Here is a 54,012-nt window from a genome sequence, read left to right as displayed (position 1 = left end):
GAAGTAGGTGATGTCGGACTCCTCGTCGACGACCGCGAGGGTGCGTCCGGCGAGCCCGGCGGCCGCGAGCTCCTCGCGCTCGCCGACGACCTGCACCGGGTACTCCACGTTCCCCGTGTCGGGCGTCGAGCCGCGTTCGTAGGCGACGAAGTCGACCGCGTCGGCGACGTCCGCGGTCCCGCCGGGCCACGGCTCGCGGGCCGGCGAGAGGTAGAAGCCTCGGTCGCGGAGGTCCGAGTAGACGAGGTACCGCACCGCGAAGCGGTCGGCGGCGGCCGCGCTCTCGACGAAGAAGCGCTCGAAGCCGACCGGGTCGGCGTCGGGGGCGAGGGCGACCCCGGAGAGGTCGCCCCGGAAGAGGAGGTGGGCCGCCTCGACGCGCGAGAGCGCGATCTCGTTCCCGTCGAGCGGGCGCCCGTAGCCCCGGGAGTCGTAGAAGCGCTGGCGGGCGTCGCCGGCGACGTGTACCGCGTCGCCGCGCAGGTGCCCTGTCGGTTGCATACCCGAAGGCGGGCCCGGCCGAGGTAAGGGGGTTGCGGTCGGCGGCGCGGCGGAGCCGAGGGAGGGGGCGAGGCGCGTATTGCGCCTCCCTCGCCCGTCCCCGGACAAGGGTAAAGGGTCATCGGCGAGTACGAGGCTTATGAACGACTCCGCAGGCCTCCGGCTCACGGTGCGTGCCGCCGAGAAGCGGGACGCGGGGCGGGGGATCGCCAGACTCCCCGAACCCGCCCGGAAGCGGCTCGGCCTCCTCAGCGGCGACACCGTCGAGATCCGCGGCGACCGCGTCGCCGTCGCGAAAGTGTGGCCCGGCGGTCCCGACGCGGCTGACGGCTCCGTCCTCATCGACGCCGACACCCGTGCGAACGCAGGCGTGAAGGTGGGCGACGCCGTCACCGTCGCGCCCGTCACGGTTGAGGACGCCAACAGCGTCGTCCTCGCCGCCCCCGCGCGGCTCGCCGACGTCGACGTGAGCCGCGAGGTCGTCGAGCGCGCGCTCGCCCGCGACCTCCGCGACCGCCCCGTCACCGAGGGCGAGGCGGTCCACGTCGAGCGGCTCGGCGGCCTCCGGTTCGTCGTCGCCGAGACGGACCCGGCCGGGACGGTGCGCGTGACGAACCGGACCGACGTCTCGGTGACGTACGGGGACGGGGAGGGCGACGGGCCCGCGCGGTCCGAGAGCCGTGACGACGCCGATCTGGAGGGCCAACGCGGGACGACCGACGCGTCCGGCGGCGGCGACCGCTCCGACCGCCCACGCTCGGACCGGGCCACGCCGCCCGGAAGCGACGCCCGACCGAAGGGCGATGGGACCGCTCCCCCCGCGGATCACACCGCTGGCGCGACCTACGAGGACATCGGCGGGTTAGACGAGGAACTGGAGCTCGTGCGCGAGACGATCGAGCTCCCCCTCTCCGAGCCCGAGGTGTTCACCCGGCTCGGAATCGACCCGCCGAAGGGGGTCCTCCTCCACGGGCCGCCGGGCACCGGCAAGACGCTGATCGCCCGGGCCGTCGCCAACGAGGTCGACGCCGAGTTCATCACCGTCGACGGCCCGGAGATCATGTCGAAGTATAAGGGCGAGTCGGAAGAGCGCCTCCGGGACGTGTTCGACCGCGCGAGCGAGGCCGCCCCCGCGATCATCTTCTTCGACGAGATCGACTCGATCGCCGGGAAGCGCGACGACGGCGGCGACGTGGAGAACCGGGTCGTCGGCCAGCTGCTCTCGCTGATGGACGGGCTCGACGCCCGCGGCGACGTGATCGTCATCGGCGCGACGAACCGCGTCGACACCCTCGACTCCGCGCTCCGCCGAGGCGGGCGCTTCGACCGCGAGATCGAGATCGGCGTCCCCGGCGAGGCCGGTCGCCGCCAGATCCTCGACGTCCACACGCGCCGGATGCCCCTCGCCGACGACGTGGACTTGGACCGGATCGCGGGCCGGACGCACGGGTTCGTCGGCGCCGACATCGAGGGGCTCGCGCAGGAGGCGGCGATGACGGCGCTCCGCCGCGCCCGCGAATCGGACGCGAAAGCGCTCGACGACGTGACCGTCTCGAAGGCCGACTTCGAGGCCGCCCACGCCAACGTCGAGCCGAGCGCGATGCGCGAGTACGTCGCGGAGCAGCCGACCACCGTCTTCTCTGACGTCGGGGGGCTCTCGGCGGCGAAGGAGAAGCTGGAGCGCGCCGTCACGTGGCCGCTGACCTACGGGCCCCTGTTCGACGCCGCCGACGCCGACCCGCCGACGGGGATCCTGCTGCACGGCCCGCCGGGCACCGGGAAGACGCTGCTCGCGCGGGCGATCGCCGGCGAGAGCGGGGTCAACTTCATTCAGGTCGCCGGCCCGGAGCTGCTCGACCGCTACGTCGGCGAGTCGGAGAAGGCGGTCCGGGACCTGTTCGACCGCGCCCGGCAGGCGGCCCCCGCGATCGTCTTCTTCGACGAGATCGACGCCATCGCGGCCGACCGCGACGGCGCGGGCGGGGACGGCTCGGGCGTCGGCGAGCGCGTCGTCTCCCAGCTCCTCACGGAGCTGGACCGCGCCAGCGACAACCCGAACCTCGTCGTGCTCGCGGCGACGAACCGGCGGAAGGCGCTCGATCCCGCCCTGCTCCGGCCGGGGCGACTAGAGACGCACATCGAGGTGCCCGAGCCCGACCGCGAGGCGCGCCGGAAGATCCTCGACGTCCACACCCGCGAGAAGCCGCTGGTGGAGGGGGTGGACTTGGAGCGCCTCGCCGACGAGACGGAGGGGTACTCCGGCGCGGAGATCGCCTCGCTGTGCCGCGAGGCCGCCCTCGTCGCCATCGAGCGCGTCGCCGACGAGCACGGCGCGGCCGCGAACGACCACGCCGACGAGGTGGGGATCACGAGCGACGACTTCGCGGCCGCGCTGGAGACGGTGCGGCCGGCGACGCCCTGAGAGATGAGCGCCGAGGGGGACTCGCGAGACGGCGACGACGCGGGAGGCGGCGACGGTCCGGCGACCGACGGCGACGCCGCTGTCGACCCGCCCACGCTCCGCGGGCTCCTCGCCAGCGTTCGCGCGGCGGTCCGGGCGCAGCCCCCGCGGGACCTCTTCCTCGTCGCCGTTCCGCTGCCGGCGCTGCTCGTCGCCGTGAGCCTCACGCCGGGGACCGAGGCTTGGCGCCTCTCCCTTTCGACCGGCGGCGTCTTCGAGAGCCGGTGGGCGCTGTGGACCGCGTTCGCGTCGAGCTTCGTCCACGCGAGCCCGGCGCACCTCCTCGACAACCTCGTCAACTACTGGCTGCTCGTCGCGGTCGCGTACCCCCTCTCCGTCGTCGCGGGGTGGCGCGAGCGGCTGTTCGGCGCGGCCGCGGTGTATCTCGCGGTCGTCCCCCTCGCCTCGGCGTGGGCGACGATCGTCGCGCTCGGCGGCCTCACGAACGCGCCGACCGCCGGCTTCTCCGACGTGAACAGCGCGCTCCTCGGCTACGTGGTCGTCGTCTGGTTCGCCGCGCTGGCGACCGAGGCGGGCGAGGAGGGCGAGCCCGACGGGGACGACGGGGACGCTCCCGCCCGCCCCGCCGTCGGCGTCGACGCCCGCTGGGCGGTCGTCGCCGCGCTCGGGTCGCTCGCGCTCGCGTACCTCGCGCCGAGCGGCGTCGGCTACTTCCCGTCGCTGCCGGCGGTCGGGTCCCTGTTCGCGCTCTGTGCGGCCCTCGTCGCCGTCGGGCTCTACGCCGGCGTCGGCCGGCCGCGGGTGGTCGGGCTCGATCTGCCCCCCGAACGGGAGCTGCTGTACGTCACGGGCGCGAGCGTCGCCGCCGCCGGGGTGATCGGGTCGCTGGTGGTCGTCCCGTTCGGCAGCAACGTGTTCGCGCACCTCGCCGGCTACGTCGTCGGTGTCGCGGTGCCGCTCGTCGGCGTCGTGCTCGACGGGTGAGCCGGACCGATCCGCGTGCCGACTGGCCGGGCGCGACCTCGGCTACTCCTCGGCGTGGCCGTGGCCGTGGCCGCCGTGGCCGTGCTCACCGTCGTCGTCGGTCGCCTCCGCCACCGCGTCGCCGCCGAACTCGTCGACCGGCGTCACGCTGTAGTCGACGGTGAGCGTGTCCTTCGTCGCCCGGATCTTCCCGACGAACGCCGAGATATCCTCCAGTCGGCCCTCCAGCACGAACAGCTCCATGCAGTAGCGGGAGCCGACGTGGTTGTGGAAGTTGGAGGCGACGAGCCCCTCGTGCTCGTGGCGGAGCCGCATCATCCGCTCCTCGACGCTCGTGGTCTCGTAGTCGAAGAGCACGGTCACCACTGCCATCAGCTCCCTGTCTTCCAGCTTGGCGTCCTCGAACTCGCCGAGGAGGTTCCGCGAGGCCTCGCGGACCACCTCGCTGCGCCCCGTGTAGCCGTGTTCGGCGGCGAACCCGTCGATCCGCTCAAGCAGTTCCTCCGGCATCGAGACGCTGACGACCGTCATATAATAACTTGGGCGCCAACTGTTGTTAATCTTTGAGGTCGGGGTCGTCGGCGGGGGTCCTGTCAGCCGTGAGTCCGGAGCCTCCGACGCGCTCGGAGAGCCACTCGTAGTGGTCGACGAGCGCGCGCTCGCCGGCGTCGGTCAGGGCGTAGACGTCGGCGATCCCCTCGGTGCGGCGGTCGAGGAACCCGGACTCCACCAGCGAGCGGAGCGTCGCGTAGAAGGAGCCGGGATCGATGCGCTCGTCGTAGTGGTTCTCCAGCCGGTTCTTCAGCGACTGCGCCCGCAGCTCGCCCGCGTCGTACAGCAGCGCGCAGAGGTCGCGCCGGCGACCGCTGTGGAACCACTTCGTCATGGGTCGGCTAACGGGCGCCGACTCACGTCCGTTTCGGTCGCGGGCGAGGCGCGGGGAGGGGTCACCCGCTCGCCAGCAGCTCGTCGAGCCGGTCGACGCGCCGGTCGCCGAGCACGCACCGCCCGCGGTCCTCGTGGCCGACGCGCTCGACGTGGACCGCGTCGAGCCCGGCGTTCCACGCCGCGCCCACGTCGCTCTCGCCGTCGCCGGCGTAGTAGCCGCGGTCCGCCCGCGGGTCGACGCCGAGCTCGCGCATCGCCAGCTCGATCGGCTCGGGGTCCGGCTTCCAGCCCGTCTCGTCGGTACAGCAGACCACCGCGTCGAACCGGCCGTCCAGGTCGAGCCGGTCGAGGACGGGCTCGGCGAGGAACCGCTGGCAGTGCGTGACGAGGCCGGTCGGCCCGCCGGCGTCGTCGACGCGGTCGAGCAGCCGGGCGGCGTCGCCGTGGAGGTACGTCGCCTCCGCGCGGGCGACCGGGTCCTCGACCGCGTGGAACGCGGGCCAGAAGTCGTCCGGATCGACGCCGATCTCGCGGAGGGTACCGCCCCGGGGACCGCCCAGCCCGTGCCAGAGGACGTACGCCTCCCGGTCGGAGAACCGCCGGCCGAGCCGGTCGCCGACGCGGTCGAACACCGTCCGGGTGTACGACCACTCCGCGTCGACGAGCGTGCCGTCGAGGTCGAACAGGTGGAAGTCGTAGTCGACGACGGCCATGGGCGCGCCAGTAGGCGCCGGACCGATAAGTGCGTTGTGGGGTCTCAGTCCCCTCGCACGTGGATCGACGAGCCGAGGTACTTGCGGAGGACATCGTCGACCGAGTCGGCGTTGAAGCGACCGAGGTCCGCGGCGACCTCGCGTTTCAGCGCGTCGAGGTACGCCTCGTCGGTCCGGAGCTCCCGGAAGGACGCCTCGGTGACCTCGACGCCGAGGCGGTCGCTCGCGAGGCGACGGAACGACGGCTCGTCCCCGATCTCGCCGCGCCAGAGCCGGTCGCGGAAGAACGCCCACCCGTCCGCGCCGGGCTCGGGAGCGGGGATCTCCATCGTCGCCTCGAAGCGGTCGGGTTCGATCGCCGCGCCGTCCGGGTCGAGCCGGAACGCGACGGCGAAGACGTAGGCGGCGTCCATCGGGCGCGATCTGCGGGGTCGGAGGGTAAAAGTACATATCCCTCGGTCCTGTCGGTTCGGGCGTATGCTGGACCGTCTCCGCGACCTCGGCGAGCGCGCCTACCGCCGGCACCTCCGCCGCGAGGTCGAGGACGTGCCGGCCCACGTCGCGATCATCCAGGACGGGAACCGGCGGTACGCCCGCGAGCGCGGCGACGACGCCCCCGACGGGCACCGCGCCGGCGCCGACACCACCGAGCGGGTGCTCGACTGGTGCGCGGACCTGGGCGTCGCGGAGCTAACGCTGTACGCCTTCTCGACGGAGAACTTCGAGCGCCCCGACGAGGAGCTGACGCCGCTTTTCGACCTGCTGGAGCGCAAGCTCCGGGAGTTCGCCGACGCCGACCGCGTCCACGAGCAGGGGGTTCGCGTCCGCGCCATCGGCGACGTCGCCCGGCTCCCGCCCCGCGTCCGCGACGCGGTCGACTACGCCGAGTCCCGCACCGCCGACAACGACCGCTTCACGCTGAACGTCGCGCTCGCGTACGGCGGTCGGACGGAACTGCTCGACGCCGCCCGGACGATCGCCGCCGACGTCGACGCCGGCGATCTCGACCCCGCCGACGTCGACGTCGAGACCGTCGAGGACCGGCTGTACGACCGCCCGGTCCGCGACGTCGACCTCATCGTTCGGACCGGCGGCGACGAGCGCACCTCCAACTTCCTCCCGTGGCACGCGAACGGGAACGAGGCCGCCGTCTACTTCTGTGCGCCCTACTGGCCGGAGTTCTCCCAGCGCGAGTTCCTCCGCGCCATCCGGACCTACCAGTCCCGCGAGGAGTCGTGGCAGCGCGCCCGCGCGGAGCGGGCCGCCGCGCTCGTCCGGGCGGTCGCCGAGGTGGAGATCGCCGAGGCGCGGGCCGTCGCTCGGCGGCTTCGCGGGCGCGTCCCGCGGCTCGACGGCAGCGACCTCTCCGACGACGCCCTCGGGATCGCCGAGAACGAGTCCGTCGGCCCGGTCGACGGGGACTCCCAGGAGTCGAAGGGCGCGAACTAACCCGCCCCCGGCGCGATCCCGCCCTCGTTCCGCGTCAGCAGGTACAGCGCGAACGAGGAGAGCCAGTGCGAGCCCGCGTAGTCGTCGGTGAGCACGCCCGCGGCCCCCGCCTCGGCGTGCCGGCGAGCCGCCGCGTCCAAGGGCTCCCGGAGTCGGGCCGCCGCCGGTCCCTCGCGCCCCGCCAGCGCGTCGGCCAGGCCCGCGAGACACCACGCGCGGGAGACGTTGAGGCCGATCAGGTGGATCGCGGCGCCGTCTCCCTCGTCGGGCTCCACTGGGATCGGCTCCAGCAGCGCGTCGTGCGGCGCCCCCGAGAGGTCCGGGAGGAACCCGTCGAGCCACGTCGCGAAGGCGTCGGCGTCGAGGACGCGGCGCATCAGATCCGCCTCGGTCAGCACGGGCGAGACGAAGTCCCAACCGACGGGTTCTGCGCCCACGACGGCGGCGGTGTCGTTCGCGTAGAGCCGGCGCGCGGTCGCCGTCGCCTCGCGTCCGAGGTCGGGGTCGCCGACAACCCGCGCGTAGTCGAGGATCCCGGCGAGCGCGAACGCCGTGTTGCCGTGGGTGCCGACCCGCTGGGGCCGGTCGATTTCGAGGAACGACTCGCGGGTCCCCCGGCGGATCCGGTCTTCGAGGGAGCGGAGCGCCTCGCGCCACGCGTCGGCGCGCGGGTCGTCCCACAGGTGCAACTCGGCGGCGAGTCGCAGCAGCCACGACCACCCGTACGGCTCCTCGAAGCCGGGGTGCTCGTCGAGGTACTCGACCTCTCCCGCGACGCGCTCGGGCGTCAGCCGGCCCTCGATCTCCGCCGCGATCGCGGGCTCGTCCGGATGGTCCGGGACGAGCCGCAGCAGGCGCACGAGCGCCCAGTGGCTGTGGACCGCCGAGTGCCAGTCGAAGCAGCCGTAGAAGACGGGGTGGTTCTCGGCGGGCCGCGGCGGCGCCTCCGGCCCCTCCACCCGCCCCTGATAGTGCGGGTACTCGGTCCCGATCCCGTCCAGCGGGTGGGCGGCCAGCGCGCTCGCGACCGCGTCGTCGAGCGCGTCGGCCCGGCCGGCCCGGAGCGCGTCCGACGAGAGCGTCTCGAATGCGTTCACGTCGGGAGGTCGGCGGGCCGCCTGTTCAATCGGTCGGTGGCGTGCGAGTGAATAGCAACCGATATCGGTCGGCCGAGGCCGGTTAGCCGAGCCCGGTCACGCCGGGTTCTTCCGCGTCAGGTCGCTGCCGCAGATCGGACACCGTTCCTTGTTCTCGTCGAACGTGCGGTTGCAGCCGACGCATTGGAAGCGCCACTCGCGCTCCTCCGTGATCCCGTCCCTGGCGATGGGCTCGACGTCGAGGTCGAGCCGCTCGGCGACGTTCTGCATCGCGTAGTCGTCGGTGACGAGCGTCGCGCTCAGCTCGAGCGCGGTCGCGATCAGGCGCGTGTCGGTGTCCGACAGCTCCGCGTCGTCGCCGGAGCCGCGCGCGGCGCGCCGGACGTTGTCGATGACCTCGGGCGCCGGGACGTGGATCGCCATCCCCGACCCCTCCATCGCGTCGAAGCGGAGCGCCCCCTCGCCGGTGAGCTCCTCGTGCACTTCGGGCACCGAGACGACGTCGTCGTCGGTGGTGTACTCGTGGATGAACGCCGAGGTGTCGAGGACTTCCATCAGCGGGCGACGACGATGTAGTCCTTCACCGCCTTCACGTTCCCGACCGGCACTTTCAGTCGGCCCATCTCGTCGACGTCGAACCCTGACCGCTCGGGGCTGAGGTGCTCGTGCGGGCTGACGAGCAGGTCGTTCAGCTCGCCGGACTTCAGGTCCATCGTGATGTTGTACAGGTCGCCGAGTTCGGTTCCGTCCGAGCTCATCACCGCTTTCCCGGAGAGGTTCTCCGCGAGGATATCTACCATGTGCTCACCGTCCGTGGCAACGGTCTTAAACGCCACGGGGGCGTCCGACGGGCGACGGACGATGACCGGGATCGCAGACGAATCATGACCGGGAATCGCCGAGCGAGTCGGCCTCGAATCGAGCGACACGGCCGGGCGCATTTTGAAAGGCTTAACTGACGCCCGGGCGGAATACGGGGTAACCGACCTTCTCGGGGCGATCACCTATGACCGACCACACAAACGCGGACACCCTTCGGACGCCGATCGTCGCCGTGTTGGGTCACGTCGACCACGGCAAGACGAGCCTGCTCGACACGATCCGCGGCTCCGCCGTCAGCGAGGGCGAGGCCGGCGCGATCACCCAACACATCGGGGCGACGGACATCCCGCTCGACACCATCTCCGAGATGGCGGGCGAGCTCATCGACCCGACCGACTTCGACCTCCCCGGCCTCCTGTTCATCGACACGCCGGGCCACCACTCCTTCTCGACGCTGCGCGCCCGCGGCGGCGCGCTCGCCGACATCGCGGTGCTCGTCGTCGACGTCAACGACGGCTTCCAGCCGCAGACCGAGGAGGCGATCGACATCCTCCGGCGCACCGGCACCCCCTTCGTCGTCGCCGCCAACAAGGTGGACACGACGCCGGGGTGGAACCCCCAGGACGGCCAGCCGATCCAGAAGAGCCTGGAGGCGCAGTCGGAGCGCGCCGAGTCGATGCTCAACGAGAACCTCTACGAGATCATCGGCCAGCTCTCCGACGCCGGCTTCTCCGCGGACCTCTACTGGCGCGTGCAGGACTTCCAGAAGAACATCGGCGTCGTCCCCCTGTCGGCGCTCACGGGCGAGGGCGTCCCCGACCTGCTCACCGTCCTGATGGGCCTCTCGCAGCGGTTCATGAAAGAGGAGATGGAGATCGACGTCCAGGGCCCCGGCGAGGGGACGGTGCTGGAAGTGAAAGACGAGCGCGGGTTCGGCGCCACCATCGACACGGTGGTGTACGACGGCGTGGTCCGCAACGGCGACAAGATCGTAGTCGGCGGGCAGGACGAGCCGATCGTCACCGAGATCCGGGCGCTGTTACAGCCGCGACCGCTCGAGGAGATCCGCACCGAGAAGCAGTTCGAGAAGGTGGCGGAAGTCGGCGCCGCGGCCGGCGTGAAGATCGCCGCGCCGGACCTCGACCGGGCGATGGCCGGCGCGCCGGTCCGGGTCGTCCGCGACCGCCCGGAGGCCGAGGTCGTCGAGGAGGTGAAAGCCGAGCTCGCGGAGATCGAGGTGGAGACCGCCGAGGACGGCGTCGTCGTCAAGGCCGACACGCTCGGCTCGCTGGAGGCGATGGCGAACGCGCTCCGCGAGGCGGAGGTGCCAATCCTGCGCGCCGAGGTCGGCGACATCGCGCCGCGCGACATCGCCGTCGCCGAGACCGCGAACCAGGACGAGCACAAGGCCATCCTCGGGTTCAACGTCGACCTCCTCGCGAACGCCGAGACGGAGCTGGAGAGCGCCGACGTGAAGCTGTTCACCGACGACGTCATCTACCAGCTGATCGAGGAGTACGAGACGTTCGTCGAGGAGCGCCAGCGCGCACAGCAGGAGACGGTGCTGGACAAGGTCGTCCGCCCCGCGCGCTTCCGCATCCTCCCCGACCACACGTTCCGTCAGAACGACCCCGCGGTCGTCGGCGTCGAGATCATCTCCGGCACCCTCCAGAACAACCGCAACGTCGGCATGTTCGAGGGCAACGAGTTCGAGCGCGTCGGCCAGCTCTCCGGGATACAGAAGCAGGGCGACGACGTCGACGAGGCGCGCGCCGGCGAGCGCGTGAGCATCGCCATCGACGGCCCCACCGTCGGGCGCGGCATCGAGGAGGGCGACACCCTCTGGACGGAGGTCCCCGAGAAGCACGCGAAGATCCTCGAACAGGAGCTGAAAGAGGAGATCACGGCCGACGAGCGCGAGGCGCTCGCGGCGTACCTCGACACCAAGCGGAAGCGGGACCCCTTCTGGGGGAAGTGAACCGATCGCCGCCGCGGACCCCCTCCTCTCGTGGTCGAGCCCTCAGAGCGCCTCGCCGCAGCTCGGGCACTCGAGCCCGTGGTCGCCCGCGACCGGCTCGACGCTGAGACGGCAGGTCTCGCACCACCGACGCCCCCGGGTCTCTTCGGTCGGCACGTCGTGTGACATACGTTGTCACTACACACGGCCGGGTTATAACCGTTACCGACGCCCCGGTGCACCGTGACTGACGCCCTCACTCCCGGACGGACCGCCCCACGTGCTCCACCACTCGCGTCGCGGTCGCCTTCCAGCGGATCGCCACGTCGTCGCCCTCGCACAATCCCAATCGCTCCGCGCTCTCCGCCGTGATCAACACCTGAAACTCCACTCCGTCCACCGCGACCCCGACCGTCGACACCGTCTCGCCCGCGTCGATCCCGACCACCTCGCCGCGCAGTCGGTTCCGGGCGCTCGTCGCGTCCGGGTCCACGTCGACGCCGCTCTTATACACGGTCACCGCGTCGGCGCCGATCCGCACCTGCACCCTGTCCCCGGCCGCCGCACCGTCGTGGAGCCCTCGGACCCGTCCGACCGCGGTGTCGACGTCGACCAGTTCGCCGTCGACGCTCGCGACCGCCCCGTCGAGCACCGTCTCGGGGACGCTCGCGGTCGCGGCGAGCACGGCCTGCAGACGGTCGTAGCGGTCGAGGAGCGCTCGGCCGCCAGCCGCAAGTCGGCTGCCGCCGCCGCCGGAGCCGCCGCGCCGGCGCTCGACGAGGGTCCCGAACGCCTGCTCCAGGCCCTCGATCCGCGAGAGCGCCCGCGCCCGCGAACGCCCCAGATCGCCGGCCGCGCCCGCGACCGAGCCCGTCTCGTGGACCGCTCGGAGGAGCGCGGCGTCGCGCCCGTCGAACTCGGCGTCGCCCTCGATGAGCGCCGCGCTGCCGCGACCCGCTCCGGCGGCGCTCTCCTCGGCCGTGCTCCTTTCGGCGGCGCTCTCCTCGGCCGCGTTCCCTTCGGCGGCGCCCTCGTCGCCGCTTTCGTCCATGTCGACACCGTCGTCCCGGGGGGTGTTGGCGCTTTCCCTCCCCGTACGCCGGCGTCCGCACGACGACGTAACCGATTCCGGTCGTCTTCCCCTCCGATTCCGACCGCTCTCGGGACGGGATCGGACACCGGCTCGGCCTCGCCGGCGCACCTCGATCGCTCCGTGTGTGAGCGAGTAACCGGTCGCGGTTGACCGGTGGCAGAAGCTATATTTAGTATCAGCCCAACGGTGTGTCCATGCCGATACATCGACGACGATTCGTCGCGGCGCTCGGCGCGGGAGCGGTAGCGAGCACCGCCGGCTGCGCGCAGTTCGGCGGGAGCCAGGAAGAGACCGGGGCCGCCGTGGCCGGCGAGACCCTGACGCTCACGACCACGACGAGCACGTACGACACGGGGCTGCTCGACGAGATCCACGCCGACTTCGAGGAGATGTACGGCGTGACCGTCGACGCCGTCGCGCAGGGGACGGGCGCGGCCCTCGAGTCGGCCCGGAACGGCGACTCCGACGTGGTGATGGTCCACGCCCGCGGGCTCGAGGACGAGTTCATGCGCAACGGGTACGGGATCAACCGCCGGGACCTGATGTTCAACGACTTCGTGATCGTCGGGCCCGAGAGCGACCCGGCCGGGATCCAGGGGATGGAGTCGGCGACCGAGGCGCTCACGACGATCGCCGACGCGGAGGCGCCGTTCGTCTCCCGCGGGGACAACTCCGGCACGCACACGAAGGAGCTGAACCTCTGGGAGGCTGCGGGGACCGAGCCCGGCGGCGACTGGTACCAGGAGATCGGCGCCGGGATGGGCGAGGCGCTCAACAACGCGAACCAGCAGGGCGCCTACACGCTCTCGGACCGCGGCACGTTCATCTCGCAGCGCTCGGAGGTCGACCTGACGATCCTCGTGCAGGGACCGATCGAGGACGGCCCGGAGATCCTCGCGAACCCCTACGGGATCATGGCCGTCAACCCCGGCGTCCACGACAACGCCAACTACGACCTCGCGATGGCGTACATCGGCTGGATCACCAGTCCCGGGACCCAAGACGCGATCTCCGATTACCAGATGAACGGCGAGCAGCTGTTCTTCCCCAGAGCGGTCTCCGAGGACCCCGACTTCCAGCAGTACGTTCCGGAAGGTTGGAGTGGGAACTCCACCGACGGGTGAGCGTGCCGCTCGACTCAGTCGCACCGCTGCTGCCGGCCGTCCTCGGGGGACCGGTCACCGCAGACCTCTCGGCCCTCCTCGGGAGTCCGGTCGCCGCCGACCTCCCGGCCCTCCTCGACCTCCCGTTCAGGGACGGCTACGTCTGGAGCATCATCTACGTCTCCCTGTACGTGAGCCTCACGGCGGTGGCGCTGAGCACGCTGTTCAGCATCCCGATCGCCGTGGTGATGGGGTTTTCCGACTTCCCGGGGAAGCAGTTCGTGAAGTCGGTGATCAACACCGGGATGGGGTTCCCGAGCGTCGTCGTCGGCCTCCTCGTGCTGTTCGCCGTCTCCAACCAGGGGCCGCTCGGCGCGCTCGAACTCGTGTTCACGAAGCAGGCGATGATCATGTCGCAGTTCGTGCTCGCGACGCCGCCGATCACGGCGATCAGCCTCGCGGCGATATCCGGCGTCGACGGGAACGTCCGCGACGCCGCCCGCGTGCTCGGCGGCACGCGCGTCGACGTGGCGCTCGTCGTCCTCAAGGAAGCCCGGTACGGCATCGCGACCGCGATCCTGGCCGGCTTCGGCCGCGCCATCAGCGAGGTCGGCTCCGTGCTCATCGTCGGCGGCAACATCACGGGCGCGGACGGGATCTCGAAAACGCGAACGCTGACGACCGCGATCCAACTGGAGGCCAGACAGGGGCAGTACGGCACCGCGATGATCCTCGGCGCCGTCCTCGTCGCGCTCGTGCTGACGGTCAACGCGGTCGTGATCCGGCTCGGCGATCAGGGGGTGCACCGCTGATGCTCCGGCTCCGGAACGTCTCGCGCTCGTACGGCGACGGGCCGGTGTTCAGCGACCTCTCGCTGGCCGTCGACTCCGGGGAGGTGGTCGCGGTGATCGGACCGTCCGGCGTCGGCAAGACGACGCTGCTCCGGACGCTCGCGCTCTCGCTCGAACCCGACGACGGCGCCGTCGCGCTCGACGGCACCGACGTGTGGACCGCCGAGGAGTCGGAGCGGCTCGCACTGCGCCGGCGGGTCGGGATGGTGTTCCAGGAGGCGAGCCTCTTCGACGCGCCCGTCGCGCGAAACGTCGAGTACGGGCTGCGGATCCGCCGCCCGTGGGCGGACCGGCTTCAGGCCCAGCTCCGCTCGCTCGTCGGGCTGCACGAGCCCGCCGACGCCGTCGGCGACGCGCTCGACGTGGTGGGGCTCTCCGAGAAGGCGACCCAGCGGGCGGATTCGCTCTCCGGCGGGGAGGCGCAGCGGGTGTCGTTCGCCCGGGCGCTGGCGTACGACCCCGACGTCCTCCTCTTGGACGAGCCCACCTCCGACCTCGACCCGCGGAACACCGCCGTCATCGAGGACGCGATGGCGAAGGCCCGCGACCGCGGGATCGGCGTCGTCGTGGCGACGCACGACATGCACCAGGCGGAGCGCGTCGCCGACCGGGTCGCGGTGCTGCTCGACGACGGGGTCACCGAGGTCGGCCCGACGGAGCGGATCTTCGAGGACCCGTCGGACGAGCGCACCCGGAAGTTCATCTCCGGGGAGCTGGTGTACTGACCGAGATCAGATATCGAACGACAGCCGCACCGGATCGCCCGCATCGGCGTCGCCCGGATCGACCACGTCGTCGCCGGCGGCGAAGCCGGCGTGGAGGTGGCCGTACGTGCGGTCGATAGCCTCCACGATCACCTTCGTCTCGCCGGTCACGGGCATGAAGTTCGTGTCGCCGTTCCACCGCGGGACGACGTGGGTGTGGAGGTGGTCGATCGAGCCGCCGGCGGCGTCCCCGCCGAGGTTCTGTCCCGTGTTCACCCCGTGCGGGTCGACGTCGCGGCGCAACGCCGCCAGCGTCGCCGCCTTCAGGCGCGCGTGGTCGAACAGCGTCGCGTCGTCGAGGTCGGTCGGGTCCTCGACGTGCTCGTCCGGGATCACCATCGCGTGGCCGGGGTTGTACGGCGCGTTGTTCAACAGGACGTAGTTGCGCTCGCTCTCGGCGACGACCCGGGCCTCGCGGGCGTCCTCGCGCTCGGGCAGGACGCAGAACGGGCAGCCGTCGATCGGGTCAGAGTCGCGCTCGACCCACTCGATCCGCCACGGGGCGTAGATCCGGTCCATCAGTCGTCGAAACCGTGGATCCCAGCCGTCGTCACCTCGACGCCGTCGTCGGTGATCAGCAGGGTGTGCTCCGCCTGGCTCACGAGGGCGTCGTCGGCCTCCTTCAGGACGGGGTACCCCTTCACCGCGTTCGCCTGCTTCAGCCGCCGTAACGCCATCTCGACGCGATCGCCCTCCAGCCACCGCGCCGCGAACGGGAGATCGTCGAACGCCTCGATCTCCTCTAAGGCCTGCCGCGCGCGGCGGTCGCGCACGCTCCCGGACCCCTGCCGCTCGAAGATCTCCTCTTCCGTTCCCTCGCCGACCTTCCCGCGCCCGTCGGTCGCGAACGGCTCGATGGCGACCGCCTGGCCCGGCTCCAGCTCGACGGAGCGGTCGACGCCGCGGTTCGGGACCGTCGGGCCCGTGTGGGCGTCGTAGCGCTCGACGCCGTGGCCGGAGAGGTTCAGGACGGGGGTGTAGCCGTACCCGCGGATCACGTCCTCGATCGCCCCTCCGACGACGCCGACCTCGACGCCTGGGCCGGCCTCGTCGACCGCGGCCTCCAGCGCCATCTCGGCGGCCTCGACGAGCTCCGGGGTGCCCGTGTGGTCGACGGTCACCGCGGCGTCGGCGATGTAGCCGTCGACGTGGACGCCGACGTCGAGACACACCATCTCCTCGCCGAACTCGGTGTCGTCATCGCGGCCCGGAGTGGCGTGCGACGCCTCCGGGTCGACGCTGATGTTGACGGGGAAGGCGAGCCCGGCCCCCTGCTCGCGGACGAAGTCCTCCGTCCACTCCGCGACCTCCAGGTGGGTCCGTCCCGGCTCGACCATCTCGCGGGCCTCGTTCGTCGCTTCCACCAACACCGCGCCGGCCTCCCGGTAGCTCTCGACCGCGTCGTCGTCCAGGGATCCGTGACTCATGGCCGTCGGTTCGGCCAGCGACCGCAAAGAGGTTGCGGAGGGACGGCGACGGCGGCAGTCCGGGGCCTCCGTCGCGGTGACCGGCCGTCGAACGCGGAACTGACCGGACCGAACCCACTAAGGCGCCTCCGAATCGACGGGAGATATGCTCGAACCGGGCGACTCCGCACCCCCCATCACGCTGTCCGACCAGCACGGCGACACGGTCACCGTCGACCCCGCCGACGCGCGGTACACGGTGGTCTACTTCTACCCCCGCGCCGACACGCCGGGCTGTACCGCCGAGGCGTGCGGCTTCCGCGACGAGTGGGACGCCTTCGAGGGGGCCGATATCGCCGTCATCGGAGTCAGCGACGACCCCGCCGAGGACCTGGAGCCGTTCGCCGAGAAGTACGACCTCCCGTTCGCGCTGCTCTCCGACCCCGACGGCGAAGTCGCGAGCGCGTACGACTCCTACGGCGAGAAGCAGATGTTCGGCAACACCTTCGACGGCGTGTTCCGGAACACGTACGTGCTCGACGACGAGGGGACCGTCGTGCTCGCGTACGAGGGCGTCTCGCCCGAGGACCACGCGGTCGAGATCGTCGAGGACACCGCCGCGCTGGAGGGCTGATTCCGGCGGCGTACCGTTCGACCGCACCTGTCGAACCGCCTACTGGGGCACAGGTCCGACTTCGGTCAATACAGGGGATCCGCACACCGCACGGTCCATTTTGTCGGTTATCCCCTTATCCCGATCGAGAAGGTGACATAAAACCAACAGTTAACGATTTCAACAGGGGGGTTGAACATTAAATGAGAGTGAGCTCGTTTGGCCGAAGTGTATCTGAGAGTATCGACGGCTCATCACGCGTGATACCGAACTCTGTGATCGGCGCCTTCAGCCCCGCACATGAACTCCGCGACGAGTAGCGTCCTCGACGCGTCCGCCGTCGTCGTCGTCGGCGACACGCCGTGGATAACGTCATACGCCGGCGCTCTCCGCGAGGAATTCGAGGCGACGGTCCACGACGTACCGACGGCGTCGGCGGCTCGAGAGAAGCTTCGACAGACGACCGTCGACTGCGTCGTTACAGACGAGACTCTCGCCGAAACGACTGGGATCGGCCTTGTCCGCCACATCCGCGATACGTCGACGACGCTACCGGTGATTCTGGGGACGGCCGACGGCAGCGAGCGACTCGCCAGCGAGGCCATCGAAGCCGGCGTGACCGATTATATCGCCGTCAGCGACCCGTCGGACGACGCCGTCTCAGACGCCATACGGCGAACCGAGCGGGCGATCCGGAGGGCTCAGCGCTCGGCCACGCGGCGCGAGCGCGCGCGACAGTTCGACGCCATCTTCCACGATACCAGGTCCGCGACGTGGGTGCTCGACCCCGAGGGGACGCTCACGCGCGTCAACCAAGCCGCCCGTGACATGGTGGACGCGGACGCCGGCGCCGTCGTCGGCGACCCGTTCTGGACGCTCCCCTGGTGGCCCGACGACAGCCAAACGAGAGACGATATCCGTCGGCTCGTGGGCGCGGCCGGAGACGGAGAGTTCGGGCACGCCGTCGTCATCCAGGACGCTGCAACGAGCTCCAGCGTTCTGGAACTCTCCGTGCAGCCGGTCACCGACGAACGCGGCGAGCTCGTCTCGATCATCGTCGACAGCGTCGAAATCACCGACCGCGTCGACCTCGAACGGGAGCTCCGACGCTCCGAAAAGCTCCACCGCGTCACGCTCAACAATATGACCGATACCGTCCTCATGACCGACGAGGACGGCGAATACACGTACGTCTGCCCGAACGCGCACTTCATCTTCGGGTACACCGCCGACGAGATCCGGGAGATCGGGACGATCGAGGACCTGCTCGGCGAGGACCTCTTCGATCGCGAGAAACTCGCCGACGAGGGCGTCCTGAAGAACATCGAGACGACGGCGACGGACAAGGCCGGCCGCGAACACACGCTGTTGGTGAACGTCCGCGAAGTCGCGATTCAGGACGGGACGCTGCTGTACAGCTGTCGGGACGTCACGAAACGAAAGCAGCGCGAACGGTCGCTGGCCGCTCTCCAGGAGACCGCACGGGACTTCCTCTACGCCGAGACGCACCAGGAGATCGCCCAGCACGTCGTCGACGACACCGCGGACGTCTTGGGCCTCGACGCGAGCGCCGTCTACCTCTTCGACGCCGACGATAATCACCTCCAGCCCGTCGTCCACTCGCAGTCGATGCGGAACGCCCACGGCCCGCTGCCCCCCGTTCACGCGGACGGGAACGACCTCGTCAGTCACAGTTTCGTCGAGAACGAGGCCGGCTTCTTCGCGGACGTCCACGATGCGGACCGCCTCGCGAACGTCGCGACCGACCTTCGGAGTGCGGCGTACATCCCGCTCGGCAACCACGGCGTGTTCGTCGTCGGCTCGACGGCGGTCGGCGTGTTCGACGACGTCACGCGAGAGCTCACCGACCTCCTCGCGGCGACCGCTGAGGCGGCGCTCGACCGCGTCGACCGCGAGTCGCAGCTCCGCGAACAGGACCGCGAACTCCAGCGACAGAACGACCAGCTCACCGCGCTCAACCAGATCAACGAGACCATCCGTGAGATCGATCAGGCGCTCGTGCAGTCCGAGACCAGGGAGGAGATCGATCACACCGTCTGTGACCGCCTCACCGCCGACGGCCGCTTCCAGTTCGCCTGGATCGGCACGCTCGACGGGCCGAGCGAGACGGTGACGCCGCAGGCGTGGGCCGGCGCGGATCGGGGATACCTCGATACGCAATCGTTCCCCGTGGCCGCCGAGAACGTCGAGCCGGCAGGCCGGACCGCGGCATCCGGATCGATGACGCTCGTCTCGAACGTCGCGGCCGACCTTCGCGCGGCCTCGTGGCGAAAGGACGCGATTTCACGCGATCTGCTCTCCGTCTTGAGCATCCCGCTGGTGTACAACGACCTCTCGTACGGCGTCCTGACGGTGTACGCGACCGCGCCGGACGCCTTCGGTGAGACAATCCAGTCCGTGTTCGCGGAGCTGGGAGAGACGATCGCCGCCGCCATCAGCGCGAGCGAGCGCAAGCGCGCACTGCTCACCACGTCGATGACTCGGGTCGAGTACGCGGTCACCGATCCGTCGTTCGTGCTGACGCGGTTGGCGGAGGCCGCCGACTGCACGCTCACCTACGAGGGCGGCGTCCAACAGACCGCCAGCGGAAACTACGTCTTCGTCACCGTCGACGACGCGCCGCTCGACGCCGTCGTCGACGCGGCGGACGGCCTCCGGACCGTCGAGGACGTACGCCGGATCCGCGGCGGCGACTCCGGCGGCGTGGTGCGGCTCCGGCTCTCCGAGCCGTTTCTCGCGACGGAGCTCGCCGACCACGGCGCCGTCCTCCGAGGTGCGACAGCCTCACGATCGAACACGGAGTTGGTTATCGACCTCTCTCACGGCGTCGAGGTCAGAGACGTCACCCAGTTCATCAGCGGGCGCTTCCGCGACGTCACGCTCACGTCGAAACAGACCCGGGAACAGGCGTCCGAACACGGGCTCTACGCGTCGGTGCTCGATCAACTGACTGCCAGACAGCTGGAAGTCCTGGAGACGGCGTACTACAGCGGGTTCTTCGAGTCCCCGCGGGAGGCGACCGGGGAGGCCGTGTCGGACTCGCTGGACATCTCTCCACAAGCCTTCTATCAGCATATCCGAACCGCACAACGGAAGCTGTTCACGGCGCTGATCGACGATCACTCGCCCGTCGTTACTCACTCCACGGACTGAACCCGCCAGAAATATCGATGCCGGAGCACTGCCGGCCCGGTAGTTCACCGGACTCTCGTTGTCCATCGGGTTGTATTATAAACAACCCTGTACGCCTACCGGGTTCATACTCAACTACCAACTATTCCCTCCTGTACCCACTCCGTTTTGATAGAGTGCCCTGCGAGAGACCGCCGGGACTCTCAGATCACCATGAGAGACGCCTCCCAAAATTCGGCCGCGGAATCGCCTTACGAGTGTTTTGAATGCGGCAAGGTCGTGCTTTCGGAAACCAGTCCGGGCACGTGTCCCGACTGTGCCGGGGAGATGCGGAACCGACGCATGCCGATAGAGTAGCGATGGCCTCGACAGCAACAGCTCGCGACGAGGAACCGAGCGAACCGGAGTCCGCGTTACAGACGGCGCGCCGCCAGCTCCAGCAGGCTGCCGATCACCTCGACATCGATCAGAACGTCATCGAGCGACTCAAGCACCCCAAGAGGGTCCACGAGGTCACCGTTCCGATCGAACGCGAAACCGGCGAGGTGAAGCTGTACACGGGGTATCGAGCGCAACACGACAGCGTCCGCGGGCCGTTCAAGGGCGGGCTTCGGTACCACCCCGACGTGACGCGCGAGGAGTGTGTCGGACTCGGGATGTGGATGACGTGGAAATGCGCCGTGATGGACATCCCCTTCGGCGGTGCGAAGGGCGGTATCGCCGTCAACCCCAAGGACCTCAGCGAGTCGGAAAAGGAACAGCTGACGCGCCGGTTCACCGACGAGATCCGGTCCGTCATCGGCCCGACGAAAGACATTCCCGCGCCCGACATGGGTACGGATCCGCAGACGATGGCGTGGCTGATGGACGCCTACTCGATGCAAGAGGGCGAAACGATTCCGGGGGTCGTCACGGGGAAACCGCCCGTCGTCGGCGGGAGCGAGGGGCGCGATTCGGCGCCCGGTCGGAGCGTCGCGATCATCGCCCAGGAGGCCATCGACTACTACGAGAAGGATATCGCGGCGACTGACGTCGCCGTGCAGGGCTTCGGGAGCGTCGGGGCGAACGCGGCGAAGCTACTCGACGACTGGGGGGCGAACGTCGTCGCCGTGAGTGACGTCAACGGGGCCATCTACGATGCGAACGGATTAGATACGCGCGCGATTCCCGCTCACGACGAAGAGCCGGAGGCGGTGCTGACACACGGGGCCCCGGAGACGCTGACCAACGGCGAACTACTGGAGCTCGACGTGGACGTGGTGATTCCGGCGGCGATCGGAAACGTCCTGACGGCGGAGAACGCCGACGACGTCGCGGCGGACATCGTTATCGAGGGTGCGAACGGACCCACGACGAGCGCGGCGAGCGCGATCTTCGCCGAGCGGGATCTCCCGGTGATTCCGGATATTCTGGCTAACGCCGGCGGCGTGACGGTGAGCTACTTCGAATGGCTCCAAGACATCAACCGGCGCGCGTGGTCGCTGGACCGCGTTCACGACGAGCTGGAAACGGAAATGTTGGCTGCCTGGCAGGGCGTCCGTGAGGAGTTCGAGGCGCGTAACGTGACCTGGCGCGACGCGGCGTACATCGTCGCGCTATCGCGGATCGCGGAAGCTCACGAGACGCGCGGGCTCTGGCCGTGACGGTCCCCGCACGTTCGTACACGCGCGATCTTCAGCGCTTGGCCGTATCGGACGAGACCGCGTCTGAAGGATCGGATTTCGACGAACGGTTCAAAACAGCCCGCCGACCCGCGAGAGGAGCCGCGGCACCTCGTCGGCGATCGCGTGCCGCTTGAGGAGCGCGAACCCAACGACGATAACGGCGAAGCCGGCGACCGTCAGCGGCGTCACGGGCTCCGAGAGGAGGACCGCGCCGGCGACGGTCGCGACGACGGGGACGACGTAGGAGACGAGGTTGATCTCGAACGCTCCCAGCCGGTCGAGCAGCGTGAAGTAGATGGTGTACGCGACCGCCGAGGACAACACGCCGAGGAACAGCAGCGAACCGACCGCCGGGAGCTCCGCGACCGGGAGCTGTTGGCTCTCGCCGAGCCCCGCGCTGAGCCCGTGGATCAACAGGGCGCCGAACAGCATCGCCCACCCCGTGAGCGCGATGCTGGAGAAGCTCGTCTCCACGGTGCGGAGCCCGACGCTGCCGACCGCGACCGCGATCACGCCGACCGAGATGAGCCCGACGCCGATCGTGACGCCGCCGGCGAGGTTCGACGGATCGGGCTGGGCGACGAGGCCGACGCCGACGAACGCGAGCACCACGCCGAGCGCGCCCCGCGCGTCGAGGTCGGAGCCGCCGATCCAGGCGGCCGCGACCGCCGCGGTCGCGATCGGCACGAGGCTGTAGGTGATCGAGGCGATGCCGCTCGTCGTGTACTGCTGGCCGACGAACAAAAGCGAGTTGTTGGCGGCGACGGAGAGCCCCCCGCTGAAGCCGATCGCGGCCAGGTCGCCGCGCGTGCTCGGGAGCGGTCCCGCCTCCGTCAGGAGGACGTACGACACCAGCACCAGCGCCGCCACGTCGAATCGGTAGGCGGCGTACAGCACGGGCGGGTAGTAGTCGAGGCCGACCTCGATGGCGACGAACGAACCGCCCCACAGGAAGGCGAGCGTGAAGAACAGGACGACGTCTCGGTACCGGGACACGGAGGGAACACGGCGACCGAGGATAAAGCGGTGTCTGTTGCGGACGGGACCGCCGGATCGGGATCGGAGCCGTTCCGCCGCGGCCGTCCGGGGACGAGCCGGACGGCCGCGTGGGCCCGCCGACCCGCTCAGTAGCCGCGGACGATCAGGTAGTCCGCGAGGTCCTCGAGGAGGCTCCGGGAGCCGCCCTCGGGGAGCAGTTCGAGGTGCTCTTTCGACCGCGCCGTGAGGTCCTCGGCCGTCTCGCGGGCGTACGCGATCGAGCCGGCCTCCTCGAGGGCGGCAACCGCGTCCTCGATGGCCGACTCCGTGACCTCGGCCGGGGTGTCGGCGTCGACGAGCCCGTCGACGTCGACGCCCTCCTGTCGCGCGTGGAGCGTGATCAGCGTCTCCTTCCCCTCGACGAGGTCGGAGCCGCGCTGCTTGCCGAGCTCCTCGGAGGGGACGGTGAGATCGAGCACGTCGTCCTGGATCTGGAACGCCCGCCCCGAGTCGATCCCGTACTCGTACAGCGCGTCGACGACCTCGTCGTCGGCGCCGAGCAGGACGGCCGGCGTCGCCGCCGACGCCCCGTAGAGGACCGCGGTCTTCAGCTCGACCATCTCGAGGTACTCCTCCGGGAGGATGTCGTCGCGCGACTCGAAGGAGACGTCGAGCGCCTGTCCCTCGCAGATCTCGGTGCAGGTGGACGCGAGCATCCGCATCGCCTCCAGCCCGTTCTCGGGCGCCGCGCCCGTCTCCGTCATGAACTCGAACGCCTTCGAGTAGAGCGTGTCGCCGGCGAGGATCGCCGTCGACGTGTCGTACTTCTCGTGGACGGCGGGGACGCCGCGCCGGAGCTCGTCCTCGTCCATGATGTCGTCGTGGATCAGGGTGAACGACTGGATCACCTCGATGGCGACCGCCGCGCGCATCACGTCCACCTCGGTCCCGTCGAGGGCGGCGAACTCGCGGAAGTCGACGCTCATCGGCTCGACGCCAGCGACGGCCTCCGCGGCGAGCGTCGCCACCGTCGGGCGCAGCCGCTTCCCGCCCGCCTCCAGGATGTACCGCGTCGCCTCGTAGAGGCGCTCCGGGTGCTGTACCGGCAGCTCTTCGTCGATAGCGGCGTTGACCAGTTCGCGCCGCTCGCGGATGGCGTCCAGCACCCGCGCCTCCTTCGTCTCGCTCGTCATTCGGCGAGTTGGATGACGTTGCCGTTCTGCGTGACGTGGATGTCACGTCCGAGCTTGTACCCCTGCGAGGTGGCGAGGTTCACGTACGGCGAGCGCCCCTCCAGCGACTGGTGGGCCGGGATGAGGTGCTGGGGCTGCAGCGCCTGCAGCATCTCGTAGTGGCCCTCCTCGCGGAGGTGGCCGGAGACGTGGATGTCGTCGTAGAGGCGCGCGCCCTGCATCCGGAGGAGCTGCTCCGACTGGTAGCGCTGGCCCTCGTTGGTGGGCTCCGGGATGACGCTGGCGCTGAAGACGACCTTGTCGCCGTCGTCGATTTCGTACGGGGTCTCGCCGCGGCCCATGCGGGTTAACATCGCGCGCGGCTCGCCCTGGTGACCCGTCACGATGGGGAGGAAGTTCCCCTTCCCCTCCTTCATGATCCGCTTGAACGCGCGGTCGACGGACTTCCGGTGGCCGTACATGCCGACGTCGCCCTGGAAGTCGACGAAGTCGAGCCGCTCGGCGGTGCCCGAGTACTTCTCCATCGAGCGGCCGAGGAGGACCGGCTGGCGGCCGATCTCGCGGGCGTACTCGACGAGCGTCTTCACGCGGGCGATGTGCGAGGAGAACGTCGTGGCGACGATCCCGCCCGAGTAGTCCTCCATCGATGTCAGCGTGTCCTCGACGTGCTTCTTCGCGTACGACTCCGAGGGCGTCCGGCCCTTCCGGCCGGCGTTCGTGCAGTCCTCGATGTAACAGAGGACGCCCTCGTCCTGGCGGCCGATCTCGCGGAACCGGTCCATGTCGATCGGGTCGCCGATGACGGGGGTGTGGTCCAGGCGCTTGTCGAGGCCGTAGACGATCGCACCCTCGGGGGTGTGGAGGACCGGGTTGATCGCGTCGATGATCGAGTGGGTGACGTTGACGAACTCCATCTCGACCTGCTCGGAGTCACCGATCGCCATCGTGCCGCCCGCCTTCATCTTCACGAGGTCGTTGTCGACTTGGAACTTCCCCTCGTCGGCGATCTGCTGTTTGACCAGCTCGATCGTGTACGGGGAGCCGACGATCGGGGCGTCGTACCGGTGGGCGAGCTTCGGAATGCCCGCGATGTGGTCGAGGTGGCCGTGGGTGGGGACGATCGCCTGGACGTCGCCCTCCAGCTCGCTCATGACGCGGTCGTCCGGGATCGCGCCCATGTCGATCAGGTCGAGGCTGTGCATGCTCTCGGTCTCCACGTTGTCGTGGATGAGGACCTTACTGAGGTTCAGGCCCATGTCGAAGATGACGATGTCGTCGCCCGCGCGGACCGCCGTCATCTGTCGACCGACCTCTTCGTAACCGCCGAGTGTCGCAATTTCGATTTCCATGGTTTGTGTATATCGAACGCCTGAACGGCGTCCATCACTGAAACCCCGCAAGGAGCCGTCAGCGCTTCGTCCGACCGCGCGTCGTTGAGGCCCCGCTACGGCCGAGCCGACGTCGGCTCACCGTGTCCCGCGGGAGTGTGGTGTCCCGAGATACAGGAGCCCGTGTTAAAAACACCGGGGTTCGGTCGCGCCCGCGCCGACCGGTAACACGGCGGTACCAGACCGTCTCGCCGCGCGAGAACGGACTTTCACCCAACCGGTCCCTTCGTGTCCCGGTATTTTTATTACCGCGACGGGCGGCGATACGTACAATGAGTGGACGACCCCTCGACGTGCTCGAAGCGTCGCTCGAGGAGCCGGTGACGGTACACCTGAAGGACGGGACGACCTACTACGGAATCTTATCCGGCTACGACCAACACATGAACGTCGTCATCGAACCGGAGGCCGACGTTGACGACCGCGTCGACGGCGACCTCGATGGCGAGTTCGCCGTCGCGATCGAAGACACAACGATTATACGCGGCGATAACGTCGTCACCATCAAAGCATGACCGGCTCCGGAACGCCCTCTCAGGGGAAGAAGAACAAGACGGTTCACGTGAAGTGCCGCCGCTGCGGCGAGAAGTCCTACCACGTCAAGAAGGAGCGCTGCTCCTCCTGCGGCTTCGGCAAGTCCGCGAAGCGCCGCGACTACGCGTGGCAGTCGAAGACCGGCGACCACTGACGACGACGCTTTCTCGATCTCTCGTTTCCGCTCGACTCCCGTAGCGTCGGGTCCGGTCGCGGCGGACCCCTCGAACCCCACGATTCCGCCGCCGGCTGAACCCCACGATTCCGCCGCCGGCCGAACCCTTACTACCGGCGGTCGCCGAGCCCGGGCATGGACCTCTCCGTCGTCGACCTCTCGCCGGTCCCGGAAGACGGGACCGCCGCCGACGCCTTCGCGAACACGGTCGCGGCCGCCGAGCAGGCGGAGCGACTGGGGTACTCGCGCTTCTGGGTCGCCGAGCACCACGGCCGGACCGACCGCCTCGCGGGGACGACCCCGGAGGTGCTCCTCGGCCGGCTGGCGGGCGCGACCGACGACATCCGCATCGGCAGCGGGGCCGTCCTGCTCAACCGCTACAGCCCGTTCAAGGTCGCCGAGGCGTTCGGGACGCTCGACGGGCTCGCGCCGGGGCGGGTCGACGTCGGCGTCGGCCGGGCGAACGGTCCGCCGGCCGCCGACCGCGCGCTCGGGACGAGCCGCCGCGTCGAGAACCCGAACGAGGACCACGCAGAGCGGATCCGCGCGCTCGTGAGCCACCTCTACGACGACTACCCGGACGAGCACGAGTACGCCGACCTCGGCGTCCCGCGCTCCGGGGACGGTCCCCCGGTCCCGTGGGTGCTCGGGTCGAGCCCGGCGAGCGGGGAGATCGCCGGCAAGCTCGGGCTCCGGTACTGCTTCGCCGGATTCATCCGCCCCGGGTTCGCGGAGCGCGCCTTCGCGGCCTACCGCGACGCGTTCGAGCCCGGCGCGCTCCCCATTGGCCCCGACGAGCCGACGGGGATGATCGCGGTCAACGCGGTCGCTGCCGAGAGCGACGCGGCCGCCGCACGCCGTCGCGCCCCCGCGGAGGCGACCTTCCGGCGGATGCAACGGGGAGACCTCGGCGACTCGACGCCGAGCGTCGCGGAGGCGATCGACGAACTCGGCGGGGTTCCGGAGCCGACGCCCGCGACGCTCGACGACGGGGAGTGGCCGCGGTCGATCTCCGGGGGTCCGGAGACGATCGCCGGGCTGCTCGAGCAGCTCGCCGACCGCGTCGGCGTCGACGAGGTGATGATCCAGCACGCGGTCCCCGACCACGACGACGCGCTGGAGTCGCACGCGCTGCTGGCCGAGGCGGTCGGACTGGAGGAGCGGGAGGACTGACGCGCCGGCGTCGCCGTCCCTCTCACCGAGCGCGCGGCGGGTTCCGGACCAGCCCGTCGAGCATCAGCAGCGCGCACGCCAGCGCGGCGGTGGCGACGGGGACCACCCACCCCTCGACCACCGCCGCCGCGGCGCCGTACCCGCCGACGAACAGCAGCGGCATACCGGCGAGGATCGCGTCGGCCCTGTCCACGCGCTCGGGCAGGTCGATCGGGGCGCCGTCGGCGACGCTCATCAGTCGACGTACCCCAAGTCCCGAAGCCGCTGGCCGATACGGCGGGCCTCCGCCTCGCTGATCTCGTCGTCCGACTCCATCTCCTGGACGACGACGTGCTTCACGAACTCCTTCACCGAGCCGAACGGCTCGTCTTCGATGTACTCCTCGACGTCCGCGACGAACTCCTTCCGCAGCGAGATGGTGGTGTAGTCGCTCATTGCGTCGGACCAGTAGCTCCCGGCACAAAAATCTAATTGCATGTAATTACGAGTGATCTGGACTACTCCACGCGTTCGCGAGCGGCCGCGATCAGCATCGGCAGCATGACGGTCGCGTCGCCGTAGACGGAGGCGTTGCGCGCGTCCTTCTCCAGCTTCCCCCACGACCGAGCCTCCTCGAGGGTAGCGCCTGAGAGGCCGCCGGTCGCCTCCGGGTCCATCGTGATCTGCACCGCGTAGTCGTACGCGCGCGGCGTGACGAGCATCGTCTGGAGGGTGAAGTTCTTCGGGACGCCGCCGCCGACGAGCAGGCAGCCGGCGTCGTCGGCCTCGAACGCGAGGTCGGTCAGTTCCGTCATGTCGGCTAAGGCGTCGAGCGTGAAGTCGGCCGTCTGCGCGTACATCCACGCCTGGAGCCCCAGGACCGAGTCCTGTACCGCCGGGCAGTAGACCGGCACGTCGCACTCGTAGGCCGCGGCGGCGACGCCGGGGTCCTCGGCCACGTCGTCGCGCTCGTTGACCGCGGCGTTCGCGCGACCGAGCTCGCGCGCGAGGTCGGCGATGGAGACGGCGCCGTCGCCCGACCCGGCGCTCCCGTCGCCCTCGGCGTCCGGGTCGGCCTCCAGCGCCGGGAACACCTCCTCGCGGAGGTGGCCCTCGAACGCGGCGAAGTGCTCCTGCGGGAGGTAGACGTTGTAGATGCGGTCGACGCCCTCGTCGCGGAGCCCCTCGTCGTGCTCGCGGAGGCTCTTCTCGGGGTCGTGGGTCCGCCCGTGGTGGTGTTTCCCGCCGATCGCCTCGATCGAGTCGTGGGTGAGGTTCGCGCCCGTGGTCACGAGGGCGTCGACGTAGCCGTCGCGGATGAGGTCCGAGACGATCCGACGCATCCCCGCCGGGACCATCGCCCCGGCCAGCGAGAGGAAGACGGTGCAGTCCTCGTTCGCGAACATCTCCGCGAGCACGTCGCCCGCCTCGTTGACCGACGCCGCGCCGATCCCGGCGTCGCCGTACCCCTCGACCAGCTCGCCGACCGTCATGTCGGCCGTCGCGCGCGTGTGTCCGACCGGGTTCTCGTGGAACTCCTCGCGGTGCGGGTCGTCGCCGTGCTCACCGTCATGCCCGTCGCTCTCGTCGTGTCCGTCGCCGTCGCTCATGCCGAGTGATGCGACGCGCGACCGTTTGAAACGACCGATCTATCGCCCGACCGAGCCCCCGCTTACCGGCGGGAACAGCGCCAGCTCGTCCCCCTCCTCCAGCGTCGTCTCCAATCCCTCGTCGTGGCGGACGCTCCGCCCGTTCCGGAGGACGTTGATGTGGTCGGCCACCGCTCCGTCTTCGAGCACGCGGTCCCGGAGGGCGGGGTGCGCGTCAAGCAGGGCGTCGAGCGCGTCGCCGACCGTGTCGCCCGGTGACGCCTCGACCTCGACGTTGCGGCCGCCGGCGGTCTCCGCGAGGTCCGCGAACAGCTTCCACTCCATACGCGAACCCCGCACGGACGCCTCAAGAGCGTTGCGTCCCCTCGCCGGCCTCGCTTTCGGTGTCGGTCCGATCCCCGTCGTCCGGCTCGGTCTCAGTGTCGCCCGCGGACGGTTCGGTCTCGGGAGCTTCTTCGGACGGTTCGACCCCCTCCCGTCCGGAGGCGGAGCCGGCCGTCGGCGTGACGCTCGACGGATCCGCCCGCTCCCCGCCGGCGTCGGCCTCGAACCGACGGAGGGCGTCGGGCCGACCGACCAGGTACACCAGGTCGCCGGCGCCGAAGGCGTACCCGCGCCGCGGGATCGGCTGTACCGACCCGTTCTCCGGTCGGACGGCGGCGACGACGACCTCGACGTCGCCGACGGTGCTCCCGGCGAGGGCGCTGCCGGCGCCGACCGTGATCGCCGCCATCGTCTCGTCGGCGTTCCGGAGCAGCGAGGCGAACTCCCGGTCGGCCTGCGGCTCGGACGGGAGCGTCACGATCCGGTAGGACTCCTCCTCCGTGAGCCCCTCCGCGTCGGACTCGTCGAGCGCGACGGTCGCCGCGTCGCCGGCGACGCCCCGGAGCTCGCCCGTGGCGATCCGCTTCGGTTCGGGGTCGGTCCGCCAGAGCTGGACCGCGTCGCCGGCGGTCGCGTTGTTCGGCGGGTCCGCGGCCACGGCGACCGCGGCCGACCCCGGCGCGAGCGTCGGGCCGAGCCCCGCCGCGCGCGAGCCGACCGCGAAGTACTCGATCTCGCCGTCGTCCGTGACGTCGACGTCGACGTACCCGACGCCGTGGTCGCTTTTCACCCGCTCGACGAGCCGTTCGCGGAGCTCCTCGCCGGAGAGCTTCCGCGCGAACAGCAGGGTCTTCTCGGCCATCTCGGCCTTCTTCTCGGGCGACACCGGGTCGTAGGTGTCCATGTCCTTGATCTCCTCGGCCGACGGGAGCGTGACGGCAGTGAACCGCCCGACCGCTCGGACGATGCCGCTCAGCTCGCCCTCGAGCTGCCTGGCCCCCGAGAGCGCGAACACGTCGACCGCGAGCCGATCGCCGACGTACCGCCCGCCCGGAGCGAACACCGCCGCGACGCCGAGCGAGACGACGTTGAAGAAGACGCTCTCCGGTTCGAGCAGCGACGGGCTCTCGCCGGCGGCGATCGCGCCGAGCGAGGTCGTGTTGAGGTATAACGCGACGACGGAGACGCCGAGCAGGACGGTGACCCCCTCGGGGATCTCGTCGCGGAAGTACCACCGGTACGTCAGCGCCGCCGCGCCGGCGACGAGTATCGAGAGGACCGCGAACGTGACGAGCGTGACCGCCGCCTGCCGCGGCCGCGCGAAGCCGACATCGACGGGGGGCGCGACGGCGACTGCGGACGCGATCATCGCGCGACCTCCGCGAACCGGTTGAGGGCGTCGCGGCTCCCCACGACGAACAGCTCGTCCTCGGCGGAGAGGGGCTGCGAGCCGCTCGGCGCGATCGTCCACGAGTCGTGACGCGCCGCGAGGACGGCGACGTCGTACGCCTCGCGGACGCCCACCTCGCCGATCGTGTGGCCGTCGAGGGGGCCGCCGGGGACGACGGACACCTTGCGGAACCGCTTCCCCGCGCGACGCAGCAGCGTCGTGAGCTCGTACTCCCGGCGCGTGCCGCGGGAGAGGACGAGGACGCGCCCCCGACCCGCGCGCAGCAGCGCGCTCGCCTCCGACCGGTCGACTGCGACCGTCACCCGTCCCTCCCCCCCGGTCGTCGTCGGAGCGCTCGCGGCCGGCGGGGCCGCGGGCGCCTCGCCGCCGTCGGTTCGAGGGTCGCCGTCCCCTCGCGGCTCGGCGTCGGTCCGTTCGGTCCCGAGCGGATCGCCTCCCGCTTCCCCCGGGTCGGTCGCCGACTTCGACGCGCCCGGCTCCGGCTTCCCGCTCGTCCTGGCGGCCAGCACGGTCCCGTCCACGCTGAGGTCGGACGCGAGCACGCGCACGACGTCGCCGCGAGCGATACCCGTCGGGACGAGCGCCGGAACCGACACCGCGCGCTTCCCCTGCGGGACCCGCTTCGACAGCGCGCCGGTCGGCGGCGCCGCGGCCACCGTCGCGTTGGCGCGCTCGTCGATCCGCACGGCGACGTCGGCCAGGTCGAGCTCGGTCCGGAGCCGCTCCGCGAACCGGTCCTCCAGCTCGACGAGCGGGAGGTCGGCCGGGAACGTCCACTCGCCGTCGACGATCGCGCGGCGGGTCTCGGCCGGCAGCGGCGGGTACCCCTCCATGTCGTTCACCTCGCCGGCGACGTCGACGGTGACTCGCCCCCGACCGCCGACGAGCTCGACGACGTCCGTCGAGAGGGTCCGGTCGCGGAGCTGCTGGAGCGAGAGCCGCTTGGGGACGGTGGCGCCGAGCTTGTCCCCCTGGGCGTGCGCGTACAGCGAGATCATCAGAATGACGACGATGGCCGTGAGGATCGCCGGCGCGCGCTCCGACGAGCGGATCGTCTCGTCGTTGAGGGCGAGCAGGCCGCCGTTGATGCCGGCGATCGCGAGCGCGAGGACGACGACCCCGAGCCCGGGGATCGTCACCCCGGTGACGTACTTGAACACGAAACCGAGCACCCCAGAGACCAGCGCGGGCAGGATCCCCGTGATGATCCCGAGGTAGATCCCGAAGACGATCTCGACGGGCAGTGACATACGCCCCACACTCGGCGGTGCGCTTAAACCCCTGTCGGCGCGGGGACCGCGTCGCGGCCGCCCTCGACGCCGACACCGTTTCGCCCTCGCGGGGTTTAAGTTAAACCTCGGCGACGGGCCGGTATGGAGCTGACCCGCGACTGGGTGACCGTACGGGCGTCCATCGCCCTGACGTTCGCGGTCGCGGTCCTGTCGATCCTCGCGGGGCTTGCCCAGATCGGCGGGCTCGGCGTCGACGGGCCGCTCGCCCCGCTCGTCCCCGACGTCGTCCGTCAGACGGTCGGGTTCACCGGGACGATCACCGGCTTCGCGATGCTCGGGAGCGGCTTCGCGCTGAAGAACGGCTACCGGGTGGGCTGGCACTCCACGGCGATCCTGCTGCCGCTGACCGCGATTCAGGGACTGATGCAGGCGTCGGTGCTCTCGTTCCCGCTGGTGGCGCTGTCGGTCCTGTCGGTGCCCCCGCTCGTCTACAACCGCGGGCGGTTCGACCGGCGCTTCTCCCCGTCACCGACGCAGCTCGCGGCGGGCGCTGCGCTCGTGACAGCGGTCTCGTACGGGACGGTCGGCACGTACGCGCTCCGCGACCAGTTCAACGGGGTGGAGACGATCGTCGACGCCTTCTACTTCACCGTCGTCACCGCCTCCACGGTCGGCTACGGGGACGTGACGCCGCAGGCCGGCGCGTCCGCCGACATCGCCCAGCTGTTCGTGCTCTCCTCGCTCGTGATGAACGTCGCCGCGTTCGCGGTGGCGCTCGGGGTCCTCCTCACGCCCGCCATCGAGGCGCAGCTCTCCAAGGCGCTCGGAAAGATGACAGACAGACAGATAGACCTCCTCGACGACCACGTCCTCGTGCTCGGCTACGGGGACCTGACGGAACCGATACTCGAAGAACTCAGCGAGCGCGACGGTGTCGACTACGCCGTGGTGACGCCCGACGAGACGGCCGCCCGGCGGCTCGCCGACCGCGAGATTCCGGTGTACACCGCGGACCCCAGCGACGTTGAGCCGCTCGAACGGGTCAACCTCGACGGCGCCCGCGCGGTCGTCGTCGCCACCGAGGACGACGCGCGAGACGCGCTCGCCATCCTCACCGCCCGCCAGCTCAACCCCGACGTGCGGATCGTCGCGGCGGTGACCCAGCGGGAGAACGTGGACAAGCTCCGGCGCGCCGGCGCAGACCAAGTGATCTCGCCGTCGACGCTCGGCGGGCACATCCTCATCGACTGCGCGTTCGGCGCGGACAGCCGGGACGCGACAGAGGGGATCCTCGACGACGTCGACCTCGACGACTGACGGCGGGTCGCGGCGCCGGCGGGCCGTCGCGCGAGCGGACCGCCACACCGGCGGGTCGCGACGATTCGGATTCGATTCTCAGCGACTCTGCCGCCCCTTGGTCTGCCGGTAGTCCCGGTTCAACACGCTCTCGCGCATGTGCTCGCGGAAGGCGTCGGCCTCGGCGTCGGTCATCTCGGTCGGCTCCTTCATCGGCACCAGCTCGAAGCCGCGTCCGCGGATCGTCGTCGCGTGCTCGGCGTCGACGTCGAAGGAGTCCGGGCGCCGCGTCGTGTACTCGACCGCGAGCTCGCGGAGCGGTCGGTCCCCGACGGGGACGATTATCTGGGGGTTTATCATCCGGATCTCCGCGTTGAGGAACGGCTCGCAGGTGTCGACCTCGCGGTCGGTCGGCTCGCGCTCCGGGTGTCGGCAGCGCGTCAGGCTCGTGAAGAAGACGTTCTGGACGTCCGGCTCCGCTGCGTCAGGCGCGGACCGGACGAACCCGAGGTCGGCGAAGATCGACTGGACGCGTTCGCCGCTGCCGGACCCCGTGAACGGCACGCCGTTCGCCTCGGCGGCCGCGGTCGGCCCGGTTCCGACGACGAGGAACTCGGCGCCCACGTCGCCGTAGCCGTGGACGACGCGCTCCCGCGCGTCGCACAGCTCGGGGCAGTTCTCGCAGGCCGTGTCCATCCCGAACGGGTTCCGGAGCTCCTGTTGGTTCGCGTCCACGGGCGCACTGCGTCCCGCGAGCCCCTAAACGCTCCGCTGGGGCACGGGGCGTCGGTGAGAAGCGGCGATCGGGCCGGATCAGTTCAGTTCGTAGGTGTCGCCGTCGGAGTCCACCATCCCCTCCCGCTTGAGGGTCTTCAGGATGCTGTACAGCGAAATCTTCTTCATCCCGAGCGAGTCGCCCATCTCCGAGACGGTCGCGTCGCCGTTCGTCGTCAGGTACAGGTACACGAGCTTCGCGCGCGGCGACTGCAGCTCCGGCGGCAGGGCCGGCGCCGCGGTGTGTGTCTCTATCATCTTGTCCGAAGCGTCGAGTTCGACGATAATAAATCCCCTATTCAACGATCGTCGAAAACCACCGGAAAGGCCCTGAGTCGGCTTAGACCGCCCGAAAACGGGAACGCAGTGATCGCGGGACCGACGCGTAGTCGGCATCGGTGCCGAAACGCGCCGGTCGTTTCGACCGACGACGGATAGGAAATCGTGAACGATCCGGGACGATCGTGTCGATGCGGCCGAATCGGAGCGGTCGCGCCGAGGTGACCGCGACGGAGGGACGGTATCGAAGCGACCGCGTCGCGTCCGACGGTTCAGTACGACCGGCTCTTCGGCTCGTACGTCTTGTCCTCGCCCTCGAGGATCGTCGGCTTGTACCAGAGTTCGGGCTCGCCGTCGTTCCACGAGACGAGCGTGTGTTTGAGCCACTCCTCGTCCTTCCGCTCCTGGTGTTCCTTCCGCCAGTGAGCGCCGCGGAACTCCTTCCGCGCGAGCGCGCCCATCGTGAGCGCCTCGGCGATGTCGAGGATGTTCCGCGTCTCCATCGTGTGGATCAGGTCGGTGTTGAACGTCCGCGACGGGTCGGAGACGGCGACGTCCTTGTACGCCTCGCGCGCCTCGTGAAGGTCGCCGAGGGTCTCCTCGAGCCGGCCCTCCTCGCGGAACACGTTGACGTTGGCGGTCATCGTCTCCTGGACCTGCGAGCGGATCTCCGCGTGGTTGCGGCCCTTGCGCGCGAGGAGCTCCTCGACGTAGCCCTCGGCGCGCTCGACGGCGGTACCGAGCACGCTCTCGGCGTCGGACGCCACCGCGCCGCCGTCGGCCGCGGCGGGGCCCTGTCCGCCGGTCTCGCCGACCTCGACCTCGAACTCGTACTCCGCGGGCTCCCACTCGCCGTCCCTGCCGGTCGTGATCTCTGCCTCGCCCATGTCCTCGCCGGCGGCGTGGCGGCCGGCTCGCTTGCCGAAGACGATGAGCTCCGGGAGCGCGTTGCCGCCGAGGCGGTTCGCGCCGTGGACCGACGCGCAGGCGCACTCGCCGGCGGCGTACAGTCCACCGATGACGGTCTCGCCGAACTCGTTCGTCTCGATCCCGCCCATCGCGTAGTGCTGGCCGGGCTTGACCGGCATCGGCTCCGTGAGCCCGTCCGCGCCCTCGAAGTCCTCCGCGAGGTGGAGGATGTTCTCCAGCCGGTCGAGGATGCGCTCCTCGCCGAGGTGGCGCATGTCGAGGTGGACGTACTCGTCCTCGATGCCGCGGCCCTCGTTGACCTCGGTCAGCTCGGCGCGGGAGACGACGTCGCGGGAGGCGAGCTCGCCGTCGTTGTTCGCGTACCCGTGTTCGAACATGAAGCGCTCGCCCTCGCTGTTGTAGAGGATGCCGCCCTCGCCGCGGACGCCCTCGGAGATCAGGACGCCCGTCGACGGCAGGGTCGTCGGGTGGAACTGAATGAACTCCATGTCCTCCATCGGGACGCCCGCGCGGTACGCCATCGCGACGCCGTCGCCGGTGTTCGCGACCGCGTTGGTGGTGTGGTCGAACACCTGGCCCATCCCGCCCGTCGCGAGGATGACGCCGTCGTCGGCTCGGAAGCCGCTCACCTCGCCGCTCTGGATGTCGTAGGCGACGACGCCGTGGCAGGTGCGGTCGGCCGGGTCCTCCTCGTCGGTGACTGCCAGGTCCATCACGTGCCACTCGTCGTACACCGTGACGCCGCGTTTGACCACCTGCTCGTACATCGTATGGAGCATCTGGTGGCCGGTCTCGGCGCCGGCGTACGTCGTCCGGGGGAAGGAGAGCCCGCCGAACGGGCGCTGCGAGACGCGACCGTCCTCCTCGCGGGAGAACGGCATCCCCCAGTGTTCCAGTTGAATGACCTCCTCCGGGCTCTCCTTACAGAGGGCCTCGACCGCCGGCGCGTCGCCGAGGTAGTCCGACCCCTTCATGGTGTCGTACGCGTGGTCCTGCCAGGAGTCGGCGTCGCGCAGCGCCGCGTTGATTCCGCCTTCGGCCGCGCCCGTGTGCGAGCGGACCGGGTGGAGTTTCGAGACGATGGCCACGTCGGCCCCGGCTTCCTGTGCCGCGATCGCCGCCCGGAGTCCCGCCCCCCCGGCGCCGACAACGATGACGTCGTGTTCGTGCATTGTGATATGGTATTTCGTTGGTTCCGTAGTCCCTTGAGGGTGTCTCCCGCCGCTACCAGAACTTCAGGTTGCTCTTGACCGCTTCCCGCTTCAGCTCCTGGATGTGCTCGGTAAGGGGGATGTCCTTCGGGCACACCTCGGTACAGGAGAACTGGGTCTGACACCGCCAGACGCCGTGCTCCTGCTCGATGATCTCCAGCCGCTCCTGCTTGATGTCCTCGCCCTCGCGCTCGTCCATGGCGAACCGGTACGCCTTGTTGATCGCGGCGGGCCCGAGGTACTCGTTGTCGCCGGCGGCGATGTTACACGAGGACATGCAGGCGCCACACCAGATACAGCGCGTCGACATCTTCACCTTCTCGCGGTTCTCCCGCGTCTGGCGCTGCTCCTCCAGCTCGCCGTCGGGGTACTCGTTCGTCTGGAAGTACGGCTCGACGGCCTCCATCTGGTCGTAGAAGTGTTCCATGTCGACGACGAGGTCCTTCTCGACCTCGGCGTGCGGGAGCGGCTCGACGCGGATCGGCTCCTGCAGGTCGACGATCTGCGTCTTACACGCCAGCTTCTGGCCGCCGTTGACGAACATGGCGTCCGAGCCGCAGACGGCCTGCCGACAGGAGTGGCGGAACGTGAGCGAGGAGTCGTAGTTGTCCCGCGAGTACATCAGCGCGTCGAGGACGGTCATCCCCTTGGTGAACGGGACGTGGAACGTGTCGAACCGGGGCTCCTGTTTCCCCTCCACCTCGGGGTCGTACCGGAACACCTTCAGCTCGATCGTCTCCTCGTCGGCCGCCGCCTTCTCGGCCTCCTCGGCCTGCCGACGGGCGCGCTCCTCCGCGGCCCGGCGGCGCTTCTCAGTCCGCCGCTCGTCGCCCTTGGAGGGGGCTTCGGCCTCCGCTTCGGTCTCGCTCGATTCCTCGGTCTGCTTGGGTATCTGTGTGCTCATGGTCGGTTCAGTAGAGTCCGATTCCCGCCCACGCGTTCGCGGTGCGCACGCCCTGAACGATCAGGACCGCGCTCGCGGCGACGAGGGTCCACTTGATGACGGTGCGTTTGGTGCCGGTGAGCCCCTGGTTGACGAGGGCGTTGTACACCCCGTTGACCCCGTGGAACGTCGCGGTCACGAGGAAGAGGATCATCAGCGAGTAGTAGCTGATCTGCTCCATCCGCGCCGAGCTGGCGAGGAACGAGACCTCGTCCGCGTGGTGTACGAAGTGGAGCAGGAAGAAGTGGAAGGCTAACACGACGAGCAGGAACGCCGCCGTGATCCGCTGGAGCAGCCACATCCGGCCGCCCGACTTGAACGAGGAGTAGCGCTCCGCCATCTCAGAACGCCCCCGCGATGAACGTCGGCACCGACGCGACGGTGATCGCTCCGGTCAAGATCAGCGACGCGTAGAAGCTCTTGTCCTGTGCGTCCAGGCCGACGCCGAGGTCGACGAGGAGGAGTCGGGTGCCGTTGAGCATGTGGAAGACGGCCACCGCGAGCAGGCCGACCTCGAGGAGCCGCACTAAGAGCAGGCTCTCGAGGCTGACGATCGTCTGGGTGTACACGTCCTCTCCGGCCATGATCGCGGCCTCGCCCGCGCCCGCAGCCGGGATTCCGGTGCTCAACACGGCGATGTGGGTGAACAGGTAACCGATGAGCACCCATCCCGTGAACTTATGGAAGATCCAGGCCCACATCCCCGCCTCGAACTCCCGCCACCGACTGAAGTCCTCGATGAGGCCTCGATTGTACGACTGACTCATGTCTAACGGTTCCGCACTGGGGTCGTATAGTAGTTTCTAACACGGCGGGATCGACCCCGACGGACCCTCGCCGTATCGTGATGTGCTCACGAGTAGCACGGCGACCTCGTTCGCGGAAGCCTTTTATGTACTCCTCTCGCTCTTACGGACGCAATGGCGAAAGGGAAGGTTGACTTCTTCAACGACACCGGCGGCTACGGATTTATCGAGACTGACGACGCGGACGAGGACGTGTTCTTCCACATGGAGGACGTCGGCGGCCCGGACCTCGAGGAAGGTCAGGAAGTCGAGTTCGACATCGAGGAGGCGGACAAGGGTCCGCGCGCCACGAACGTCACCCGTCTGTAACCGCCGGCGACGTTTCAAGGTTGTATCGGCTTTTCGACCGTTCTACGCCCGTGAGCGACCGCCACGTTCGCGGACCGCGGGCATTTTGCGAGCGCGGTTCGGCGGTCCTCGAACGGGAGTCGATCGCGCCCCGGGAACCGGCCGTTCGGACCCCGACCGTTAGGGATTTATCAGTTGCTGACTGACCGGTCAGTCAATGAGCGACCAGCCGAGCGCGGCCGAGGAGATCATGGACGGGGTCTACCGCGCGCTCCGCGCCCACGGCTACGCCGACGTGACGATGCAGGACATCGCCGACGAGTGCTCGAAGAGCAAGTCGCTGCTCCACTACCACTACGACACGAAGGAGGACTTACTCGTCGCGTTCCTCGACTACGTCATCACCGACTCCGAGGCGCGGATCCGCGCCCACGCCGACGACCCCCCGGTCGAGCGGCTCGCGGGGTTCGTCGGCTGGTTCGTCTTCGAGGCCGACGCCGTCGACCGCGAGGCGTTCCACATCGCCCTCCTCGAACTCCGGACGCAGGGGCCGTTCAACGAGCGCATCCGCGAGCAGCTCGTCAGGAGCGACCGCCTGCTCCGCGGCACGGTCGCCGACATCCTCGAGTCGGGGATCGAAGCGGGAACGTTCCGCGAGGTCGACGTCGGGGAGACGGCGGCGCTCGTCGTCGCCACCCTCGACGGCGCGCGGACCCGACAGATCACGCTCACCGGCGGTGACGGCGACGACGCGGTCGACATCGACGACCTCCCCGAGCCGACGTACACCCGCCGAGTCGCCGAGGCGACCCTCCAGCGGATCGTCGAGCCGCTGCTCGCCGAGGACGTGGCGCTCCCCTCGCTGGAAGACGGTATCGCCGAGATGAACCGCGCGGACGAGGGGGAATGACCGCCGTCGCGGCGCGGTGCGGGCGGAACTCGCCGCGACGCGGGAGCGATTCGGCTTCCCCGCGGGGCCCCTGAGATGGGGTGGTTCGGCTTCGACCGCCCGCCGACCGTGCTGCTCGCGGTGATCGCCAGCACGTTCTTCGTCGGGTTCGGCGGCGGCGTCGTCTTCCCGATTCTCCCGAACCTCGGCGCCGTCCTCGGCATCTCGGCGTTCATGGTCGGCGTCATCCTCTCGGCGAACCGCTGGGTGCGGCTCGTCGCGAACGCGCCGGCCGGGGCCCTCGTCGACAGGTACGGGACGCGCAAGCCGTTCGTGTACGGGCTCTTAGTCGAGGGGATCGCCACCTTAGGGTACGTCGTCGCGCTCGCGATGCCGCCGGCCGAGTCGCTCCGTCCGCTCGCGGCGTCGCTGCCGCGGGTCGCGGTCGGCTCCGTCGCGATCGGTCCGGAGTGGTGGTTCACGCCGCTGTCGGTCGTCGTTGCGCCCGAGACGTGGTTCCTCCTCGCACGGGTCCTCTGGGGATTCGGCTCCGCCGCGGTGTTCGCGACCGCGTACACCATCGCCGCCGACCTCTCCGACAGCGGGTCGCGCGGGACGAACATGGGCGTCGTCCGCGGCGGCATCACGATGGGGTTCCCGGCCGGACTCGTGCTCGGCGGGATCGTCTCGTCGCTGGCCGGCAACGCCGCCGCCTTCGTCGTCGCCGCCGCGTTCGCGCTCACCGCCAGCGTCGTCGCCCACCGGTACGTCCCGGAGACGCACGTCACGGGCGACCGCTCGGGGGACTCGATCAAGCCGTGGGACGTCGACACCGCGGTCCCGGCGCTCACGGTCGGGCTGGTCAACTTCGGGCTCCTGTTCGCGTACATCGGCGCGCTGTTCTCCACGCTCGTGCTGTTCCTCGGCGAGAACGACATCTCGCTGTTCGGGCTCGCCCCGCAGGGGACCTCCGGGCTGTTCATGGCCGGCACCGTCCTCTCCGCCGCCTTCTTCATGCTCGTCGGCGGTCGGATATCGGACACCCGGGAGTCGCGCACGCCGATCCTGTTGACCTTCCTCGTCGTCTCGTGCGTCGGGTTCCTGCTGCTCGCCCGGTCGGGGTCCGTCGTCGACCTCGCGCTCGCCTGCGTCTTCATCGGCGCCGGACAGGGCGGCACGAGCGGCCCGATGATGGCGCTGCTGGCCGACCTCACCCCCGACGAGCGGATGGGGCGGGCCTCCGGGACGAACAACGTGTTCGGGGACATCGGCGGCGGGCTCGGGCCGATGGTGTCGCTGCCGCTGATCGAGACGGTCGGCTTCGCGCCGATCTACGCCGCGTGCGCGGTCATGCCGCTCGCCGCGGGCGTGGCGCTGCTCGTCGGCGTCCGCCGCGAGACCGGGACGTTCCTCCCGGGGCGCACCGCCGACGACGCGATCGGCGCGGAGTCGTAGCCGACCGCGACTCCCGAGCGGGAGCGCATGCGACCGCGATCGCGACGGTCGCACGCCGGCGGGGGAGAGAAACCGATCGTTCGGTCGCCGACGTGTTTTTATACGTCCGGTGAGGCGGATACGCCAACACGATGCCACGCGAACAGTACCAGTCGAAGCTGGAGGGGCTCCGCGACGACGTGCTCTACATGAGCGAACTCGTCGCGGAGCGGCTCCGGATGGGACTCGACGCCCTGGAGACCCAGGACGCCGAGCTGGGCGAAGAGGTCATCACCGGCGACGCCGAGATCAACGACCTGTACCTCGAACTGGAGGGACAGTGCACCGATCTCATCGCGCTCCAGCAGCCGGTGGCGGGCGACCTGCGGTTCATCGCGGCCTCGTTCAAGATCATCACCGACCTCGAGCGGATCGCGGACCTGGCGACGAACCTCGGCGGGTACGCGAAGCGGGCGGACCGCGAGGTGTTCCCCGACGTCGACGTCCAGCGCATCGGCGACGACACGCTGGCGATGCTGGACGAGGCGATGGACGCGTACGCGGAGTCGGACCCGGAGCTGTGTTACGCCGTCGCCGAGGCGGACGAGGAACTCGACGCCGCCTGCGAGGCCGCGAGCGAACTCGTCGTCCGCGACCTCATCGAGCGCGACGAGCTCCGTGAGGAGGCGGACGTGGAGGGGACGATGCGGAACGTCTCGCGGCTCCTCCTCACGATCCGCGACCTGGAACGCGTCGGCGACCACGCCGTCAACATCGCCGCCCGGTCGCTGTACATGATCGAGAACGACGACGAGCTGCTGTACTGACGACGGCTCCCCCCGTTTTCATCGACCGACGCCGGACGCGGCCGCCGACCGATCCCGACGCCTACATACCGCCTCCCGCGGACGACCCGACATGAGCACCTACGCGACCGAGATCGACGTCCGCTTCCGAGACATCGACGCGATGGGCCACGTCAACAACGCCGTCTACGCGACGTACGTCGAACAGGCCCGGACGGAGTACTTCCGCGACGTCCTCGACGCCGACCTCTCGCGGGTGTCGACGGTGTTGGCGTCGCTCTCGCTGGACTTCCGCCGGCCGGTCGAGCTGACGGACGGGACCGTCGCGGTCGAGCTCGACGTCGCCGAGATCGGTCGCTCGAGCGTGACCATGACGCACGAGCTGCGGGTCGACGGCGCGGTCGTCGCCGAGGGCCAGGCGACGCTCGTCAGCCTCGACCCCGACTCCGGCGAACCCGCGCCGGTCCCGCCGGCGTTCCGCGAGGGGATGGCGTCGTACCACGAGCTGTAGGTCGCCGAGGCCGTACCTTCTTGCCGCCGCGCGCCGATCGAACGGGTATGGCGATCCGACTCTACGCGCTCGACGGCTGTCCGTGGTGCGAGAAGGTGTCCGACGCGCTCGACGACGCCGGAATCGAGTACGAGACCGAGTGGGTCGACGCGCTCCACTCCGACCGCGACGACGTGAAGCGTGTCAGCGGCCAGCGCGGCGTCCCGGTCCTGATCGACGAGGACCGCGGCGTGACGATGGCCGAGAGCGCGAACATCGTAGAGTACGTCGACCGGACCCTCGCATGACCATCTACACCGGACGCGGCGACCAGGGCGACACCGACCTCCGCGACATGAGCCGCGTGTCGAAGTCCAGCCCGCGGATCGAGGCGTACGGGACCGTCGACGAGGCGAACGCGCTGATCGGGACCGTGCGCCCGACCGGGCACGACGACCTCGACGACCTGCTGGAGACGGTCCAGAACCACCTCCACGTGGTGCAGGCGGACCTCGCGAACCCGGACCCGGATCCCGACGATCCGCAGGTCGAGTCCGAGCTGGTCGAGCGTCTCGAAGACCGGATCGACGCCTTCGACGAGGAGCTGGAGCCGCTGACGTCGTTCGTCCTCCCCGGCGGCGGCGAGTCGGGCGCGCGCCTCCACCACGCCCGGACCGTGACGCGCCGCGCCGAGCGCCGGGTCGTCGAGCTCGCGCGCTCCGAGCCGATCAACGAGACGGTGGTCTCGTACCTCAACCGCCTCTCCGACCTGCTGTTCACGCTCGGCCGGGTCGCGAACGCGCGCGACGGCGAGCCCGAGGAGTCGCCCTCGTACTGACGGGTCCACGGGCGGTCCTCCGCCGCGTCGACGACGAGACGGACCGGCGAGCAGCGGCGATCGAGTGTCGGCGCACAATCCTGTCGCCTCCCCGCGGCCACAAAGAATATATCCGTCGCCATCCAAAGGACAGATATGAGCAAGCACTTCGAAGACGCACGGTACTACCTCGGTCGAGCGGCGGAGCACGCGAAGGCGGGCGTGAAAGAGGAGATCGAGCCCGTCGAGGCCCGCGTGAAGGAGCTCGTCGGCACCGAGGAGGAGCCGGAGCCCTCGCGGCTGGACCGGCTCCAGGACGACCTGAAGAAGCTGGAGGAGCGCGCGGAGGGCGAGGTGCGCGAGGCCGTCGCCTCGGCCCGAGCGCGCGTGAAGGAGTACCGCGGCCACGACGCCGCCGAGGAGTAACGCCTCAACTCTCTCCGTTCTCCGCGGTCGCCATCGCCCCAGCGAGGCGCTCGTCCGCCGGTCGCACGGCGTACTCGACCCCCTCCCGCTCGAACAGCGCACGGGTGCGCTCGACCCCCTTCTCGGCGTCGACGTCGTTCGCCCGGTAGTGGCGGATCGGGTGGCGGATCCACGACGGCTCCCAGTGGGCGTACACGTCGGTCGTCGAGCGGTCGGGACCGACGAACAGCGCGAGGTGGAGCTGGTCGTCGCTCGCGAGCGCGCCGTCGGGATAGCGCACCCAGCTGGCGACCGACGTCTCCGGCGGGGCCGCGTAGTCGCGGAACTTCAGCGAGGAGACGAGGTTGCGGACGAAGCCGAGCCGGTGGAGCCGCGCCTCGACGAGCGGGTACGGCTCGCGGAGCGTGAGCGCGTACTGGTCGCGGGGCGTCTCCCGTTCCGCGTACAGCCCGAACGCCGACAGCGGGAGGTGCAGCAGGCTCGCGACGCCTTGGCGCACGCGTTCGAGGAATCGGAGCTCGTGGGTCATGGGCGGATCGTGGGGCGCTCGGGGAATGAATCCTCGCGACAAAGTAACCCTTAAGTCCGGAGGTCGGATACCTCGACACGAGCGGGCTGGTGGTCTAGCCAGGTTATGACGGCTCCTTCACACGGAGCAGGTCGGCGGTTCGAATCCGCCCCAGCCCATTTCTGTCGACGCCGCAACCGCGAGCGACAGCGAGCGGTCCACGTCGACGAGATGGTGCCGCGGATTCGAAGCAGGGAGCGAAGTGAGCGACAGCGAACGGAGCGACCGAGGTTCGAATCCGCCCCGACCCATCAGGTTTCTTGTTGCGTCTGAAGGAGCGTTGAGCGACGGCTCGGTGTCGACGCGGCTGACGCGCCCAATCCGCCTCCGAATCCAGCAGCCGCCGCCGGGTCTCTCGACCTTTTATACCCGTACCCGCTACACCGCCCACCGCGATTCATGGCCCTCGGAGATTCGGTGCGGCTCCTGCGCGACGCGGAGTTCGGATCGCTGGCCGGCACCGCCTTCGCGCGCAGTCAGGCGTACTCGACGATCCTCATCGCGCTGGCGCTGTACGCGGACCTGTTCGGGACCACCGGGTTCGTCGAGGGGCTGTTCGGAGCCTCCTTCGCTCTCGTCCAGTTGGTCGTCGTGCTCCCGCTGGGCCGCGCGGTCGACACGGGGAACGCGAAGCGGTATCTGCTCGCCGGCTTCCTGCTAAACGTCGCCGTCTTCGTCGGCTTCGTCTTCGTGAACAGTCCGGTCCACGTGATCCTGGTCCGGATGGCGCAGGGGCTCGGGGCGAGCCTGCTGTGGATCACGGGCGCGACGGTCATCGGCGAGATCAGCCCCGACGACGACCAGGGGCTCTGGCTCGGCTCGTACAACCAGTTCGCCTCGGTCTCGTCGCTCGCGGGCGACCTCTTCGGCGGCTACCTCCTGTACGCCTACGGGTTCACCGAGGCGTACGCGGTCCTCTCGCTCATCACGCTCGGGGCGTTCCTGCTGGTGTGGCGCTTCCTCCGCGACGATCCCGGCGGACAGAAGAGCCCTGAGGAGTCGGGCGGGATCGAGACGTTCCGGTCGCTGCTCGCGCTCCCGATGCTCCGATCGCTGGTCGTGTTCCGGTTCACGTTCAGCGTCGGCAAGATGGCCGTGATCATCTTCCTCCCCATCTACGCGCGGACCTCGTTCGGGATCTCGGCGTTCGCCATCGGCTGGATCATGGCCGGCGGGAAGGCGACGAAGGCGGTCACGCAGGGGTTCGTCGGCGGGCTCACCGACCGGTACGGCCGCCGCCACGGGTTCGTCGCGCTGGGCGCCCTCCTGTACGGCGTCGGCACCGCGGCCGTCCCGCTGGCGGCGTACTTCGAGGGGACGGTGTCGCCGGTGACCGTGTCGTACCTCGACGACTCGCAGACGCTCGGCGGCGCCTTCTTCGCGCTGTTCGGCGCGTACTCGCTGCTCGGCGTCGCCGACTCGATCCGGCTGCCGGCGAGCATGTCGCTGTTCGTCGACAAGGGCGAGCGCCGCGAGTCGGTCGCGAGCGCCATGTCGCTGCGCTCCATCTCCTGGAAGGTCGGGCAGGTCCTCGGCCCGGTCATCGTCGGGACGACGATGGACTTCACGTCGACGGAGACCGGGTTCCTGCTCGCGGCCGCGTTCATCGGCTTCGCCACGACGCTGTTCGTCGTCCAGTCGCGTCGCGCGGCCGCAACCGGGGACCCGGCGAACCGGATCGCCGACTGAGACGCGGTCGCGGCGCCGGCCTCGCCGGTCACGTGCGGCGCCCCGTCGCTCACAGGCGCCGCGTGCCTTTAGGTCGCCTCGGCGGCAACGGACTCACCGATGTCGCCGTATGCGACCCACATCGACGGACTCGTGCACGAACCGACACAGACCGAGGGGAGCGGCGTCGACCTGACCGTCGCCGAGGTCTACGAGATCACCGGACCGGGACGCGTCGACTTCGGCGGCGGCGAGCTCGAGGCCGCCGCGACCGAGCCGCGCGAGCGCGAGAAGCGCGACCCCGACGACGAGTACGAGTGGTGGTCGCTCGACGCGGGCACGTACCTCGTCGAGCACAACGAGTCGTTCGCCGGCGACGACCTGCGGTTCACGGTCCAGACGCGGGACGCGCTGCTGGAGCGGGGCGCGTTCCATCCCACGCTCCGCGTCGCAGAACTGCCGCGTGTCCCGCTGTCCGTCGGCGACGCCGGGATCCGGATCAAGGAGAACGCCCGGATCTCGACGGTGGTCGACGCCGACCCGGCGTGAGTCGTCCGTGCTGCAGTCGGCGGGCCGACGCGCCTCGCGTCGCCGTCAGACCTTAGCCCGCCGCGCCCCGGGTGACTGTCATGAACTCGCACGCCGGGTTCCACTCGCTCCGCGAGGAGACGGCCGCGTCGATACCGATGCGCGGCGACCTGCCGCCATGGCTCCGGGGGAGCCTGATCCGAAACGGTCCCGGAACGTTCTCGTTCCCGGACGGGAGCGAGGTGGACCACTGGTTCGACGGGTTGGCGATGGTGTACCGCTTCACCTTCGATCCAGAGGACACCGCCGATTCGGTGACCGGGGATGACGGCGACGGCGACACCGACGCTGTCCACTACCGCAACCGCTTCCTCCGGACGGACGCGTACGAGGCGGCGACGAGCGGCGAGTTCGAGGGCGGCTTCGCCACCGGCGAGACGACGCTCCGCTCGCGGCTGGCGACGTTCCTCGCCGAGCCGTACGACAACGCGAACATCGTCGCCGAGCGGGTCGGCGACGCGTACGTCGCGCTGACCGAGTCGCCGCGGGGCGTCCGGTTCGACCCGGACACGCTCGAAACGACGGGGTACGCCGACCGCGACGGCGACGCGCCGAGCGGCCAGCTCTCGTGTGCCCACTTCAAGCGCGACCCGGCGACCGGCGCGCTCGTCACCGTCGACACCGAGTTCGGACGGACGAGCCGGTACCACGTCACCGCGTGGACCGCCGACGGGGACCGGCGCCACGTCGGTAGCGTCGAGACCGATCGCCCGGCGTACATGCACAGCTTCGCGCTCACGCCCCGGTACGTCGTGTTGACGGAGTTCCCGCTCCGGCTCGACCCGCGCCGGTTCCTGAAGCCGGGGCGACAACCTCCGTTCATCGAGCAGTTCGAGTGGGAGCCCGAGCGCGGGACCCGGATCGTCGTGATCGACCGGACGACGGGAGACGTCGTCGCGGAGCCGGTCGCGGACCCGACCTTCGGCTTCCACCACGTCAACGCCTTCGAGCGCGACGGCGGGGGCGAGGTCGTCTTCGACCTGGAGACGGTCCCGGACGCGACCGCGATCGACTCGCTGTACCTGGAGAACGTCCGCGCCGGCGAGATGGGCGCCATCGCCGGTCGGATCGAGCGATTCACGGTCGACCTCGGGACGGCGACCGGGACGGGCCGGTACGGCAGCGGCGCGGGCGAGGGAGACCGTGACGACGCGACGGTCTCCCGCGAGACGCTGTACGACGCCGGTAGCGCGCTGCCGACCGCGTCGCCCGCGCGGTGGTGTCGCGAGCATCGGTACGTGTACGCGATGGGCATGGACACGCCGGTCACCGAGTGGGCGCGTCGGGTCCTGAAGCTGGACGTCGAGACGGGGACAGTGGAGACGTTCGACGCGGGAGGCGACTACTTCGGCGAGCCGATATTCGTGCCGGCGCCCGACGGCGAGCGCGAGGACGACGGGGTCGTGCTGACGGTCGCGCTCGACGTCGACGCCGACCGGTCGCGCCTGCTCGTCCTCGACGGCGAGACGTTCACGGAGCGCGCCCGGGCGACGCTGTCGCACGCGGTCCCCTTCGACTTCCACGGCCGGTACTTCCCGGAGCTCCGGGCGGCGCCGGGCGGGTGAGGTCGGACCGCGGCGACGCCCGCTGCCGGAGCGACCACCGTTTTCACCCGGCAGCCCGTAGCGCGCGTATGACTCGCACGGCAGTCGTCGCCGGGGTCGGCCCCGGGCTCGGGGAGTCGCTCGCGCGGAAGTTCGCTGCGGAGGGCTGTCGGGTGGCCTTGTTCGCCCGCTCGACGGAGTACATCGAGGGGCTCGCGGCCGACCTCCCGGACCCGGGAGAGGGGCTCGCGGTCACCACGGACCTGACGGACGTGGAGGCGATCCGAGACGGCTTCGAGGCGGTGCGCGAGGCGTTCGGACCGGTGGACGTCCTCGTCAACCACGCGAGCGCCGCGTCGTGGACCGGGCTCATGGACACGAGCGTCGAGGCGTTCGAGGAGGCGTGGGCGGTCAACGGCCGCGGCGCGTTCGTCTGCTCGCAGGAGGCCGTCGACGACATGCTCGCGGCCGGGGGCGGCACGGTGATCTTCACCGGCGCGACCTCGGCGGTCCGGAGCCGCGGCGGCGCGATCGGGTTCACGGCCGCGAAGTTCGCCGCCCGGGGGATGGCGATGGACGTCGCACAGGAGTTCGGCGGCGAGGGCGTTCACGTCGCGCACGTCGTCATCGACGGCCAGATCGACTCGCCCGGTGCCCGCGAGCGCGATCCGGACCGCGAGGCGGAGACGTTCCTCGACCCCGACGAGCTGGCCGAGACGTACTGGCATCTGGTCGAGCGGGACGACGTCGGCACGCAGCCGTTCGAGGTCCACGTCACGAACGGCCCGAACCCCTCGGAGTTCATTTAAAAGGCGGATCGCTCCGGGACGGCTCCGCCTCCGCGGCCGAGTCGACCGCGAACGAGCGACCGGCGGGTCGCGGGCGAGCGGGTCGCGGGCGAGAGGGTCGGACGACGCCACCCGGAGGCTCTTAACCCGCGAAGGACGGGTGTAGAGGTATGGAAACGGACCCCGACCGCTCGGCCGCGCCCGGCTCGCGGTCGGAGAACCCCGTCTGGCGACTGTACGTCGAGTACGGCACCGGCCGTCGGTACGCGGTTCTCGGCGCCGTCGCGACCGTCGTCGGTCGGGCGTTCGGGCTCGTCCCCGCCTTCGTTATCGGACTGGCCGTCGACGCGATCTTCCTCGCCGAGCGTCCGTACGCGCTCCCGCTCGTGCCGGACGGGGTCGTGCCGGGCACCGACGTCGGGCAGCTGTACTTCTCGATCGCGGTCCTCTTGGGAGCGACACTCGTCGGCGCGGTCGCCTCGTGGGTCGAGGACTGGGGGTGGAGCGTCTTCGCCCAGCGGGTCCAGCGCGACCTCCGCGTCGACGCCTACGAGCGCCTCCAGGACCTCGAGCTCGCCTACTTCACCGGCAACCGGACGGGCGACCTGATGAGCGTCCTCAACAACGACGTCAACGCCCTCGAGACGTTCCTCGAGGACGGACTGAGCGCGACGCTGTGGATCCTCGCGACCGTCGTCGGCATCGGAGTGATCCTCGTCGGGCTGAACCCTCCGCTGACGGCGGTGACTCTGCTGCCGATCCCGCTCCTCGCAGCGTTCACGCTGCTTTTCACCCGGCTGATCGAGCCGCGATACCTCTCGATCCGCGAGGAGATCGGCGACCTGAACTCCCGGCTGGAGAACAACGTCAGCGGCATCGAGGTCATCAAGAGCGAGGGGGCCGAGCGGTTCGAGGCCGAGCGGGTGGCCGAGGCCTCCGACCAGTACCTCACCGCCAACCTCTCGGCGATCAAGGTCCGGATCACGTACTTCCCGGGACTGAACGTCATCTCCGGCGTCGGCTTCGCGGTCACGTTCCTCGTCGGCGGACTGTGGGTGCTCGGTCGCCCGGCGTTCGGCCTGACGGGCGCGCTCACCCCGGGCGCGTTCGTCACCTTCGTCATCTACGCCCAGCAGTTCCTCTGGCCGATCATCAGGCTGGGCGACGTCGTCGACGACTACGAGCGGGCCAAGGCCGCCGGGAGCCGGGTCCAGGGCGTGCTCTCCCGGGACCCCGCGATCCGAGACCGTTCCGACGCCAGCCCGCTGGAAGTCGGCGACGGAGCCGTGACCTACGACGACGTCCGATTCGCCTACTCGGGAGACGCCGTGCTCGAAGACGTCGACTTCGCGGTCGAGGGCGGGACGACCGTCGGGGTGGTCGGACCGACCGGCGCCGGCAAATCGACGCTTTTGAAGCTGCTGCCGCGGCTGTACGACGTCGACGACGGCGCCGTCCGTATCGACGGACGGGACGTCCGCGACGTGACGCTGCGGAGTCTCCGACGGTCGATCGGCTACGTCAGCCAGGAGCCGTTCCTCTTCTTCGGGACGGTCGCGGAGAACCTCCGGTACGGCACCTTCGACGCGAGCGACGACGACGTCGAACGCGCCGCCCGGCGGGCGCAGGCCCACGAGTTCATCGAGAACTTACCCGACGGGTACGACACGCTGGTTGGCGAACGGGGGGTGAAGCTCTCCGGCGGCCAGCGTCAGCGGCTGGCGCTCGCGCGGACGATGCTCAAGGACCCCGAGATCCTGGTGTTAGACGAGGCGACCTCGGCGGTGGACACGGAGACGGAGGCGCTCATCCAGGACCGACTCGTCGCGTTCGCCGCCGATCGGACGACGTTCGTCATCGCGCACCGCCTGTCGAGCGTCCGGACCGCGGACCGGATTCTCGTCCTCGACGACGGGCGGGTAGTCGAGGACGGCACGCACGAGGGGCTGCTCGAGGCGGACGGGCTGTACGCGAACTTCTGGCGGGTGCAGACCGGAGACATCGCGTCGCTCCCCCGGTCGTTCCTCGAGCGCGCGCTCAGCCGACAGGCGGTCGTCGACCTCGGCGACGACGGGGACGAGGAACGGACGGAGTGACCGCCTTCGGCGACGTCGACCCGGTCTCCCGAGCGCGCCTCCGCGGCCGCGTCGCCGCGACGAGACGACGGTCCGGACGGACGAACGCGGACGCGTCCACGCGGCGCTGTCGGGGAAGATCCCGAAAAAGCGGTGATCGTCCGCGAGGGAGCGAGCCGGTCTCGGCCGCTCAGAACGTGATGATCTCGTAGTCGTCGTCGACGAGCGAGCGAATGCTCGGGTGGCCGTCGTGGTCGTCGAGCGTGACGAGGCCGGCGTCGGAGACGGCGTCCTCGACGCCGAACGCGCCGGAACAGTAGTCACACACCGCCGCGTCGTCGCGGACCGCCTGGTAGAGCTCGTGGTAGTCGCTCTCCTCGTCTTCCAGCTCAGGAATCCACTGGGTTCCGGCGCCGTCGAAGATGAGCTCGAGCTCGTCGTCGTCGTTCTCGGCGAACTCCTTCGCGGCCTCGAGCGCGTTCGCGAGGCGACCGTAGTCGGCGTGCGATTCGTTGCCGGCGAGAATCACGACTGCTGCTTTTGCCATCGTGTCCGTTTATAAACGGTACCCATACAAAACCCACCCGCGGGTGTGTGTCCGGAACGCCGATTCGGCATGCGATACCGTACCAACGGATCGCGCGCCGACTCGAAGGCGAGCGACCGCCGCCGCCCCTCATCCGTGACGGTGGTGCTGGTGGTCGTGGCCGCCGCCCCTGGAGAACTGCCCCGAGAAGGCCCGGTCGACGACCTCGGAGAGCGCGGGGTGGACGTGCACCGCGTCGCGGATGTCTTCGACGGTCCCCGAGCCGGACGTCATCGCGACGACGACCTCCTCGATCAGGTTCGACGCCTCGGGACCGACGATGTGACACCCCTCGATGTTCCCGTCCAGGTCGATGAGGACCTTCACGAACCCGTCGGCGTGCATCGCGCTCCCGCGGGCGGTCTCGTCGTACGCGTAGGTGCGGGTGGCGTACTCCGCGTCGGTCGCCCGGAGGTCCTGCTCGCGCGCACCGACACCGGCGACTTCCGGCGACGCGAACACCGCGAACGGCATCGCCGAGTAGTCGACCGGATCCATCTCGTCGCCGAGGAGGTTCCGGATCAGGGCCTTCGCCTCGTGGTTCGCGCTGTGTTTCAGCAGGTACTCGCCGACCACGTCGCCGAGCGCCCACACGCCGTCGGCGTCGGTCCGGAGGTACTCGTCGGTCTCGACGAACCCCTCCTCGTCCGTCTCCACGCCGGTCGCGTCGAGGTTCAGCGCGTCGGTGTTCGGGCGCCGGCCCGCGGCGACGAGCAGCGCGTCGCCCGAGACCGTCACGTTCTCAGCCTCGTCGGGCGCGCCGACCGTCTCGCCGCCCGCGCGGACCGCGTCGGCCTCGGGGTACGGCCGGGCCTCGATCGTCACCTCGCCGTCCGTCTCGTCGGCCGCGACGGCCTCGTAGCCCGTGTACACGTCGAACCGGTCGGCGTAGCGGTCGGTGAAGGCCTCGCCGACCTCCGCGTCCGCCTCCGGGAGCAGGTGCTCGCGCCGGCCGACGATCGTCACGTCGCTGCCGAACGTCCCGAAGAAGTGGCCGAGTTCGGCCGCGATGTAGCCGCCGCCGACGATCACGAGGTGCTCCGGCGGCGTCTCCAGCCGGAGCGCCTCCGTGCTCGTGAGGTAGTCCACGTCCTCGATCCCGTCTATCGGGGGGATCGAGGGGCGCGTGCCGGTGGCGACGAGGGCGGTGTCGGCCCGCAGCGTCGCGCCCGCGTCGTCGCCGTCGACGATCTCGACCGTGCGGTCGTCGACGAAGCGCCCGGTCCCCTCGAACAGGTCGTGAGCGTTCGACGAGGAGAGCCCCCGACGGATGGACTCGGAGCTCTCCGAGACGTCCTCGTTCACCTTCCGGACGATCTCCGCGAAGTCGACGCCGTTGACTTCGGCGTCGATCTCGAATGCGCTGGCGCCCTCGATCGTCTCCATCACGTCGGCGTGGTAGAGGAGCTGTTTCGAGGGGATGCAACCGCGGTTGAGACACGTCCCGCCGAGCCGCCCCTCCTCGACGACCGCGACCGAGTTCCCCCGGCCGGCCATCGCGTTCGCCACGTCCAGTCCGGACCCCGACCCGATCACGAGAAAGTCGAACTCCTGCATGGCCCCGACGACGACGGCCACCCTCATCAAGGTCCGTCCGCGGTGGCGCGCGTCGCACACGACCGCGAGGACGTCTCTGCCCGGTCTCAGTCCCAGTTCCGTCGCACCGGCGTCTCGCTCGCGTTCACGTTCGCCAGCAGCCACGCCGCGGCCTCCTCGAGCGCGTCGTCGTCGGTCGCGGTCACCTTGAGGCGGTTGTGGTCGGCCTCGCGGTCGGGGTAACAGCCGACGGCGACGTCGAACCGCTCCATCGCCTCCCGCAGGGCGGGGACGATGTTCGACTCGGGCTCCACGGTGTAGAGGAACCGCGAGCGCCGGTCGCCGGCGAACTCGTCGGCGACGGTCGCGAACGTCGCCTTCAGCTCGTCCGGAATGCCCGGCATGACGTAGACGCCCTCGATCACGCAGCCGGGGGCGAGCCCCGCCTCGGTCACGAGCGGGCGGCTCCCCTCGGGGACCGCCGCCTCCGCCTCCGCGTCGACGTCGAACTCGCGGTCGGGGACGCGCTCGCGGATCGCGGCCAGCCGGCGATCGACCGACTCGCGCGTGAGGTCGGTGGCGACCATCTCGCGGTCGAACGCGTCCGCGACCGCCTCCATCGTCACGTCGTCCGGCGTGCTGCCGATCCCGCCGGTGACGATCACGGCGTCGAACGCCGCGGCGTACTCGCGGACGTGCTCCGCGATTTCGGCCCGATCGTCGGGGAGCGAGAGGATCCGGGCCACGGCGACGCCGCGGTCGCTCAGCTCCCCCGCCAGCCAGTTCGCGTTCGTGTTCACCGTGTCGCCCGAGAGCAGTTCGTCGCCCACCGTGATCAGCGCGACTTCCATCGATCCCCGCTTGGGCCGGCGGAGGGATGTACGTTTCCCGCGGCGGACCGACCCGACCGTCCTCATCGACCCGAAAAATCATGAGGGCTCCGCGGCTCTGTCGCGAGGTGACGAACGACACGACGCGCCGGGCCCTCCTCGCCGCGGCCCTCGCGGCCGGCACCGCCGGGCTGGCGCGCTCCGAGGCCGCCGCCCTCCTCGACACCTTCGCGCCGCTCTCCGGCGACGCGTGGGACGCGGCGGACCGGTCGCTCTCCGAGACCGTCGAGAGCCCTCACGGCGACGCGAGCGTCCGCGTCGACGACCGCGGCGTTCCCCACGTCGAGGCCGACGACGAGGCCGCGGCGTACTTCGCGGTCGGCTACCTGCAGGCGTTCCACCGCCTGTTCTCCATGGACCTCCAGCGACGGGTCATGCGCGGGCGGCTCTCCGAGGTCGTCGGCGCGGCGACCGTCGAGAGCGACGAGTTCAACGTCGCGATGGGCTTTACCGCGGCCGCCGAGGCGACGTGGGACCTCGTGAGCGAGACGGCGGCCGGTCCCCTGATCGAGGCGTACGCGGCGGGCGTCAACGCCGCGATGGAGGCCGAGACGCTCCCGATCGAGTTCGAGCTGCTCGGCTACGAGCCGGCGCCGTGGACCCCCGTCGACACGCTGCTGATGGAGAAGCAGATCTCGTGGACGCTCACCGGGAGCTTCGCCGGGCTCCGCCGGGCGCTGGTCGCGGACCGGCTCGGCGAGGAGCGGGCCGCCGAGCTGTTCCCGCGACGGATGGACCACGACGCGCCGATCCTCGACGGAGACGAGGAGCGTCTCGGCGGGGCGGGCCGACGGGAACGCCGGCGGACCGGATGGCGGGACCGCGCCGCCGCGAACCGCACGGAGCCGATCGACCCCGAGCTGACCGACTGGCTCTCCGGGTTCGAGTCACCGACGGGCGTCG

At 70.1% G+C, this 54,012-nt stretch carries 60 protein-coding genes and 1 tRNA gene (2 of these 61 cut by a window edge); 30 read left to right on the top strand and 31 right to left on the bottom strand.

The window, feature by feature from the left end; all coding sequences use genetic code 11:
- Nucleotides 1-501 carry the start of a tRNA-intron lyase gene (gene endA / locus FGM06_RS01485; RefSeq protein WP_144796766.1) on the bottom strand. 687 nt of this gene lie to the left of the window's left edge, so only the first 501 of its 1,188 coding nucleotides appear in the window; it begins with the start codon at nt 499-501; the stop codon falls past the left edge of the window.
- A gap of 139 nt (nt 502-640) precedes the next feature.
- Between endA and FGM06_RS01480 the strand changes: the two genes are divergently transcribed.
- Nucleotides 641-2,923: an AAA family ATPase gene (locus FGM06_RS01480; RefSeq protein WP_144796763.1), complete on the top strand. Its 2,283-nt coding sequence runs from the start codon at nt 641-643 to the stop codon at nt 2,921-2,923.
- Nucleotides 2,924-2,926: 3 nt separating this feature from the next.
- A complete protein-coding gene (locus FGM06_RS01475) occupies nt 2,927-3,907 on the top strand; it encodes a rhomboid family intramembrane serine protease (protein WP_144796761.1) in 981 nt (326 codons plus the stop codon).
- 42 nt (nt 3,908-3,949) lie between these two features.
- On the opposite strand, the gene FGM06_RS01470 is transcribed toward FGM06_RS01475, so the two are convergent.
- The 4 genes from FGM06_RS01470 to lwrS all read right to left on the bottom strand — a co-directional run bounded on the left by FGM06_RS01470 (nt 3,950) and on the right by lwrS (nt 5,921).
- The gene (locus FGM06_RS01470) at nt 3,950-4,438 is read right to left on the bottom strand and encodes a CopG family ribbon-helix-helix protein (protein ID WP_144796759.1); all 489 of its coding nucleotides are present in this window, start codon (nt 4,436-4,438) and stop codon (nt 3,950-3,952) included.
- A 25-nt stretch (nt 4,439-4,463) separates the two neighbouring features.
- Nucleotides 4,464-4,793, bottom strand: a complete 330-nt coding sequence (locus FGM06_RS01465; protein ID WP_144796757.1) for a PadR family transcriptional regulator — start codon at nt 4,791-4,793, stop codon at nt 4,464-4,466.
- A 61-nt stretch (nt 4,794-4,854) separates the two neighbouring features.
- Nucleotides 4,855-5,508 (bottom strand): HAD family hydrolase, encoded by a 654-nt coding sequence (locus FGM06_RS01460; protein ID WP_144796755.1) that lies wholly within the window; start codon nt 5,506-5,508, stop codon nt 4,855-4,857.
- A gap of 44 nt (nt 5,509-5,552) precedes the next feature.
- Nucleotides 5,553-5,921, bottom strand: coding sequence for an LWR-salt protein (gene lwrS, locus FGM06_RS01455; protein WP_144796753.1), 369 nt, complete (start codon nt 5,919-5,921; stop codon nt 5,553-5,555).
- A 64-nt stretch (nt 5,922-5,985) separates the two neighbouring features.
- On the opposite strand from lwrS, the gene uppS reads away from it, so the two are divergent.
- Nucleotides 5,986-6,957 (top strand): polyprenyl diphosphate synthase, encoded by a 972-nt coding sequence (gene uppS / locus FGM06_RS01450; protein WP_144796751.1) that lies wholly within the window; start codon nt 5,986-5,988, stop codon nt 6,955-6,957.
- On the opposite strand, the gene FGM06_RS01445 is transcribed toward uppS, so the two are convergent.
- The 3 genes from FGM06_RS01445 to FGM06_RS01435 all read right to left on the bottom strand — a co-directional run bounded on the left by FGM06_RS01445 (nt 6,954) and on the right by FGM06_RS01435 (nt 8,854).
- Entirely contained in the window at nt 6,954-8,054 is a 1,101-nt protein-coding gene (locus FGM06_RS01445) for a DUF2891 domain-containing protein (protein WP_144796749.1), read from the bottom strand. The genes uppS and FGM06_RS01445 overlap by 4 nt on opposite strands.
- Before the next feature lie 96 nt (nt 8,055-8,150).
- The gene (locus tag FGM06_RS01440; protein ID WP_144796747.1) at nt 8,151-8,609 is read right to left on the bottom strand and encodes an NOB1 family endonuclease; all 459 of its coding nucleotides are present in this window, start codon (nt 8,607-8,609) and stop codon (nt 8,151-8,153) included.
- On the bottom strand, nt 8,609-8,854 hold the full coding sequence (locus tag FGM06_RS01435; RefSeq protein WP_094523632.1) for a PRC-barrel domain-containing protein: 246 nt from the start codon (nt 8,852-8,854) through the stop codon (nt 8,609-8,611). The genes FGM06_RS01440 and FGM06_RS01435 overlap by 1 nt, the downstream gene beginning before the upstream one ends.
- 206 nt (nt 8,855-9,060) lie before the next feature.
- Here FGM06_RS01435 and infB point away from each other — a divergent pair, with 206 nt between their 5' ends.
- Nucleotides 9,061-10,854 carry a translation initiation factor IF-2 gene (gene infB, locus FGM06_RS01430; RefSeq protein ID WP_144796745.1) on the top strand — a complete coding sequence of 598 codons (1,794 nt, stop codon included), beginning with the start codon at nt 9,061-9,063 and terminating at the stop codon, nt 10,852-10,854.
- 42 nt (nt 10,855-10,896) lie between these two features.
- Here infB and FGM06_RS16330 read toward each other — a convergent pair whose 3' ends face one another.
- Nucleotides 10,897-11,022 (bottom strand): hypothetical protein, encoded by a 126-nt coding sequence (locus FGM06_RS16330; RefSeq protein ID WP_277752395.1) that lies wholly within the window; start codon nt 11,020-11,022, stop codon nt 10,897-10,899.
- A 67-nt stretch (nt 11,023-11,089) separates the two neighbouring features.
- Nucleotides 11,090-11,884 carry a TOBE domain-containing protein gene (locus FGM06_RS01425; RefSeq protein WP_144796743.1) on the bottom strand — a complete coding sequence of 265 codons (795 nt, stop codon included), beginning with the start codon at nt 11,882-11,884 and terminating at the stop codon, nt 11,090-11,092.
- 236 nt (nt 11,885-12,120) lie between these two features.
- Between FGM06_RS01425 and FGM06_RS01420 the strand changes: the two genes are divergently transcribed.
- From FGM06_RS01420 to FGM06_RS01410, 3 genes are all read left to right on the top strand, one after another.
- Complete coding sequence (locus tag FGM06_RS01420) at nt 12,121-13,050, top strand: substrate-binding domain-containing protein (protein WP_144796741.1); 930 nt, start codon at nt 12,121-12,123, stop codon at nt 13,048-13,050.
- A gap of 149 nt (nt 13,051-13,199) precedes the next feature.
- Nucleotides 13,200-13,841: an ABC transporter permease gene (locus FGM06_RS01415; RefSeq protein ID WP_394348614.1), complete on the top strand. Its 642-nt coding sequence runs from the start codon at nt 13,200-13,202 to the stop codon at nt 13,839-13,841.
- On the top strand, nt 13,841-14,605 hold the full coding sequence (locus tag FGM06_RS01410) for an amino acid ABC transporter ATP-binding protein (RefSeq protein WP_144796739.1): 765 nt from the start codon (nt 13,841-13,843) through the stop codon (nt 14,603-14,605). The genes FGM06_RS01415 and FGM06_RS01410 overlap by 1 nt, the downstream gene beginning before the upstream one ends.
- A gap of 6 nt (nt 14,606-14,611) precedes the next feature.
- Here FGM06_RS01410 and FGM06_RS01405 read toward each other — a convergent pair whose 3' ends face one another.
- Entirely contained in the window at nt 14,612-15,163 is a 552-nt protein-coding gene (locus tag FGM06_RS01405) for an HIT family protein (protein ID WP_144796737.1), read from the bottom strand.
- Nucleotides 15,163-16,071, bottom strand: coding sequence for a type II methionyl aminopeptidase (gene map, locus FGM06_RS01400; RefSeq protein ID WP_144796735.1), 909 nt, complete (start codon nt 16,069-16,071; stop codon nt 15,163-15,165). The genes FGM06_RS01405 and map overlap by 1 nt, the downstream gene beginning before the upstream one ends.
- A 145-nt stretch (nt 16,072-16,216) precedes the next feature.
- Here map and FGM06_RS01395 point away from each other — a divergent pair, with 145 nt between their 5' ends.
- From FGM06_RS01395 to gdhB, 4 genes are all read left to right on the top strand, one after another.
- Nucleotides 16,217-16,684: a peroxiredoxin gene (locus FGM06_RS01395; RefSeq protein WP_144796733.1), complete on the top strand. Its 468-nt coding sequence runs from the start codon at nt 16,217-16,219 to the stop codon at nt 16,682-16,684.
- 279 nt (nt 16,685-16,963) lie between these two features.
- Nucleotides 16,964-19,837 carry a bacterio-opsin activator domain-containing protein gene (locus FGM06_RS01390; RefSeq protein ID WP_144796731.1) on the top strand — a complete coding sequence of 958 codons (2,874 nt, stop codon included), beginning with the start codon at nt 16,964-16,966 and terminating at the stop codon, nt 19,835-19,837.
- A 192-nt stretch (nt 19,838-20,029) separates the two neighbouring features.
- Entirely contained in the window at nt 20,030-20,173 is a 144-nt protein-coding gene (locus tag FGM06_RS01385) for a rubrerythrin-like domain-containing protein (RefSeq protein ID WP_144796729.1), read from the top strand.
- 2 nt (nt 20,174-20,175) lie between these two features.
- On the top strand, nt 20,176-21,459 hold the full coding sequence (gdhB, locus tag FGM06_RS01380) for a glutamate dehydrogenase GdhB (RefSeq protein WP_144796727.1): 1,284 nt from the start codon (nt 20,176-20,178) through the stop codon (nt 21,457-21,459).
- Between the two features lie 90 nt (nt 21,460-21,549).
- Here gdhB and FGM06_RS01375 read toward each other — a convergent pair whose 3' ends face one another.
- From FGM06_RS01375 to FGM06_RS01365, 3 genes are all read right to left on the bottom strand, one after another.
- A complete protein-coding gene (locus FGM06_RS01375) occupies nt 21,550-22,476 on the bottom strand; it encodes a DMT family transporter (RefSeq protein ID WP_144796725.1) in 927 nt (308 codons plus the stop codon).
- A gap of 128 nt (nt 22,477-22,604) precedes the next feature.
- Nucleotides 22,605-23,651 (bottom strand): geranylfarnesyl diphosphate synthase, encoded by a 1,047-nt coding sequence (gene idsA3, locus FGM06_RS01370; protein ID WP_144796723.1) that lies wholly within the window; start codon nt 23,649-23,651, stop codon nt 22,605-22,607.
- The gene (locus tag FGM06_RS01365) at nt 23,648-25,000 is read right to left on the bottom strand and encodes a ribonuclease J (protein ID WP_144796721.1); all 1,353 of its coding nucleotides are present in this window, start codon (nt 24,998-25,000) and stop codon (nt 23,648-23,650) included. Before FGM06_RS01365 ends, idsA3 begins: the two co-directional genes overlap by 4 nt.
- 311 nt (nt 25,001-25,311) lie before the next feature.
- On the opposite strand from FGM06_RS01365, the gene FGM06_RS01360 reads away from it, so the two are divergent.
- From FGM06_RS01360 to FGM06_RS01350, 3 genes are all read left to right on the top strand, one after another.
- Complete coding sequence (locus FGM06_RS01360; protein WP_144796719.1) at nt 25,312-25,554, top strand: LSM domain-containing protein; 243 nt, start codon at nt 25,312-25,314, stop codon at nt 25,552-25,554.
- A complete protein-coding gene (locus FGM06_RS01355) occupies nt 25,551-25,727 on the top strand; it encodes a 50S ribosomal protein L37e (protein ID WP_144796717.1) in 177 nt (58 codons plus the stop codon). Before FGM06_RS01360 ends, FGM06_RS01355 begins: the two co-directional genes overlap by 4 nt.
- A gap of 156 nt (nt 25,728-25,883) precedes the next feature.
- Nucleotides 25,884-26,921: an MsnO8 family LLM class oxidoreductase gene (locus FGM06_RS01350; RefSeq protein ID WP_144796715.1), complete on the top strand. Its 1,038-nt coding sequence runs from the start codon at nt 25,884-25,886 to the stop codon at nt 26,919-26,921.
- A 22-nt stretch (nt 26,922-26,943) separates the two neighbouring features.
- On the opposite strand, the gene FGM06_RS01345 is transcribed toward FGM06_RS01350, so the two are convergent.
- From FGM06_RS01345 to FGM06_RS01320, 6 genes are all read right to left on the bottom strand, one after another.
- On the bottom strand, nt 26,944-27,156 hold the full coding sequence (locus tag FGM06_RS01345; RefSeq protein WP_144796714.1) for a hypothetical protein: 213 nt from the start codon (nt 27,154-27,156) through the stop codon (nt 26,944-26,946).
- Nucleotides 27,156-27,356: a hypothetical protein gene (locus tag FGM06_RS01340; RefSeq protein ID WP_144796712.1), complete on the bottom strand. Its 201-nt coding sequence runs from the start codon at nt 27,354-27,356 to the stop codon at nt 27,156-27,158. The genes FGM06_RS01345 and FGM06_RS01340 overlap by 1 nt, the downstream gene beginning before the upstream one ends.
- A 62-nt stretch (nt 27,357-27,418) precedes the next feature.
- A complete protein-coding gene (locus FGM06_RS01335) occupies nt 27,419-28,510 on the bottom strand; it encodes a deoxyhypusine synthase (RefSeq protein WP_144796710.1) in 1,092 nt (363 codons plus the stop codon).
- Between the two features lie 39 nt (nt 28,511-28,549).
- Entirely contained in the window at nt 28,550-28,834 is a 285-nt protein-coding gene (locus tag FGM06_RS01330) for a ubiquitin-like small modifier protein 1 (protein WP_144796708.1), read from the bottom strand.
- A gap of 22 nt (nt 28,835-28,856) precedes the next feature.
- On the bottom strand, nt 28,857-30,200 hold the full coding sequence (locus tag FGM06_RS01325) for a cation:proton antiporter regulatory subunit (protein ID WP_144798494.1): 1,344 nt from the start codon (nt 30,198-30,200) through the stop codon (nt 28,857-28,859).
- Nucleotides 30,200-31,495 (bottom strand): potassium channel family protein, encoded by a 1,296-nt coding sequence (locus FGM06_RS01320; RefSeq protein WP_144796706.1) that lies wholly within the window; start codon nt 31,493-31,495, stop codon nt 30,200-30,202. The genes FGM06_RS01325 and FGM06_RS01320 overlap by 1 nt, the downstream gene beginning before the upstream one ends.
- Before the next feature lie 123 nt (nt 31,496-31,618).
- Between FGM06_RS01320 and FGM06_RS01315 the strand changes: the two genes are divergently transcribed.
- Entirely contained in the window at nt 31,619-32,794 is a 1,176-nt protein-coding gene (locus tag FGM06_RS01315; RefSeq protein ID WP_144796704.1) for an NAD-binding protein, read from the top strand.
- 78 nt (nt 32,795-32,872) lie between these two features.
- Here the strand turns inward: FGM06_RS01315 and FGM06_RS01310 are convergent, their stop codons facing one another.
- The 6 genes from FGM06_RS01310 to sdhC form a co-directional block, all read right to left on the bottom strand.
- On the bottom strand, nt 32,873-33,508 hold the full coding sequence (locus tag FGM06_RS01310; protein ID WP_144796702.1) for a uracil-DNA glycosylase: 636 nt from the start codon (nt 33,506-33,508) through the stop codon (nt 32,873-32,875).
- Between the two features lie 78 nt (nt 33,509-33,586).
- A complete protein-coding gene (locus tag FGM06_RS01305; protein ID WP_144796700.1) occupies nt 33,587-33,805 on the bottom strand; it encodes a helix-turn-helix domain-containing protein in 219 nt (72 codons plus the stop codon).
- A gap of 293 nt (nt 33,806-34,098) precedes the next feature.
- Nucleotides 34,099-35,928: an FAD-binding protein gene (locus tag FGM06_RS01300; protein ID WP_144796698.1), complete on the bottom strand. Its 1,830-nt coding sequence runs from the start codon at nt 35,926-35,928 to the stop codon at nt 34,099-34,101.
- Between the two features lie 52 nt (nt 35,929-35,980).
- Nucleotides 35,981-36,871, bottom strand: coding sequence for a succinate dehydrogenase/fumarate reductase iron-sulfur subunit (locus tag FGM06_RS01295; protein ID WP_144796696.1), 891 nt, complete (start codon nt 36,869-36,871; stop codon nt 35,981-35,983).
- A gap of 7 nt (nt 36,872-36,878) precedes the next feature.
- On the bottom strand, nt 36,879-37,250 hold the full coding sequence (locus FGM06_RS01290) for a succinate dehydrogenase (RefSeq protein WP_144796694.1): 372 nt from the start codon (nt 37,248-37,250) through the stop codon (nt 36,879-36,881).
- A 1-nt stretch (nt 37,251) separates the two neighbouring features.
- A complete protein-coding gene (sdhC, locus tag FGM06_RS01285; protein ID WP_144796692.1) occupies nt 37,252-37,677 on the bottom strand; it encodes a succinate dehydrogenase, cytochrome b556 subunit in 426 nt (141 codons plus the stop codon).
- A 153-nt stretch (nt 37,678-37,830) separates the two neighbouring features.
- On the opposite strand from sdhC, the gene FGM06_RS01280 reads away from it, so the two are divergent.
- The 8 genes from FGM06_RS01280 to FGM06_RS01245 all read left to right on the top strand — a co-directional run bounded on the left by FGM06_RS01280 (nt 37,831) and on the right by FGM06_RS01245 (nt 42,866).
- Nucleotides 37,831-38,025, top strand: coding sequence for a cold-shock protein (locus FGM06_RS01280; RefSeq protein ID WP_092566404.1), 195 nt, complete (start codon nt 37,831-37,833; stop codon nt 38,023-38,025).
- A gap of 196 nt (nt 38,026-38,221) precedes the next feature.
- The gene (locus tag FGM06_RS01275) at nt 38,222-38,914 is read left to right on the top strand and encodes a TetR/AcrR family transcriptional regulator (RefSeq protein ID WP_144796690.1); all 693 of its coding nucleotides are present in this window, start codon (nt 38,222-38,224) and stop codon (nt 38,912-38,914) included.
- 75 nt (nt 38,915-38,989) lie between these two features.
- On the top strand, nt 38,990-40,348 hold the full coding sequence (locus FGM06_RS01270; protein ID WP_144796688.1) for an MFS transporter: 1,359 nt from the start codon (nt 38,990-38,992) through the stop codon (nt 40,346-40,348).
- A 131-nt stretch (nt 40,349-40,479) separates the two neighbouring features.
- Nucleotides 40,480-41,154, top strand: a complete 675-nt coding sequence (gene phoU, locus FGM06_RS01265) for a phosphate signaling complex protein PhoU (protein ID WP_144796685.1) — start codon at nt 40,480-40,482, stop codon at nt 41,152-41,154.
- 91 nt (nt 41,155-41,245) lie between these two features.
- Nucleotides 41,246-41,644, top strand: a complete 399-nt coding sequence (locus FGM06_RS01260) for a thioesterase family protein (RefSeq protein ID WP_144796683.1) — start codon at nt 41,246-41,248, stop codon at nt 41,642-41,644.
- A gap of 47 nt (nt 41,645-41,691) precedes the next feature.
- Complete coding sequence (locus tag FGM06_RS01255) at nt 41,692-41,931, top strand: glutaredoxin family protein (RefSeq protein ID WP_144796681.1); 240 nt, start codon at nt 41,692-41,694, stop codon at nt 41,929-41,931.
- Nucleotides 41,928-42,461 carry a cob(I)yrinic acid a,c-diamide adenosyltransferase gene (locus FGM06_RS01250; protein ID WP_144796679.1) on the top strand — a complete coding sequence of 178 codons (534 nt, stop codon included), beginning with the start codon at nt 41,928-41,930 and terminating at the stop codon, nt 42,459-42,461. Before FGM06_RS01255 ends, FGM06_RS01250 begins: the two co-directional genes overlap by 4 nt.
- A 135-nt stretch (nt 42,462-42,596) precedes the next feature.
- Complete coding sequence (locus tag FGM06_RS01245) at nt 42,597-42,866, top strand: DUF7553 family protein (protein WP_144796677.1); 270 nt, start codon at nt 42,597-42,599, stop codon at nt 42,864-42,866.
- Nucleotides 42,867-42,870: 4 nt separating this feature from the next.
- On the opposite strand, the gene FGM06_RS01240 is transcribed toward FGM06_RS01245, so the two are convergent.
- Nucleotides 42,871-43,395 carry a hypothetical protein gene (locus FGM06_RS01240; protein ID WP_144796675.1) on the bottom strand — a complete coding sequence of 175 codons (525 nt, stop codon included), beginning with the start codon at nt 43,393-43,395 and terminating at the stop codon, nt 42,871-42,873.
- A gap of 83 nt (nt 43,396-43,478) precedes the next feature.
- On the opposite strand from FGM06_RS01240, the gene FGM06_RS01235 reads away from it, so the two are divergent.
- The 6 genes from FGM06_RS01235 (at nt 43,479) to FGM06_RS01210 (ending at nt 50,118) form a co-directional block, all read left to right on the top strand.
- Nucleotides 43,479-43,553, top strand: a tRNA-Val gene (locus tag FGM06_RS01235).
- Between the two features lie 280 nt (nt 43,554-43,833).
- Nucleotides 43,834-45,123, top strand: a complete 1,290-nt coding sequence (locus tag FGM06_RS01230) for an MFS transporter (RefSeq protein ID WP_144796673.1) — start codon at nt 43,834-43,836, stop codon at nt 45,121-45,123.
- 99 nt (nt 45,124-45,222) lie between these two features.
- Nucleotides 45,223-45,651, top strand: coding sequence for a dCTP deaminase/dUTPase family protein (locus FGM06_RS01225; protein ID WP_144796671.1), 429 nt, complete (start codon nt 45,223-45,225; stop codon nt 45,649-45,651).
- Between the two features lie 80 nt (nt 45,652-45,731).
- Nucleotides 45,732-47,255 (top strand): carotenoid oxygenase family protein, encoded by a 1,524-nt coding sequence (locus tag FGM06_RS01220; protein WP_144796669.1) that lies wholly within the window; start codon nt 45,732-45,734, stop codon nt 47,253-47,255.
- 68 nt (nt 47,256-47,323) lie between these two features.
- Nucleotides 47,324-48,043, top strand: coding sequence for an SDR family NAD(P)-dependent oxidoreductase (locus tag FGM06_RS01215; protein WP_144796666.1), 720 nt, complete (start codon nt 47,324-47,326; stop codon nt 48,041-48,043).
- 149 nt (nt 48,044-48,192) lie between these two features.
- Nucleotides 48,193-50,118, top strand: coding sequence for an ABC transporter ATP-binding protein (locus tag FGM06_RS01210; RefSeq protein WP_144796664.1), 1,926 nt, complete (start codon nt 48,193-48,195; stop codon nt 50,116-50,118).
- Between the two features lie 169 nt (nt 50,119-50,287).
- On the opposite strand, the gene FGM06_RS01205 is transcribed toward FGM06_RS01210, so the two are convergent.
- From FGM06_RS01205 to FGM06_RS01195, 3 genes are all read right to left on the bottom strand, one after another.
- Nucleotides 50,288-50,644: a DsrE family protein gene (locus FGM06_RS01205; protein WP_144796662.1), complete on the bottom strand. Its 357-nt coding sequence runs from the start codon at nt 50,642-50,644 to the stop codon at nt 50,288-50,290.
- A 129-nt stretch (nt 50,645-50,773) separates the two neighbouring features.
- Nucleotides 50,774-52,240, bottom strand: coding sequence for a dihydrolipoyl dehydrogenase (locus FGM06_RS01200; protein ID WP_144796660.1), 1,467 nt, complete (start codon nt 52,238-52,240; stop codon nt 50,774-50,776).
- An 86-nt stretch (nt 52,241-52,326) separates the two neighbouring features.
- Nucleotides 52,327-53,070, bottom strand: a complete 744-nt coding sequence (locus FGM06_RS01195) for a competence/damage-inducible protein A (protein WP_144796658.1) — start codon at nt 53,068-53,070, stop codon at nt 52,327-52,329.
- Nucleotides 53,071-53,177: 107 nt separating this feature from the next.
- On the opposite strand from FGM06_RS01195, the gene FGM06_RS01190 reads away from it, so the two are divergent.
- On the top strand, nt 53,178-54,012 hold the 5' end (the start) of the coding sequence (locus FGM06_RS01190) for a penicillin acylase family protein (protein ID WP_144796656.1). It continues 1,610 nt past the right edge of the window; 835 of the gene's 2,445 nt are visible here — the first part of the coding sequence; its start codon is at nt 53,178-53,180; the stop codon falls past the right edge of the window.

It is taken from the genome of Halorubrum depositum, assembly GCF_007671725.1.
GTDB classification, from domain to species: domain Archaea; phylum Halobacteriota; class Halobacteria; order Halobacteriales; family Haloferacaceae; genus Halorubrum; species Halorubrum depositum.
The sequence above is the reverse complement of the archived record's forward strand: the minus strand, read 5'-3'. Positions and strand labels throughout refer to the sequence as shown.

Coding starts and splice junctions, on each gene's coding strand:
- FGM06_RS01480 (WP_144796763.1), top strand. CDS start 641: ATGAACGACTCCGCAGGCCTCCGGCTCACGGTGCGTGCCGCCGAGAAG.
- FGM06_RS01475 (WP_144796761.1), top strand. CDS start 2,927: ATGAGCGCCGAGGGGGACTCGCGAGACGGCGACGACGCGGGAGGCGGC.
- FGM06_RS01470 (WP_144796759.1), bottom strand. CDS start 4,438: ATGACGGTCGTCAGCGTCTCGATGCCGGAGGAACTGCTTGAGCGGATC.
- FGM06_RS01465 (WP_144796757.1), bottom strand. CDS start 4,793: ATGACGAAGTGGTTCCACAGCGGTCGCCGGCGCGACCTCTGCGCGCTG.
- FGM06_RS01460 (WP_144796755.1), bottom strand. CDS start 5,508: ATGGCCGTCGTCGACTACGACTTCCACCTGTTCGACCTCGACGGCACG.
- lwrS (WP_144796753.1), bottom strand. CDS start 5,921: ATGGACGCCGCCTACGTCTTCGCCGTCGCGTTCCGGCTCGACCCGGAC.
- uppS (WP_144796751.1), top strand. CDS start 5,986: ATGCTGGACCGTCTCCGCGACCTCGGCGAGCGCGCCTACCGCCGGCAC.
- FGM06_RS01440 (WP_144796747.1), bottom strand. CDS start 8,609: ATGGAAGTCCTCGACACCTCGGCGTTCATCCACGAGTACACCACCGAC.
- FGM06_RS01435 (WP_094523632.1), bottom strand. CDS start 8,854: ATGGTAGATATCCTCGCGGAGAACCTCTCCGGGAAAGCGGTGATGAGC.
- infB (WP_144796745.1), top strand. CDS start 9,061: ATGACCGACCACACAAACGCGGACACCCTTCGGACGCCGATCGTCGCC.
- FGM06_RS16330 (WP_277752395.1), bottom strand. CDS start 11,022: ATGTCACACGACGTGCCGACCGAAGAGACCCGGGGGCGTCGGTGGTGC.
- FGM06_RS01425 (WP_144796743.1), bottom strand. CDS start 11,884: ATGGACGAAAGCGGCGACGAGGGCGCCGCCGAAGGGAACGCGGCCGAG.
- FGM06_RS01420 (WP_144796741.1), top strand. CDS start 12,121: ATGCCGATACATCGACGACGATTCGTCGCGGCGCTCGGCGCGGGAGCG.
- FGM06_RS01410 (WP_144796739.1), top strand. CDS start 13,841: ATGCTCCGGCTCCGGAACGTCTCGCGCTCGTACGGCGACGGGCCGGTG.
- FGM06_RS01405 (WP_144796737.1), bottom strand. CDS start 15,163: ATGGACCGGATCTACGCCCCGTGGCGGATCGAGTGGGTCGAGCGCGAC.
- map (WP_144796735.1), bottom strand. CDS start 16,071: ATGAGTCACGGATCCCTGGACGACGACGCGGTCGAGAGCTACCGGGAG.
- FGM06_RS01395 (WP_144796733.1), top strand. CDS start 16,217: ATGCTCGAACCGGGCGACTCCGCACCCCCCATCACGCTGTCCGACCAG.
- FGM06_RS01390 (WP_144796731.1), top strand. CDS start 16,964: ATGAACTCCGCGACGAGTAGCGTCCTCGACGCGTCCGCCGTCGTCGTC.
- FGM06_RS01385 (WP_144796729.1), top strand. CDS start 20,030: ATGAGAGACGCCTCCCAAAATTCGGCCGCGGAATCGCCTTACGAGTGT.
- gdhB (WP_144796727.1), top strand. CDS start 20,176: ATGGCCTCGACAGCAACAGCTCGCGACGAGGAACCGAGCGAACCGGAG.
- idsA3 (WP_144796723.1), bottom strand. CDS start 23,651: ATGACGAGCGAGACGAAGGAGGCGCGGGTGCTGGACGCCATCCGCGAG.
- FGM06_RS01365 (WP_144796721.1), bottom strand. CDS start 25,000: ATGGAAATCGAAATTGCGACACTCGGCGGTTACGAAGAGGTCGGTCGA.
- FGM06_RS01360 (WP_144796719.1), top strand. CDS start 25,312: ATGAGTGGACGACCCCTCGACGTGCTCGAAGCGTCGCTCGAGGAGCCG.
- FGM06_RS01355 (WP_144796717.1), top strand. CDS start 25,551: ATGACCGGCTCCGGAACGCCCTCTCAGGGGAAGAAGAACAAGACGGTT.
- FGM06_RS01350 (WP_144796715.1), top strand. CDS start 25,884: ATGGACCTCTCCGTCGTCGACCTCTCGCCGGTCCCGGAAGACGGGACC.
- FGM06_RS01345 (WP_144796714.1), bottom strand. CDS start 27,156: ATGAGCGTCGCCGACGGCGCCCCGATCGACCTGCCCGAGCGCGTGGAC.
- FGM06_RS01340 (WP_144796712.1), bottom strand. CDS start 27,356: ATGAGCGACTACACCACCATCTCGCTGCGGAAGGAGTTCGTCGCGGAC.
- FGM06_RS01335 (WP_144796710.1), bottom strand. CDS start 28,510: ATGAGCGACGGCGACGGACACGACGAGAGCGACGGGCATGACGGTGAG.
- FGM06_RS01330 (WP_144796708.1), bottom strand. CDS start 28,834: ATGGAGTGGAAGCTGTTCGCGGACCTCGCGGAGACCGCCGGCGGCCGC.
- FGM06_RS01320 (WP_144796706.1), bottom strand. CDS start 31,495: ATGTCACTGCCCGTCGAGATCGTCTTCGGGATCTACCTCGGGATCATC.
- FGM06_RS01315 (WP_144796704.1), top strand. CDS start 31,619: ATGGAGCTGACCCGCGACTGGGTGACCGTACGGGCGTCCATCGCCCTG.
- FGM06_RS01305 (WP_144796700.1), bottom strand. CDS start 33,805: ATGATAGAGACACACACCGCGGCGCCGGCCCTGCCGCCGGAGCTGCAG.
- FGM06_RS01300 (WP_144796698.1), bottom strand. CDS start 35,928: ATGCACGAACACGACGTCATCGTTGTCGGCGCCGGGGGGGCGGGACTC.
- FGM06_RS01295 (WP_144796696.1), bottom strand. CDS start 36,871: ATGAGCACACAGATACCCAAGCAGACCGAGGAATCGAGCGAGACCGAA.
- FGM06_RS01290 (WP_144796694.1), bottom strand. CDS start 37,250: ATGGCGGAGCGCTACTCCTCGTTCAAGTCGGGCGGCCGGATGTGGCTG.
- sdhC (WP_144796692.1), bottom strand. CDS start 37,677: ATGAGTCAGTCGTACAATCGAGGCCTCATCGAGGACTTCAGTCGGTGG.
- FGM06_RS01280 (WP_092566404.1), top strand. CDS start 37,831: ATGGCGAAAGGGAAGGTTGACTTCTTCAACGACACCGGCGGCTACGGA.
- FGM06_RS01275 (WP_144796690.1), top strand. CDS start 38,222: ATGAGCGACCAGCCGAGCGCGGCCGAGGAGATCATGGACGGGGTCTAC.
- FGM06_RS01270 (WP_144796688.1), top strand. CDS start 38,990: ATGGGGTGGTTCGGCTTCGACCGCCCGCCGACCGTGCTGCTCGCGGTG.
- phoU (WP_144796685.1), top strand. CDS start 40,480: ATGCCACGCGAACAGTACCAGTCGAAGCTGGAGGGGCTCCGCGACGAC.
- FGM06_RS01260 (WP_144796683.1), top strand. CDS start 41,246: ATGAGCACCTACGCGACCGAGATCGACGTCCGCTTCCGAGACATCGAC.
- FGM06_RS01255 (WP_144796681.1), top strand. CDS start 41,692: ATGGCGATCCGACTCTACGCGCTCGACGGCTGTCCGTGGTGCGAGAAG.
- FGM06_RS01250 (WP_144796679.1), top strand. CDS start 41,928: ATGACCATCTACACCGGACGCGGCGACCAGGGCGACACCGACCTCCGC.
- FGM06_RS01245 (WP_144796677.1), top strand. CDS start 42,597: ATGAGCAAGCACTTCGAAGACGCACGGTACTACCTCGGTCGAGCGGCG.
- FGM06_RS01240 (WP_144796675.1), bottom strand. CDS start 43,395: ATGACCCACGAGCTCCGATTCCTCGAACGCGTGCGCCAAGGCGTCGCG.
- FGM06_RS01230 (WP_144796673.1), top strand. CDS start 43,834: ATGGCCCTCGGAGATTCGGTGCGGCTCCTGCGCGACGCGGAGTTCGGA.
- FGM06_RS01225 (WP_144796671.1), top strand. CDS start 45,223: ATGTCGCCGTATGCGACCCACATCGACGGACTCGTGCACGAACCGACA.
- FGM06_RS01220 (WP_144796669.1), top strand. CDS start 45,732: ATGAACTCGCACGCCGGGTTCCACTCGCTCCGCGAGGAGACGGCCGCG.
- FGM06_RS01215 (WP_144796666.1), top strand. CDS start 47,324: ATGACTCGCACGGCAGTCGTCGCCGGGGTCGGCCCCGGGCTCGGGGAG.
- FGM06_RS01210 (WP_144796664.1), top strand. CDS start 48,193: ATGGAAACGGACCCCGACCGCTCGGCCGCGCCCGGCTCGCGGTCGGAG.
- FGM06_RS01205 (WP_144796662.1), bottom strand. CDS start 50,644: ATGGCAAAAGCAGCAGTCGTGATTCTCGCCGGCAACGAATCGCACGCC.
- FGM06_RS01200 (WP_144796660.1), bottom strand. CDS start 52,240: ATGCAGGAGTTCGACTTTCTCGTGATCGGGTCGGGGTCCGGACTGGAC.
- FGM06_RS01195 (WP_144796658.1), bottom strand. CDS start 53,070: ATGGAAGTCGCGCTGATCACGGTGGGCGACGAACTGCTCTCGGGCGAC.